The following is a 51,392-nucleotide window of genomic DNA, read 5'->3' as shown; positions in this document are numbered from 1 at the left end:
CTGTTAGTTTTTAAAGAGCAATCCGCCAAGACTTTCCACCTCGCCGCATCGAGCACTGGGCTCAACCGCTTCGTCTTGCGTCGCTGCATCAGCAGCAGAGAAGCGAGATTATGTACGTCGTTTCGGTCAGTGTCAACAAGTTTTTGAAGCATTTCACTCGTCAACCGCGCTCAGAACCATATTGCCTTCCAAGCCCACCACCACGACACCACCGTTCCCGCTTCCTTCGCGTTCGTTTGAATCGCGAAGGAACGGAATTCTAGTGACCGGCACGGCAATACGCAAGGGTCCCGCGCAAGAAATTATCGATGTTTGAACGCCGGTTTGCGCTTCTCGACGAACGCCGACATTCCCTCCTTCTGATCCTCGGTCGCGAACAGCGAATGGAACAGGCGCCGCTCGAAGTGGACGCCTTCGGCGAGCGTCGTCTCATAGGCGCGGTTCACCGACTCCTTGGCCATCATGACCGCGGGCAACGAGAAGCCTGCAATGATGGTCGCGGCCTCGACAGCTTCGTCGAGCAGACGCTCGGCTCCCACCACGCGCGACACCAATCCCGCACGCTCGGCTTCGGCTGCGTCCATCATTCGCGCCGTGAGACACATGTCCATCGCTTTTGCCTTCGATACAGCGCGCGGCAGGCGCTGCGTGCCGCCCGCGCCCGGAATCACGCCGAGCTTTATTTCCGGCTGACCGAACTTCGCCGTGTCCGCCGCGATGACGATGTCGCACATCATGGCCAACTCGCACCCGCCGCCGAGCGCGAACCCGGCCACCGCAGCGATGATCGGCTTCCGAATGGACCGGATCGTCTCCCAATTTCGCGTGATGTAGTCGCCTTTGTAGACGTCCATATAGGAATACTTGGCCATCATGCCGATGTCCGCGCCCGCCGCGAAAGCCTTCTCACTGCCGGTCAGCACGATCGCACCGATGTCGTCGTCCGCGTCGAACGACTTCAGGGCCGCGCCGAGTTCGTCCATTAACGCATCGTTCAACGCGTTCAGCGCCTTGGGACGATTCAGCGTGATCAGTCCGACCCGCCCGCGTGTCTCGACCAGCAGATTCTCGTAAGTCATGCGCTCCTCCTAGCGATCCTCAGGTAAGTCCTAATGAAAAGACCTCTTGTCCGTCATCTCGATAATGCTAACATCACCAACCAACCGGTCGGTTAATTAATCGGCTGAACCGTCCTTCACTTCCGTTCTCGCGACCATGACACATCCGCTATTCACGAAGCATGAGGCGATGCTCGACAAAGCTCTCGCTGCCATCGAAACCCGCGGCTACTGGAGCCCGTTCGCCGAAATGCCCAGTCCCAAAGTGTACGGGGAAACCGCCAACGCGGACGGAGAAGCGACGTTCAAGGCGTACCTTGGCAAGACGTTCGAGCTGGACCAACCGTCGACGGGCGAAACCGTCGGCAAAGAGCAATCGCCTTTCGGCATCGCGCTCGATATTCGCTATCCGAAGGCGGACCCGGACGCGCTCATTCACGCCGCTGCGAAAGCGCAAGCCGAATGGCGCGCCGCCGGTCCGCAGGCGTGGGTCGGCGTGAGCCTCGAGATCCTGTCCCGTCTGAATCGCGCGAGCTTCGAAATCGGCTACAGCGTGATGCACACCACCGGACAGGCTTTCATGATGGCCTTCCAGGCAGGCGGCCCGCACGCGCAGGACCGCGCGCTCGAGGCCGTGGTCTACGCCTGGGACCAGCTGCGCCGCATTCCTTCCGAAGCGCATTGGGAAAAGCCGCAGGGCAAGAATCCGCCGCTCGCCATGCAGAAGCGTTACACCGTCGTGCCTCGCGGCATGGGGCTCGTGCTCGGCTGCTGCACGTTTCCGACGTGGAATGGATACCCCGGTCTCTTCGCCGATCTCGCCACCGGCAACGCCGTCATCGTCAAACCGCACCCGGGCGCGATCCTGCCGCTGGCAATCACCGTCCGAATTGCCCGCGAGGTGCTTCGCGAAGCGGGCTTCGATCCCAACATCGTCACGCTGCTCGCAACGGAGCCGCATGACGGCCCGCTCGTGCAGCAGCTCGCGGTTCGCCCCGAGATCAGGCTCATCGACTTCACGGGCAGCACGCAAAACGGCACCTGGCTCGAGCGCAATGCGCATCAGGCTCAGGTCTACACCGAGAAGGCGGGCGTCAACCAGATCGTCATCGATTCCGTCGACGACATGAAAACCGCCGCCCGCAACATCGCGTTCTCGCTCGCGCTCTACTCCGGTCAGATGTGCACCGCGCCGCAGAACATCTACGTGCCGCGCGACGGCATCCGTACCGCCGACGGTCACTTGAGCTTCGACGATGTCGCGAAGTCGCTCGCCGGCGCGGTCGAAAAGCTGACGTCCGATCCGGCGCGCGCCGTCGAGCTGATCGGCGCAATCCAGAACGAAGGCGTCGTCGCGCGCATTGCCGAGGCCCGCGCAATCGGCGAGGTTTTGCTCGATAGCCAGACGCTCGCCCATCCAGTCTTCCCCGACGCGCGCATTCATACGCCTCTCCTGCTCAAGATGGACGCCCGCTCCGACCAAGCGAAGTTCACGAAGGAATGGTTCGGCCCCATCTCGTTCGTCATCGCAACGGATTCGACCGCGCACTCCCTGGACCTCGCCGGTTCGATCGCTCAGGAGCACGGCGCGCTCACGTTGTCCGTCTACAGCACCGACGACGCCGTCATTCATTCCGCTCATGAGGCCGCGATACGCGGCGGCGTCGCGCTTTCGATCAATCTGACCGGTGGCGTGTTCGTCAATCAGTCGGCCGCGTTTTCGGACTTCCACGGCACCGGCGCCAACCCGGCCGCCAACGCCGCGCTCGCGGATGCCGCCTTCGTCGCGAATCGCTTCCGGGTTGTTCAGAGTCGGGTCCATGTTGCCCCGAAAGCAACGCCCGCGGAAGCTGGCCAAACGGCATAGGCGAAAACGACAACGCGCGAAAGCGTGCAATCGGCTTATGCCGTTCGGCCGAATGGAAAGCGGCGCGCAGCACGCCTAGTATCGGCGGGTGAGTGAGCAACGCAGCCGGCAGCTGTTCAAGGAGATGCCATGTCGGAGAAGTCTGTCCTGTACCACATCGACGGCGATACGCGCGTCGCAACTATCACGCTGAACCGCCCGGACAAGCTGAACAGTTTCACGCGCGAAATGCACGGCCATCTCAGCCACGCGCTCACGGAGGTAGAGGCCAGCAACGCGCGCGCGGTCGTCATCACGGGTGCCGGGCGCGGCTTCTGTGCGGGACAGGACTTGGCCGACCTCGACTTCACGCCCGGTTCGATGTCCGACCTCGGCGAGCTGATCGACGCGCACTTCAATCCGCTCGTGCGTCGCCTGCAGACGATGTCGCTGCCCGTCATCGCTGCTGTCAATGGCACCGCCGCCGGCGCGGGGGCGAATCTGGCGATGGCATGCGACCTCGTCATCGCCGCGCGCTCGGCGAGCTTCATCCAGGCATTCGTGAAGATCGGCCTTGTGCCCGATTCGGGCGGGACGTGGCTGCTGCCGCGCCGCGTCGGCGAAGCGCGTGCCCTCGCCCTCGCGCTCACCGGCGAGAAGTTGAGCGCGGAAAAGGCGGAAGCCTGGGGCATCGTGTGGCGGGTCGTCGAAGACAGCGAACTGCAGCAGGCAGCCGCGCAATTGGCGGCGCAGCTCGCGCAACAGCCGGCGCGAGCCGTGGCCGCGATCAAACAACTGGTGCGTGCGAGCGCGAACAACACGTTCGATGCTCAGCTCGATCTCGAACGCGACATTCAGCGCGAACTCGGCGCATCGCCCGACTATATCGAGGGCGTCGCCGCGTTCAAGGAGAAGCGCGCGCCGCACTTCGAAGGCCTGTAAGACCATTTATTGGAGAGACTTGTGACGCCTCAACAGCTGGCGGAAGCCACCGCCAAGGCCATGTACGAAGCGGACGCCTGCTCGCGCGCGCTCGGTATCGAGTTGATCGAAGTGCGCCCGGGCTATGCCCGCCTGCAGATGAACGTCCGTCCTGACTTTCTCAACGGTCACGCGATCTGCCACGGCGGTCTGATCTTCACGCTCGCGGATTCCGCGTTCGCCTTCGCGTGCAATTCGTACAACGTCAGCACGGTCGCGGCGGGCTGCTCGATCGAGTTTTTGCGGCCCGTGCAAGGCGGCGACCGGCTGACTGCGGAGGCGGTCGAACAGACGTTGAGCGGACGCGCGGGCATCTACGACATCCGCGTGACCAACCGCGACAGCGAAACGGTGGCGACGTTTCGCGGCAAGTCGGCGCAAATCAAGGGAACTGTGATTCCCGTCTGACGGGCCGTCCAGCGCACCACGACAGCGAGCATGAAGGAGACACTGATGACCACAGCATTGCCGCTCGATCCGATCGAAAAGGCGAGCCGCGACGAACTCGTCGCGTTGCAACTGCAACGCCTGAAATGGACGCTGAAGCACGCCTACGAGAACTCGCCGGTCTACCGGCGCAAGTTCGACGAAGCGGGCGTTCATCCCGACGAAGTGCAGTCTCTCGCCGATCTCGCGCGCTTTCCGTTCACGACCAAGAAGGACCTGCGCGCCAACTATCCGTTCGGCATGTTCGCCGTGCCGCAAGAGCGGGTTGCGCGTATTCACGCGTCGTCGGGAACCACGGGCAAGCCGACAGTCGTCGGCTACACGGCGAAGGATATCGACACGTGGGCGGATCTCGTCGCGCGTTCGATTCGCGCAGCGGGCGCGCGGCGCGGCGACAAGGTGCACGTGAGCTATGGCTACGGCCTCTTCACCGGCGGGCTGGGCGCGCACTACGGCGCCGAACGCGCGGGGCTCACCGTGATTCCGTTCGGCGGCGGGCAAACCGAGAAGCAGGTGCAACTGATTCAGGACTTCCGGCCCGACATCATCATGGTCACGCCGAGCTACATGCTGTCGATTGCGGACGAGCTCGAGCGGCAAGGCTTCGATCCGTCGGACTCGTCACTGCGAATCGGCATCTTCGGGGCGGAGCCGTGGACGAATGACATGCGTCGTGCCATCGAGCAACGCATGGGTATCGATGCCGTGGACATTTACGGATTGTCGGAGGTCATGGGACCGGGCGTCGCGTCCGAGTGCGCCGAGACCAAGGACGGCCCGACGATCTGGGAAGATCACTTCTATCCCGAGATCATCGATCCCGAAACGGGCGAAGTTCTGCCCGACGGCGAATTCGGCGAGCTCGTGTTCACGTCGCTCACGAAGGAAGCGTTGCCGATCATCCGCTATCGCACACGCGATCTGACGCGCCTTTTGCCCGGCACTGCGCGCACGATGCGCCGCATGGAAAAGATCACCGGCCGCTCCGACGACATGATGATCGTGCGTGGCGTCAATGTGTTCCCGACTCAGATCGAGGAACTGCTGCTGAAGCGTCCGGTGCTCGCGCCGCATTATCAGATCGTGCTGACGAAGGACGGCCCGCTCGACGTTCTCACGCTCAACTGCGAGCCGTGTCCCGAATCGGCGCCGGATACAGCCGCGCTGGAAAGCGCGAAGACCGCGCTCGCCTATGACATCAAGGCGCTCATCGGCGTGAGCGCCGTCGTGAACGTCCTTGCAGTCAATGGCATAGAGCGATCGGTCGGCAAGGCGCGGCGCGTGGTGGACAAGCGCAAGCTAGGCGCGTAAGCGTCCCTGCGTTCAGGAGTTCGGCATCAGCAGCCACATCCGGCCGCCTTGCTTCATGCGTCCGGCAAGATCGCCGGCATCGTCGCCGAGGCCCCAGAAATAGTCGGCGCGCACGCCGCCCTTGATCGCCGTGCCCGTGTCCTGCGCGAAGACGAGGCGGTTCATCGGCTGGTTGCTGAGCGGCCGCGTGGTCTGCAAGAACACGGGCGTGCCCAGCGGAATGGCGGACGGATCGACGGCAATCGAACGTTCGGGCGTGAGCGGTACGCCGAGCGCGCCGACGGGACCATCGCCGAGACTCGCGCTCATCACGTCATTCGCGGGCATCTCGCGGAAGAACACGAAGCGCGGGTTCACGTCGAGCAGCGCATCGACGCGCGCCGGGTTCGCCTTCGCCCACGCCTTGATGCCCTGCATCGTCGCCTGCGCGGGCGTGAGTTCGCCGCGATCGAGCAATTCCTTGCCGATGGATCGGTACGGCTGGTTGTTCGTCCCGCCGAAACCCACGCGCATGACGCTGCCGTCTTCCATCACAATGCGCCCCGACCCCTGCACTTGCAGGAAGAACGCTTCGATGGGGTCGTCGACCCACACGAGCTCGTTGCCGTTCAGCACGCCGGAGCGTTCGAGTTGCGCGCGCGCCGGCAGCGCGGAGCCCGGCTTGTACCGATACGGCCAGCGATACAGCGCGTACTGGTAAGCACCGTGGCGCGTGCGCGAGCCGCGCAGCAACGGCTCGTAATAGCCGGTCACGAGGCCGTCGACGGTGCCGTCGGTATTAGCGAGTTGGAACGGCGTGAAATACGCTTCGAAGAAACTGCGCGCCGCCGACATGTCCAGATCGTCGAGGCTTTGTGCCGCCGCGCATGCCTTCTGCCATCCGGGCTGGCGCGCGAGCCGGCTGCAGTTCTGCCGGAGCGCAGCCGTCGCGCCGATCAGGCTATCGTCCTGCCAGCCCGGAACCTGCTGCCAGCTGACCGCGGTCAGTCGCGAGGACGCGCGCTGGCCCGTGGTGATGGGCGGGCCGCCCGCCGTGCTCGGCCCCGGCTTCACGTAACTGCCGCCGCCGCACGAGGCGAGCAGCACGGCCGTTGCAATCGACGCGGCCCAGGCCGCTCCTCGCGCGGCGCGTGGCGCTAACCGCATACAATGCTCGTTCTTGATGGGAACCGCCATGTCTGATCTGTTCGACGAATATCCAATGCTGATCTTCGCGCTCGAGGCGCTCGTGGCGCTCGGGCTCTTGATTTTCATCGTCGCGTGGACGGCATCGGGCAAAAAGAAACACCAGAACCGCGCGAACGATTCGGCCAAACGCCGCTAGTCTGCGCTTGGCCGCTGCCTGCGCGCTCAGTGCAGCGTGCGCGGCACGTGCAAGGCGAATTCCGCGATGGGCGCTTCGAAGCGTTCGCCGTCGTCCGCCACGCAGAAATACTCGCCGCGCATGGTGCCCACCGGCGTCGCGATCACAGCCCAGCTCGTATATTCGAACTGCTCGCCCGGCGCAAGCAACGGCTGCTGGCCGACCACGCCTAGCCCCTTCACTTCCCGCACCTGATTGTCGCTATCCGTGATGATCCAGTGGCGCGAAATCAATTGCGCCGTCACGTGGCCCGTATTGCGGATCGTCAACGTGTAGGCGAACGCGTATTGGCGGCTGTCCGGGTCGGACTGCTCGGGCATATATCGCGTCTCGACGGACACGGTGAATTCGTACTGGCTCATCGTCGTTCCAATTCAATTCATCGCTGCGCTGCGCAAAAACAGCGCGCGGGTGCGCCGCTACTGGTCAGGCATTCTGCTTGATGCAGCCCGCGCCCGCAACACGGAGCGCACCTCGCGGGCGTTTTCCGCGCTGTCAAGCTGGCCGTCCGGCCGACTTACGCCAAAGACAACGCGGGTTAGAATTGCGCTTCAGACCGTCGGCTGCACGCTCGGCCGCGCGAATCGAGTCTCGTGGTCCCTGCAGCCCCAACCGGATACGTCCATGGCGCAATTTCACATCGCTCCCAGCATCCTTTCCGCCGACTTCTCCCGGCTCGGCGAGGAAGTCCGCAACGTCGTCGCCGCGGGAGCCGACTGGATTCACTTCGACGTGATGGACAACCATTACGTGCCGAATCTCACGATTGGCCCGATGGTGTGCGAAGCCATTCGCCCCCACACGGAAGTGCCTATCGACGTGCATCTGATGGTGCGGCCGGTGGATCGCATCGTGCCCGATTTCGCGAAAGCCGGCGCGAATGTGATCAGCTTTCACCCGGAAGGTTCGGACCATATCGACCGCACGCTTTCGCTCATTCGCGATCACGGCTGCAAGGCCGGTCTCGTCTTCAATCCCGCAACGCCGCTCAATTATCTTGATCACGTGATGGACCGGCTCGATCTCGTGCTGATCATGTCGGTGAATCCGGGCTTCGGCGGGCAGTCGTTCATTCCGGAAGCACTCAACAAACTGCGCGAGGCGCGGGCGCGCATCGACGCCTACCGCGAGCGCACGGGCCGCGAGATTCATCTGGAGATCGACGGCGGCGTGAAAGTGGACAACATCGCGGAAATTGCAGCAGCCGGGGCGGACACGTTCGTCGCGGGGTCGGCCATTTTCGGCACGCACGACTACAAGCAGGTCATCGACGCCATGCGCGCCGAACTGGCAAAATCGGGAGCGCAGCAATGAGCGACGTCATCGCGCCGCCGCCGGCGTTCACGAACCGCCCTATCCGCGCCGCGATCATCGACCTCGACGGCACGATGGTCGACACCGCAGACGACTTCGTCGCCGCGCTCAACGGCATGCTCACGCGCGTGGGCATCGACCAGCCCGCCACGCGGGAGGAAGTCGTCGGCTACATCGGCAAGGGTTCGGAAAACCTGATCCGCAGCGTGCTCGGCGCGCGCCTGCCGCACCCGCAGGCCACCGCTCAGTTCGACGACGCCCTGGCCACGTATCAGAGCGAATACGCGAAGATCAACGGCAAGCATTCGACGCTCTTCCCCGAAGTCGAGGCAGGGCTCGAAGCCATGCGCGAGCTCGGCATTGCCCTCGCGTGCGTCACCAACAAGCCGCATCGCTTCGCGGTGGAATTGCTGTCGCACTTCGGCATCGCGCAATACTTCAAGGTCATTCTCGGCGGCGATTCCGTGCCGTTGAAGAAACCGGATCCGCTGCCGATGCTCACCGCATGCGAGCGGCTGGACGTGCTGCCGCGCGAGACGGTGGCCGTCGGCGATTCCGAAAACGACGCGCTCGCGGGCCGCGCCGCCGGCATGGCGACGCTCACGGTGCCCTACGGTTACAACCATGGGAAAGCCGTGCAATCGGTGAAATCCGATGGTATAGTTTCCTCGCTGCGCGCAGCCGCTTCGGCAATTGCCGCCACGCTTGCGCCGCCGAACACCACACTGACTGAATAGTCCATCTCTCATGTTTCTCAACAGAAAACGGAGTCTGAGCAGCATCGACCGGGGAGCCTGGCCCTGGCGTCGCTGGTCGCGCTAACCTCGCCCGAGGTACGCTGAAGTGACGTTGCGTTCCGCTTCACTCGCTTCAGCAACCGTTTTTTGTTTCGCTGCGCATTCCCGCGCCGTTTCCGTTGATTGGTCGTACATCTCGTACATCGAGCCTTGCTTCGGCATGCGCCGTCTAGCGTTGCGCGCGGCAGGTGCCGTACGCGCAGGCCGCCCACGTGACATCGAACTCGTTCGATGCCGCGCGGCCAAGCCGCATCGACCGACAATCCGGCAAACGAGCCGCTCGCAGCGCCGTAAGCATCCCCTTTGACGCGCCCTGACATAACGAACGCGTCGCTCAAGGACCGCAAGATGACCGAACTCGAATTCCAATCGCTGGCGAACGAAGGCTACAACCGTATTCCGCTGATCGCCGAAGCCCTCGCCGACCTCGAAACGCCGCTCTCGCTCTACCTCAAGCTCGCCCAAAGCGAGCGCAATGGCGCGAACTCCTTCCTGCTGGAATCGGTTGTCGGCGGCGAGCGGTTCGGGCGTTATTCGTTCATCGGCTTACCGGCCCGCACGACGGTGCGCGTGCAGAACGGCGTGTCGCAAGTGGTCACGGACGGCACGGTCACCGAGACCGACGAAGGCGATCCGCTCGCGTTCATCGAACGCTTCCAGAAACGCTTCAAAGTGGCCATGCGCCCTGGCCTGCCGCGCTTCTGCGGCGGTCTCGCCGGATACTTCGGTTACGACGCGGTCCGCTACATCGAAAAGAAACTGGCTGATACCGCCCCGCGCGACGACCTCAATCTGCCCGACATCCAGTTGCTGCTGACTGAGGAAGTCGCGGTCATCGACAATCTCGCGGGCAAGCTCTACCTCATCGTCTATGCAGACCCGACGAAGCCCGAAGCGTATGCAAAGGCGAAGCATCGTCTGCGCGAGTTGCGCGGCCGTCTGCGCGCCACGGTTCAGCCGCCGGTGACGTCGGCGAGCGTGCGCACCGAGACGTATCGCGAGTTCGCGAAAGAGGACTATCTCAAGGCCGTGCGTCGCGCGAAGGAGTACATCGCGGCGGGCGAACTCATGCAGGTGCAAGTCGGCCAGCGGCTGATCAAACCGTTCCGCGACAATCCGCTTTCGCTGTATCGCGCGTTGCGGTCGCTGAATCCGTCGCCGTACATGTACTACTACAACTTCGGCGGCGACGTTCACGTGGTCGGCGCATCGCCCGAAATTCTCGTGCGTCAGGAAAAACGCGCCGAGGACCGTATCGTCACCATTCGCCCGCTCGCCGGCACGCGGCCGCGCGGCAACACGCCCGAGCGCGACGCCGAACTCGCCACCGAACTGCTGAACGATCCGAAGGAAATCGCCGAGCACGTCATGTTGATCGACCTCGCGCGCAACGACGTGGGCCGTATCGCGGAGACGGGCTCGGTCGCGGTGACGGACAAGATGGTCATCGAGAAGTACTCGCACGTTCAGCACATCGTGAGCTCGGTCGAAGGCCGGCTCAAGCCGGGCATGAACAACTTCGACGTGCTGCGCGCGACATTTCCCGCCGGCACGCTTTCCGGCGCGCCGAAAGTCCGCGCGATGGAATTGATCGACGAACTGGAGCCCGTGAAGCGCGGGCTGTACGGCGGCGCCGTCGGCTATCTGTCGTTCAGCGGCGAGATGGATCTGGCCATCGCTATTCGCACAGGTCTCATCCACAAAGGAAATCTGTACGTGCAGGCCGCGGCGGGCGTCGTCGCGGACAGCGTGCCGGAATCCGAATGGCAAGAGACGGAGAACAAGGCGCGCGCCGTTTTGCGCGCGGCCGAGCAAGTGCAAGACGGCCTCGACAGCGACTTCTGAGGAGACAAGACCATGCTGCTGATGATCGACAACTACGATTCGTTCACCTATAACCTGGTCCAGTACTTCGGCGAGCTCGGCGAGGACGTGCGCACGTATCGCAACGACGAAATCACGCTCGACCAGATCGCGGAGCTGCAACCCGAGCGCATTTGCCTTTCACCCGGGCCGAGCAACCCGCAGCACGCGGGCATCACGCTCGACGTGCTGCGCGAATTCTCCGGTAAGCTGCCCATTCTCGGCGTCTGCCTCGGCCATCAGGCGATCGGCGAGGCGTTCGGCGGGCGCGTCGTGCGCGCGCAGACCATCATGCACGGCAAGGTGAGCCAGATCGAGACGGACTGCAAGGGCGTCTTCTCCGATCTGCCGAAGCACTTCAACGTCACGCGCTATCACTCGCTCGCCATCGAGCGCGAGTCGTTGCCGGACTGCCTCGAAGTGTCGGCGTGGACGGCGGACGGCGAAATCATGGGCGTGCGTCACAAGGAACTCGCCGTGGAAGGCGTGCAGTTCCATCCGGAATCCATTCTTTCCGAGCACGGCCACGCGCTGCTCGAAAACTTCGTGAAGAACACGGCGTCCGGCAAGCGGGCTTAAGAACATGACGATCACTGCACAAGAAGCCCTGCAACGCACCATCGAGCACCGCGAAATCTTCCACGACGAAATGCTGCATCTCATGCGCCAGATCATGCGCGCGGAGATGTCGCCCGTGATGGCCGCCGCGATCATCACCGGCTTGCGCGTGAAAAAGGAAACCATCGGCGAGATCGCGGCGGCGGCGACCGTCATGCGCGAGTTCGCCAATCACGTCGACGTGGCGGACAACTCCAATTTCGTCGATATCGTCGGCACGGGTGGCGACGGCTCGCACACTTTCAACATCTCCACGGCGTCGATGTTCGTCACGGCAGCAGCCGGCGCGAAAGTCGCGAAACACGGCAATCGCGGCGTGTCGAGCAAGTCGGGCAGCGCGGACGTGCTCGAAGCACTCGGCGTCAACATCGACCTCACGCCGGAGCAAGTGGCCGCCTCTATCGCCGAAACGGGCATGGGCTTCATGTTCGCGCCGAATCATCATCCGGCCATGAAGAACATCGCGGCCGTGCGGCGCGAACTCGGCGTGAGAACCATCTTCAATATTCTCGGGCCGCTCACGAATCCGGCGAGCGCGCCGAACCAGCTCCAGGGCGTGTTCCACGAAGACCTCGTCGGCATTCAGGTTCGGGTGATGCAGCGGCTGGGCGCGAAACACGTGCTCGTCGTGCACGGCAAGGACGGCATGGATGAAGTGTCGCTCGGCGCGGCGACGAAAGTCGGCGAACTGAAAAACGGCGAAGTGCTCGAATACGAGATTCATCCGGAAGACTTCGGCTTGCAGATGGTCTCCAACCGATCGCTCAAAGTGCAGGACGCGCAGGAGTCGAAGGCCATGCTGCTCGGCGCGCTGAACAACAAGGCGGGCGTCGCGCGCGAGATCGTCATACTGAACGCGGGCGCGGCGCTCTATGCCGCCGACAGGTGCGATTCGATCGCCGACGGCATGGCCGCCGCGCGCGAAGCCATCGAGAGCGGCGCGGCGCGCGAGAAGGTCGAGGCCTTGGTACGCTTCACGCAGCAATTCACGAAATAACGGAACCATCATGAGCGACATTCTCGATCGCATCATCGCGGTCAAGCGCGAGGAAGTTCGCGCCGCCGAACAGAGCGCGCCGCTCGAAGAGCTGAAGCTCGAAGCGAGCGCGCGGGACCTGCGCGATTTCGTCGGCGCATTGCGCGCCAAGCATGCGGCCGGGCAGGCTGCGGTGATTGCGGAGATCAAAAAGGCGAGCCCGTCGAAAGGCGTGATACGCGAGGACTTCGTGCCCGCCGACATCGCGCGTTCGTACGAAAAAGGCGGCGCCGCGTGCCTGTCCGTACTCACCGACGTGCAGTTCTTCAAAGGCAGCGTCGCGTATCTGGAAGAGGCGCGCGCCGCGTGCAGCCTGCCGGTGCTGCGCAAGGACTTCATCGTCGATCCTTACCAGGTGATCGAAGCTCGCGCGATGGGCGCGGACTGCATCTTGCTGATCGCAGCAGCACTGGAACTCTCGCAGATGCAGGACCTGGAAGCGTACGCGCATTCGCTCGGTCTCGCCGTGCTCGTCGAAGTCCACGACACCGACGAACTGCGCGACGCGCTCACGCTCAAGACCCCGCTCATCGGCATCAACAATCGCAACCTGCGCACGTTCCAGACGACGATCGACACGACCATCGGCATGCTCGAATCCATGCCGGACGACCGTATCGTGGTGACGGAATCGGGCATCCTGTCGCGTCTCGACGTCGAGCGGCTGCGCGCGATGCGCGTGGACACCTTCCTCGTCGGCGAGGCGTTTATGCGCGCCGACGACCCGGGCGCCGAACTCGCCCGCATGTTCTTCTAACGGGACCGCATCGTGGCAATGGAACGCGAAATCAAGCTGGCGCTGCCGCCGTCGCAACACGATGACGTGGCGCGTTTCTTCGACGAACGCGCCGGCGCCGGCAGGCCGTTCGATCTGGGCAACGTGTACTTCGACACGCCTCAGCTCGCGCTCGCCGAAGCCAAGGCCGCGCTGCGCCTGCGCCGCGCGCCGGACGAATGGCTGCAAACGTACAAGACGCTCGGCGAATCGCGCGCGGGCATGCACAGCCGCCACGAGTGGGAAATGCCGGTGAAAGGCGAGGCGCTCGAAATCGACGCGCTGCTCGCCGCCTGCGACGACGAAGCCGCCCGCGAGGCGCTCAAAGCCGCCGCGCCGGAGCTGGTCGCGCTATTTCGCACGGACTACCGGCGCATCGTGTGGGACGTCGAGCATGAGGGCGCGCAGATCGAAGTGGCGCTCGATCTCGGCGAAGTGACGGCGGACGTCGACGGCGAAACGCGTCGCGCGGAAATTAGTGAACTGGAGTTCGAGCTGAAGTCGGGTAACGAACACGCGCTGGAAACGCTTTCCGCCGAAGTGCGCGGCGCGTTTCCCGAACTCGTTCCCGAAGATCTGAGCAAGGCGCAGCGCGGCTACCGGCTGCGCGAGCAGCCGCAAAGCGGTATTCAAGACGCCGAAGCATGAATCGCCAGCCTTCCCTTTTTGCGGAGCCCGAAAGCGCGATGGACGCGCCCGCGTTCACCACGCTCGAAAGCCAGTTCGACGCGCTGCCCGCCGATTGGCGGCGGCATCTGATGCCGTTTATCGAAAGCCCGCGCTATGCGACGCTCTGCTCATTCGTCGATGCCGAGCGCGCCGCCGGCAAGACCGTTTATCCCGCCGACGTTTTTCGCGCGCTGCGTCTGACGCGCCCCGGCGACGTCAAGGTCATCATTCTCGGCCAGGACCCGTATCACGGGGAAGACAAGGGCGCGCCGCAAGCGCACGGCCTCGCGTTTTCGGTGCCCGCGCCGGTGCGGCCGCCGCCGTCGCTGCGCAACATCTTCAAGGAGATTCAGGCGAGTCTCGGGTTCGCGGCGCCGTCGCATGGTTGTCTCGATGCCTGGGCGAAGCAAGGCGTGCTGCTTCTGAACACGTCGCTCACGGTCGAGCGCGATAAGGCGGGCAGTCACGCCAAGCGCGGCTGGGAGCAATGCACCGACACGCTCATCCACGAGATGGCGCTGCGGCACGACGGACTCGTGTTCATGTTGTGGGGCGCGCACGCGCAGGCCAAGCGCGGGTTGATCGAGGGCACCGGCAAGGCGCACTGCGTGCTGGAAGCGCCGCATCCGTCGCCGCTCTCCGCGCATCGCGGGTTTCTCGGCTGCGGGCATTTCGCGCGGGCGAACGCGTATCTCGTCGAACACGGACGAGCGCCGATCGACTGGCGCTTGCCGCCTGCGTAAAAAACCCGCTGCGTCGAATGACGCAGCGGGTTTCTACTGTCGAGAGACCAAACAGCCGCTTACAGCGCCGCGATCGCCTCGCGCGCTTGCGCCAGCGCCGTGCCGGCCACGTCCGCGCCCATGTTCAGGCCTTCGGCGTAGATGAAGTTGACGTCCGTCATGCCGAGGAAGCCGAGGAACGACTTCAGATACGGCGTCTGCGAGTCATGCGGCGTGCCGACATACTTGCCGCCGCGCGCCGATACCACGAACACCTTCTTGCCCTTCACGAGACCTTCCGGACCGTTCGCCGTGTAGCGGAACGTGATGCCGGCCCGCGCGATCTGGTCGAAGTACGCCTTCAGCTGCGACGAGATGCCGAAGTTGTACAGCGGCGCCGCGATCACGACGATATCCGCCGCTTGCAGTTCTTCGATCAGCGCGATGCTCTTCGCGTCGATGGCGGCCTGCTCGGGCGTGCGCTTGTCGGCGGGCGTGAAGAACGCGCCTAGCGTGGCGTCGTCGAGGTGCGGCAGGTTGTCGGCGAGCAGATTGCGCACAACGATCTTCGCGCCCGGATTGCTTTGTTGCAGTTTCGCGGTGAGTTCGTCGGCGAGCAGCGTCGACTGAGCGCCTTGCGAACGCGCGGCGGAATTGATTTGCAGAATCGTCGTCATGATGGCTTCCTTCCTGAGTGAGGAGCGGACGGCAAGCGCGCCCGCGTTAGGAAGCATTCTTCAGTTTTCGACGTTCGGGAAAAAGCGGCGCGGCCGTGAAGGATCGTTGCACCGGTAGAACAATCCTCCGACGTGCGCTGCCTCTTTCGTTCAGCCTTTCAGCCAGCGCTCGCGCCACTGCTTCGACGCACCGCGGCCGTCCATCGCGGTCAGCACATAGCGCGACACTTCCGGCGCGTCGAGCCTGACTTCAGTGCGACGCAGTTCGTCGCGGCGGAACGTGTGCACCTCAATTCTCGCGCCCGGCAGATAGCGCGACAGCAGCGCGTCCAGATTCGACCCGGTGACGCGCAGGCCGTCGATGGCCACCAGCACGTCGCCTGCCGACAGTCCCGCCTTCTGCGCCGCGCCGCCGTCATGAACGACCGCGAGCGTGCATTCCGCGCCGCCGCGCACCCGCGCCCCGAGCGACGGCTTGCCGGCCGTGCCGTTGGTCGGCATGTCGGGCGCGAGCGCGATACCGAACGGCTCGAGCAGCGCATCGAGCGGCAGATCGCGCGTGCCGCGCACGCCATCGCGAAAGAGCGCGCGCAAGTCCGCGCCGGTCGCCTCGGCGAACAGCGCCTCGACGTCTTCCTCGCGGATGCCGCGCGGCTTGCCGTTGTAGAAGTCGCGGCCGTATCGCTGCCAGAGCAGCCGCATCACGTCATCGAGCGACTTGCGGTTCTCGGTCTGCGCGCGAATCGACAAGTCGAACGCCAGCGCGACCAGCGATCCCTTCTGGTAATAGCTGACGATGGCGTTGGCCGCATTTTCGTCGGCGCGATAGTACTTGACCCATGCATCGAACGAACTCTGCGCGACCGATTGCTTGAGCCGCCCGCTGCCGCGCAGCACGCCGCCGATCGTCTTGCCGAGCAGCGAGAAATAATCGCCCGCGCTGATGAGACCGCTGCGCACGAGCATCAGGTCGTCGTAATACGACGTGAAGCCCTCGAAGAGCCAAAGCAGCGACGTGTAATTTTCCTGCGACAAGTCATACGGCGCGAACGCCGCCGGCTTGATGCGCTTCACGTTCCACGTATGGAAGTACTCGTGGCTGCACAAGCCCAGATAGGTGCGATAGCCGTCCGTCATTTCCGGGCGGCCCTGCACCGGGAGGTCGGTCCGATTGCAGATCAGCGCCGTCGATGCCCGATGCTCCAGCCCGCCGTAACCATCGCTGACGGCGACGGTCATGAACACGTAGCGGTCCATCGGCGCTTTCTTCGTGCGCGGTTCGAAGAGCGCGATCTGCGCTTCGCACACGCGCTTCAGGTCGGCCGCGAGCCGTTGCATGTCCAGCGCGACGACGCGCCCCGCGATCACGATGTCATGCTTCACGCCGTGCGCGGTGAAGTTGCCGAGCGCGAATTCGCCGAGCGTGACGGGATGGTCGACCAGTTCGTCGTAATTCGCCGCTTCGTAGCTGCCGAAGCCGTAGCGCTTCGTTCCGCGCGATTCAGCGAGCGCCGTCGCGACGCGCCAGTTGCGGTGCGCGCCGCCGGTCGGCGGCTGAATATCGACGACGCACGGCGCGCTCGACTGCCCTTCCACCGCGAGAAAAACGCTCGTGCCGTTGAAGAATCCGACTGTATCGTCCAGATGCGCGGCGCGCACCGACATGTCCCACGCATAGACTTCGTAGCGCAGCGTGATCGCGCCGTCGACTGGCGCGGCTTGCCACGCGTGCTTATCCGTCTTTTCGATGGCGACGCGCCGGCCGGCCGCGTTGAACGCCTGCAGCGTCACGATATTGCGGGCGAATTCGCGGATCATGTAGCTGCCGGGAATCCACACCGGCAGCAGAAACCGCTGTCCAGCCGGATCGGGCGCGGCGACCGTCAGCGTCACTTCGAACAGATGCGCCGCCGGGTTCTTCGGAACGATGCTGTAGCGCACCGGTTGCGTGAGCGGAGTCATTGCCATAGTCGTCCTTGTTCTTGTTCTGAGCGTTGCTTCATTGCGCCGGATGCGCAATGGCGAGCCGTAAAACGAAAGGAGGCGCCCTCACGCCTCCTCTTGCCAGATCGGGCCGCGATCAGTGCGCGGCCGAGATTTCCTTTTCCAGCCGGTCGGCGGGCACCGCGCCCGGCAGACGGCGGCCGTCCGCGAGAAACACCGTCGGCGTGCCGGAGACGTTCATCGCGTGGCCGAGCTTCAGGTTCTTGTCGATCGCGGCGGTGTCGCACGTGCCGGCGGTGGTCGGCGGCTTGCGGTCGAGCATCCAGCTTTCCCAGCTCATCGCGCGGTCTTTCGAGCACCAGATCGACTTCGACTTCTCGGTCGAATCCGGCGACAGCACCGGATACAGAAACGTGTACACGGTCACGTTGTCGATGGACTTCAGCGACGATTCGAGCTGCTTGCAATACGGACAGTTCGGATCCGAAAACACCGCGATCTTGCGGCTGCCGTTGCCTTTGACGACCTTCACCGCGTTCTCGAACGGCAGCTTCGCGAAGTCGATCTTGTTGGTCTCGGAAAGCCGCGCTTCGGTCAGATTCTTGTTGCTGCGCGTGTCGACGAGATCGCCGACCATCACGTAGTTGCCGGTCGCGTCGCTATAGACGATCTGCGTGCCGAGGTTCACTTCGTAGAGCCCCGGAATCGGCGTCTTGTCGATGCTCTTGATGGTCGCTTCGCCCATGCGCGCTTCGAGCGTCGATTTGAGCTTGTCGGTGGTTTGATCGGCCTGCGCCGAGCAGCCGAGGCCGAGCGTCGCGGCGAGCGTGGCTGCCGCGGCGAGAGCAAGGCGAAGAGTTGTTTTCATGCCGTTTCCCGATGATGGGGCGACGCGTGACGACCGCGCCCGCCTTGGTGTTGTGAGTTGAACCGTTGAACTTGACGCGTCAACCGAGCGCCGCCGAGACGAGCCAGCGTTTGGCGAGCGGCTGGGCGCCGACGAGCGCCATGCCGGTGTTGCGAATGGCCTGCGCGAACGTGCCCGGCGCGGAAAACAGGCGCTGCATGCCGTCCGTCACGATCGTCAGCTTCTGGATGTCTTCGCGGCGCGCGCGCTCGTAGCGGCGCAGCAGAATCGGGTCGCCGAGATCGCGGAAGGCTTCCTTGTTCGCGATGACATCGGCAAGCGTGGCGACATCGCGCAGGCCGAGATTCATGCCCTGCCCGCATAGCGGATGAATGAGATGCGCGGCATCGCCGACGAGCGCCACGCGCGGCGCGATCAGCCGGTCCACCGTCTGCAGCCCGAGCGGAAAGCCCTGCGCGGGCGTCACGCATTCCAGCGCGCCGAGCGTGTTCTGCGTGGCCGCTTCGACTTGCGCGGCCAGTTGAGCCGGATCGAGCGCGAGCAGTTCGTCCGCGTGCTCCGTGCGCGCCGACCAGACGAGCGACACGTGATCGCCCGGAAGCGGCAAGAGCGCGATGATTTCGGTATCGCGAAACCATTGGTATGCGGTTTCGCCGTGCGGCCGCTCGGCCTTGAAGTTCGCGACGACGCCCGTTTGACCGTAATCGCGGCGATGCATCTTCGCGCCCATTTGCGCGCGCACCCACGAATGCGCGCCGTCCGCGCCGACGATCAGCTCCGTTTCCAGCGTTTCGCCGCTCGACAGCGTGACGTGCGCGGCGTCGTCGTCGATCGTCATGCCCTGCGCGCGCGCCTCGAACCACGACAGGCTCGGCTGGAAGCGCAAGGCGGCGTCGAGCGCCTGTTCGATCAACGTCGATTCGACGATCCACGCGAGTTGCGGCACCGAAGCCTGAAACGCCGAGAAGTGCAGTTCGGCGTGCGTGTCGCCGAACACGCGCATGTCGAACACCGGGCCGAGCCGCGAGCGATCGAGCGCCTGCCACACGCGCAGTCGTTCGAGCAGCGTCTCCGAACTGGACGACAGCGCGTAGATGCGCGAATCGAAGACGGCGCCGGGCGGCAAACCAGCCGCGGGCGGCGCGAGCAGCGCGACGCGCCGGCCGGACTGGGCGAGTGCGAGCGCGGCGGTCTTGCCGACAAGCCCGCCACCGACAACGACCGCGTGAAAGGTCAAGGGATGCGAAGTCATGCGGGCATTATAGCTGCGAGGGTTGCGCGGGTTTTGGCGCTTGCTCAAAGGACGAGTCGGCGGAAACGCCGGTCCGGCCCGGCGGTACAATAGCGGTTTGCCCGGCCGCCCGAGCGGCCGCTGCGCTGGCGGACGCCCTTGTCGCCCGCCCGGCGCGCATCGTTTGACGAACCCCGCGCGGCGAAGCGCCGTCTCACCAGTTCGAAGGATTCCATGAGCCTCCAATGCGGCATCGTCGGCTTGCCTAACGTCGGCAAGTCCACGCTTTTCAATGCACTGACCAAGGCGGGGATTGCCGCCGAGAACTATCCGTTCTGCACCATCGAGCCGAACGTCGGCGTCGTCGAAGTGCCGGACGCGCGCCTTCAGGCGCTCGCCGAGATCGTGAAACCCGAGCGCATCCTGCCGGCTGTCGTCGAATTCGTCGATATCGCCGGTCTCGTCGCAGGCGCGAGCAAGGGCGAAGGCCTCGGCAACCAGTTTCTCGCGAACATCCGCGAAACGGACGCCATCACGCACGTCGTGCGCTGCTTCGAAGACGAAAACGTGATTCACGTCGCGGGCAAGGTCGATCCGCTCGCGGACATCGAAGTCATCGACACGGAACTCGCGCTCGCCGACCTCGCCACAGTCGAGAAGGCGCTCACGCGTTATTCGAAGGCCGCTAAATCGGGCAACGACAAGGAAGCGGCGAAGCTCGTCGCAGTGCTCGACAAAGTGCGCGCGCAGCTCGATCAGGCGAAGCCCGTGCGCGCGCTTTCGCTGACCGACGAGGAGCAGGCGCTCATCAAGCCGTTCTGCCTCATCACGTCCAAGCCGACGATGTACGTCGCCAACGTGAAGGAAGACGGCTTCGAGAACAATCCGTACCTCGACGCCGTGCGCAAGCACGCGGAAGCCGAGGGCGCGCCGGTGGTCGCGGTGTGCGCGGCGATCGAAGCAGAAATCGCCGATCTGGACGATGCCGACAAACAGGATTTCCTCGCCGACATGGGCATGGACGAGCCGGGGTTGAACCGTGTCATCCGCGCGGGCTTCAAGCTGCTCGGCTTGCAGACGTATTTCACGGCAGGCGTGAAGGAAGTCCGCGCGTGGACGATTCACATCGGCGATACGGCGCCCCAGGCGGCCGGCGCAATCCACACAGATTTCGAGCGCGGCTTCATCCGTGCGCAGACCATTTCGTTCGATGACTACGTCGCGTTCAAGGGCGAGCAAGGCGCGAAGGAAGCTGGGAAGATGCGCGCGGAAGGGAAGGAATACGTCGTGCAGGACGGAGATGTGATGAATTTCTTGTTCAACGTCTGAGCGTCAAAAGTCGTCACAACGGCTTGATTCGAAAAGCGGAGTGCCTGAAATATGGCGCTCCGCTTTTTTCATGGGCGGACGGCGGCGAAGACCGCCGAAGACCACAACGAGAGATCACAAGAAGATGAAGAGACATTCACGAATCGGCGCGTTCGTAGCGGGTTGCGTGATCGCGCTGACGTGCGCGCCCGCCCATGCTTATTACAGCCCGCAGCAACCGAACGAATCCGACCTCGACTCCCACCGCCACTACCGCAACCACGACGGCAACGTCATCCACTCCCCCGCCCGCTCGCGTTCGGGCGCCGTTCCCGAAGGCGCAAGCGCGCAATGCCGCGACGGAACCTACAGCTTCAGCCAGCATCACAGCGGGACGTGTTCGCGGCATGGGGGCGTCGCGCGCTGGGAATAGCGGCGCACGCCCGAAGTACAATGACACGCAACCCGGCGCGTGCGTCTTCCCGCGCCGACTTCCATCGAATCGCGGATCGCGCGCCCACTTCGGCGCCGCGTTCATCCCCTCACTCACATCACGCACAACATGGCCCAATACGTCTTCACCATGAACCGCGTCGGCAAGATCGTGCCGCCGAAGCGTCAGATTCTGAAAGACATCTCCCTCTCGTTCTTTCCCGGCGCGAAGATCGGTCTGCTCGGGCTGAACGGTTCGGGCAAGTCCACGCTCATCCGGATCATGGCGGGCGTCGATAAGGACATCGAAGGCGACGCGCAGCCGATGCCCAATCTCAACATCGGCTATCTGCCGCAGGAGCCGCAGCTCGATCCGCAGCAGACCGTGCGTCAGGCCGTGGAAGAAGGTCTCGGCGATGTGTTCCAGGCGCAAAAAAAGCTCGACGAAATCTACGCCGCGTACGCCGAGCCCGACGCCGACTTCGACAAGCTCGCCGCCGAGCAGGCGAAATACGAAGCCATTCTCGCGACGAGCGACGGCGGCAGTCCCGAACAGCAGCTCGAAGTCGCCGCCGACGCGCTGCGCCTGCCCGCGTGGGACGCGAAAATCGAACATTTGTCGGGCGGCGAAAAGCGCCGCGTCGCGCTGTGCAAGCTGCTGCTGCAAAAGCCCGACATGCTGCTGCTCGACGAGCCGACCAACCACCTCGACGCGGAATCCGTCGAATGGCTGGAACAGTTCCTCACGCGCTATCCGGGCACCGTCGTCGCCGTGACGCACGATCGCTACTTCCTCGACAACGCCGCCGAATGGATTCTCGAACTCGACCGCGGCCACGGCATTCCTTGGAAGGGCAACTATTCGAGCTGGCTCGATCAGAAGGAAGAGCGCCTCAAGCAGGAAGAAGCGAGCGAATCCGCGCGCCAGAAGGCCATCAAGAAAGAACTGGAATGGGTGCGCCAGAATCCGAAGGGACGCCAGGCAAAGTCGAAGGCGCGTATCGCGCGGTTCGAGGAACTCAATAGCCAGGAATACCAGAAGCGCAACGAGACGCAGGAAATCTTTATTCCGGTCGGCGACCGGCTCGGCAACGAGGTCATCGAGTTCAAGAACGTCAGCAAGGCGTACGGCGATCGTCTGCTCATCGACAACCTGAGCATGAAGATTCCGGCGGGCGCGATCGTCGGCATCATCGGGCCGAACGGCGCGGGTAAATCCACGCTGTTCCGCATGTTGACCGGCCGCGAGCAGCCGGATTCGGGCGAAATCATCATGGGGCCGACCGTCAAGCTGGCCTATGTCGATCAGAGCCGCGACGCGCTCGCCGCCGACAAAACCGTCTTCGAGGAAATCTCCGGCGGCGCGGATGTGCTGACGGTCGGCAAGTATGAAACGCCGTCGCGTGCTTATATCGGCCGGTTCAACTTCAAGGGCAGCGATCAGCAGAAACTGGTCGGCAACCTGTCGGGCGGCGAGCGCGGGCGGCTGCATCTCGCCAAGACGTTGATCGCGGGCGGCAACGTGCTGCTGCTGGACGAACCGTCGAACGATCTGGACGTCGAAACGCTGCGCGCGCTCGAAGACGCGCTGCTCGAATTCGCCGGCTCGGTGATGGTCATCTCGCACGACCGCTGGTTCCTGGACCGCATCGCGACGCACATTCTCGCGTTCGAAGGCGAATCGCACGTCGAATTCTTCGACGGCAACTATCAGGAATACGAGGCCGACAAGCGCAAGCGTCTGGGCGAAGAAGCCGCGAAGCCGAAGCGTCTGCGGTACAAGCCGATCACGCGCTAATCATGCGATGAGCGGCAAAGCGCGCCTAATGCGGGCGCGCGCACCGACATCGGCTCCGAAAATGGCGACCGTCTAGCGACCGTCGCCATTTCTGTTTTTGGCGGCACGATAACGCCCAAAAATGGAGACGCATCAGATGGCGGGACGGCGCGCGCAGCGGGGAGCGCGGTGGGCAATGGGAATCGTCGTGGCGCTCGTCGTCTTGGTGGTCGGCGGCTGGTTCTTCGTCGCGCATCAGATGAAGGAGCGCATCCGCGAGACCCTCGGGCCGAACGGTTCCGTCGATGAGATCGATGTCGGCTTCGGACACATCACGCTCTCGCGCGTGCGTCTGCGCGGCCCGCGTGACTGGCCGACAAGCGACGCGTTACGCGCCGAGCGGATCGTGCTCGACGTGGACATGCGCGCGGCACTGTCGAACCGCGTTCACTTGCGCGATGTGAGCGTCGACAACTATTACCTTTCGATCGCCCGTTCCGCCGATGGCCGCGTGCGCGTGCTGCCGGGCCTCAAGGAAACGGCGCGCGAAGCCGACGCGAAGCCCGGCGACAAAGCCGCCCAACACGCGGAGGAGGAGAAGCTGATCGACCGTGTGTCGTTCGAGCGCGGCGCGATGGAGTTCTTCGATGCCTCCGTGCGGCAGCCGCCGTATCGCGTGCTGATCAGCGACGCGCGCGCGACCATCGACCATTTGCATCTGCCCGCGCTGACCGACCGCACCGCGCTGTCGATGAACGGCTCGATCAAAGGTCCGTCGCACACGGGCGCCGTTTCGTGGGGCGGCTGGATGGTCATCGCGAACAAGGATTCACAAACGCACGCGATGCTGCGCAGCGTCGATATTTCGATGCTCGATCCGTACCTGCTGAAGAAAGCCGGCGCGAAGGCAGCGGTGACGGGGGGGACCATCGACATGACCATCGACGCGAACGTCCGCGATTACCGCATCCACGCGCCGGGAACGCTCACGCTGAACCACTTGCAGATCAGCGACGGCGACAGTCCGCTCGACACTTTTCTCTCCATTCCGACGAAAGCAGCGATCGCCGCGCTGAAGGACCGCAAAGAGGAAATTAAGCTCGACTTCGTGCTCGAAGGCGACTTGCGCGATCCGAAGTTCTCGCTCTCGGAGAGTCTGTCGAAGAAGCTCGCGGCCGGCTTCGCGAAGGCGCTCGGCGTGAGCGCCGAAGGCGTGGCGAAGGGCGCGGGCGAAACGGTGAAGGGAATCGGCAACGCGCTGAAGAACCTACTGGGGCAGTAGCGCGCCGCCGTTTGCTTCGCTCGGAGCGGGATGGCTCAGACGGGAACGCCCAGCGCGCGCAGCTTCGCTTCCGTTTCCTGCGCGCCGGTGTGATGCACGCCGTGCCAGCCGAGATCCGTCGCGGCTTGCGCGTTGGCGGCGTTGTCGTCGATGAAAACGAGTTCGTGCGGCTGGATGCCCGGCAGATGCTTTTCGATTTCCGCGCGCATCAGCGCGAAAATCTGCGGATCGGGCTTCACCAGCCCGACGCGCCCCGACACCACGATTTCCCTGAAACGCCGCAGCACGTCGAAGCGTTCCCACGCGTACGGAAACGTCTCTGCCGACCAGTTCGTCAGCCCGAAAAGCGGCACGCCGGCCGCATCGAGCCGGTCGACGAGCGTAACGCCTTCTTCCAGCACGCCTGCCACCATTTCGTGCCAGCGCGCATAGAACGCGCGGATCAGCGGCTCGTGTTCCGGGTACTGCGCGACGAGCTCGGCCGTCCCCTCTTCCACGCTTTGCCCGCCGTCCTGCTGCATGACCCAGTCCATCTTGCAGACGTTGTCCAGGAACCAGCGGCGCTCGGCTTCGTCGGGGATCAGCTGCTTGTACAGATATTCCCGGTTCCAGTCGATCAGCACGCCGCCGAAATCGAACACGACTGCTTTGATGGTCATTGCACGCTGCTCCTGTTCTGGTCTCAAACCGCCTGCGTCCGCTTCTCCAGCCACGCCTTCGCCGCGCCCTCGACATGCGGCGACACGCGCCGCCGCACCGTCTCGTGATACGCGTTGAGCCACGCGCGTTCGTCTTCGCGCATGAGCGACAAGTCGATGCAGCGCGTGTCGATCGGGCAAAGCGTCAGCGTTTCGAACGAAAGGAAATCGCCGAATTCGGTCTTGCCGGCGCTCTGGTTCAGCACGAGGTTTTCGATGCGGATGCCCCACTTGCCCGGCCGATAGATGCCCGGCTCGATCGACGTGATCATGCCCTCTTCCATGGCCGTCCACGGCTCGGCGGGCGCGTAGTGCGAGATGACTTGCGGACCCTCATGCACGTTCAGGAAGTAGCCGACGCCGTGGCCGGTGCCGTGGCCGTAGTCCGCGCCCGCTTCCCAGATCGGCGCGCGGGCGATGGAATCCAGCATCGGCGAGCGAATGCCGCGCGGAAAGCGCGCGCGCGAGAGCGCAATCGTGCCTTTAAGCACCGTGGTGAAGTCGCGCTTGTGCTCGGCGGTGATCTCGCCCACGGGCACGACCCGCGTGATGTCCGTCGTGCCGCTTACATACTGACCGCCGGAATCGATCAGCAGCAGTCCGTTGCCTTCGATCACTGAATGCGACGCCTCCGTCGCGCGGTAGTGCGGCATCGCGCCGTTCGCGTTGAAACCCGCGATCGTGCCGAAGCTCAGCGTGACGAAGCCCGGCCGCCGTGCGCGCGCCGCCGTCAGCTTCTCGTCGATGGTCAGTTCCGTGATGCGCTCGCGCCCCAGCGCGTCTTCGAACCACGCGAAGAATTCGGCGAGCGCCGCGCCGTCCTGCTCCATCGTCGCGCGAATATGCTCGGCCTCCGCCGCGGTCTTGCGCGATTTCGCGAACGTCGACGGATTCGCCGCTTCCACGATCTTCACCGCCGACGGCACCTTCTGCAGCAAGCCGTGCGTGATGCGGCGCGGATCGATGAGCAGCGTCGAGCCGGCCGGCAACGAGGCGAGCGCCTGCATGGCGTCCACGTACGGCGCGACGCGCACGTTGTCGCGGGCGAGCGCCGCCTTGAGCGCGTCGGGCACCTTGCCTTCGGCGACGAAAAGCGTGGCGTCGTCCAGGCCGACCAGCGCATGCGCGACGAACACCGGGTTGTAGCTGACATCCGCGCCGCGCAGATTGAAGAGCCACGCGAGATCGTCGAGCGTCGAAATGAAATGCCACTGCGCGCCCTTGCCGCGCATGGCCTCGCGGATATGCGCCAGCTTTTCGGCGCGGCCGACGCTCGCGTGCGGCGCGGCGTGTTCGTACACCGGCGCATCCGGCAGGCCGGGACGCTCGGGCCAGACGGATTCGAGCACGTCCACGTCTGTCCGAAGCGTGATGCCGCGCGCCGTCAGCGCATCGGCCAGCGTGCGCGCCGCCGCCACGCCGAGCACCGCGCCATCTACCGCGACGACCCCGCCGGACGGCACGTTCTCCGCGAGCCATTCGACATGCGGCGCGGTCTGCTGCCCGCCCATCATCTTCATGAGCAAGATGCCGGTGCCGGCCAGTTGGGCTTCGGCCTGCGTCCAATAGCGGCTATCGACCCAGACGCCCGCGAAGTCTTTCGTCAGGACGAGCGTGCCGACCGAGCCGGTAAAGCCCGACAGCCATTGGCGGCCCTGCCAGCGCTCGGGCAGATATTCGGAAAGGTGAGGATCGGCGGACGGAATGAGAACGGCGTCGATGCGCTCCACTGCCATTCCGCTGCGAAGCGTTTCAACACGCGCGGCGAATGTCGAAGGATCGGGAACAGCGGAATGTGCGATGCGGTCGTTCATGAATCACCTGCCGAAAGTGGCGAATTAAGATGCGAAAACTTTAGCGGCGCGCGGCCAGTCCGACGGTCGCCGTCACGGCGATGAGCGCGAAGAGCGTGCACGCGAACCATTCGAGCGTCTCGCCATCGTGATAAATATCGATGACATTGCCGAACATGCGCGCAACCACGGTGGCAATGATGCCCGCGACGATTGCGGCCCACACGCGCCCCGCCGCGCCCTGACCGACGCGCCCCGCACGCCGCAGCGGATGCAGCCACCAGCCGGCCGCGCCGATAACCGCGCCGAGAAAAACCAAGCCGATCCAGCTCATCGGGACGCTGCTCCACTGCTCTGAAGATGTAAAACGGCGCGCGGCGCCGGACGTAAGCGAACGAGTTTAGGGGGCCGGGTTGGCGAAGGCAAGCGCCCTTGGACGGCGACCTATCCATTCAATTTCGCGATTTGTTTCTACGAATATGCCTAAAAATGAAACGACGCGCGAGTGCTAAACTCCGAAATACATTCAGGAGGGCCGATCAACTCAACAACTTTGCATTGATCAATACGCCCCGCATTTCTTTCATCCAATCCGGCCGTGCTAATTGCAAGGCCGATCTGGGTTCTTAACGCTATAAAACATCATGAGTGAAAACGAGCGGATCTCCCTTGGTGGTCTCGAAATAATCATGACCTACCGCGGCGCGACGCAGGAGCGGCGTGAAAACCTGCGTGGCGTGCTGCGCCATCTTGACCTCGCTTACTGCGATTACGTGCTCTATCTGCTAGAAGCGGACGCCACGCCGACCTTCCACTGGTCGGGTTTCGGCGACGAGAAAATCCGTCATATATTCATTCACGACGACGGGCCTTTTCCGAAAGCAAAACTGTGTAATCTCGGCGCGCGCTTATGCACCGGAAATATCATCTGTTTCCACGACGCGGATATGATCGCCAATCCGGAATACATGCCGCTCAGCATTGCTTCTTTGACAGACGGAACAGCGAGCGATGCGTTATGCCCGTTTCTTCGCGTCATTAATATCACCGGCGATTTTCGGAGTGACTTCATCCGCTCCGGGAATTACGCGGCACTGGAAGAATATCTGGAATCCGACTTACCCGACGGAATGGAAGTGCTCTACGAAAATACGCCGGGCGCCATCGTGCTGATGAAGCGATCCGAATACATGCGCGTGGGCGGTTACGATCCGCGCTTCACCGGCTGGGGCGGCGAAGACGACGACTTGCTCACGCGCGCGACCCGCCTCGGCGTGCGCTGGCATTCCATTCCCGAATCGCGGGCCGCGTTGTTCCATCTGCATCACGACGCCACGTCGCGGCAGGACGCGATCGCCGCCGCGCAGCGAAACCGCGAAGCCGCCGCGCAAACGCACGCCATGCCGCTTCCCGAACTGGAAGCGCGCGCCGCCGAACTCGCCAAATACTTCGATTAAGGGTCCACTGCGGTCGATTGTCGCGGCGGATAACGCCGACATTTCCCCAAGCCCCGCGCTGCCGTCCGCGGTCCGTCCCCGAATGCCGCCTATAAATGAACGAATTCGTAAAACGCTATAATATTGGGCTATCTGAAAGGCCAACGGCTTAGGGCCAACGCATAACTACATGCAGCTCCTCACGATCGGAATCAACCACCACACTGCGCCTGTCGCCTTGCGCGAACGCGTGGCGTTTCCGCTCGAACAGCTCAAGCCCGCCCTTTCCGCGCTGAAGGACGTCTGGCTCGGCCCGCTCGCGAAGGCGTCGCCCGAAGCGGCCATTCTGTCCACCTGCAACCGCACCGAACTCTACTGCGCGACGGACGACACCGCCGCGCGCGACGCCGCCATCCAGTGGCTGTCGAAGTACCACAATCTGCCGGTCTCGGAACTCGCGCCGCACGTCTACGCGCTGCCGCAGTCGGAAGCAGTGCGCCACGCCTTTCGCGTCGCGTCGGGGCTGGATTCGATGGTGCTCGGCGAAACGCAGATCGTCGGTCAGATGAAGGACGCCGTGCGCACGGCGTCGGAAGCGGGCGCGCTCGGCACGTATCTGAATCAGCTTTTTCAGCGGACGTTCGCGGTCGCGAAGGAAGTGCGCTCGACGACCGAAATCGGCGCGCAGTCCGTGTCGATGGCCGCCGCCGCCGTGCGTCTCGCCGAGCGCATCTTCGAGGACATTTCGAGCCAGCGCGTGCTGTTCATCGGCGCGGGCGAGATGATCGAGCTTTGCGCGACGCACTTCGCCGCGCAGAATCCGCGCGAACTGGTCGTCGCCAACCGCACCGCCGAACGCGGCGAAAAGCTCGCGGAGCGTTTTAACGGCCGCGCGATTCCGCTGTCCGAATTGCCCACGCGCATGCACGAGTTCGACATCATCGTGTCGTGCACGGCGTCGACGCTGCCTATCATCGGTCTCGGCGCGGTCGAGCGCGCGGTGCGCGCGCGTCGGCATCGGCCGATCTTCATGGTCGATCTCGCCGTGCCGCGCGATATCGAGCCGGAAGTCGGCAATCTGCACGACGTTTTCCTCTATACGGTGGATGACCTCGGCGCCATCGTCCGCGAAGGCAATGCGTCGCGGCAAGCGGCGGTCGCGCAGGCCGAGGCGATCATCGAAACGCGCGTCGCGAATTTCATGCAGTGGCTGGATGCGCGCAGCATCGTGCCGGTCATCCGCCACATGCACACGCAGGCCGACGCGCTGCGCCGCGCCGAAGTCGAACGCGCCCGCAAGATGCTCGCGCGCGGCGACGATCCGGCCGCCGTGCTCGAAGCGCTGTCGCAAGCCCTCACGAACAAGCTCATTCACGGCCCCACGCATGCGCTCAACCGCGCGAGCCGCGAAGAGCGCGACCAGCTCATCGACCTGATGAGCGGCTTCTACCGCCACGGCGGCGCCGGCAGCGATTCGTCGGACCGTTAGCGGCCGTCTCTTTGCTATTCTCAAATGCTCCGCGTCTGATGCGCGGCGGCTTCTCCGATTGCAGTTTTTCCTGACGCCCGAGCGCGTCATTCCCGCCCGATGAAAACCAGCATGCAAAGCAAGCTCGACCAGCTTGCAAAACGGCAGGTCGATCTCAACGAACTGCTGAGTCGTGAAGACGTGACGTCCGACATGGACCAGTACCGCAAGCTCACGCGCGAGCACGCGGAAATCAGCCCGATCGTCGAGCAATACGCGCTCTGGCGTCAGGCGCTCACCGACGAAGCCACCGCGCAGGAACTGCTCGCCGACCCTTCGATGCGCGATTTCGCCGAAGAGGAAATCGGCGAGGCGCGCGAGCGCATGGCGAAAATCGAAAGCGATCTGCAGACGATGCTGCTGCCGAAGGACCCGAACGACGAACGCAATATCTTCATCGAAATCCGCGCAGGCACGGGCGGCGACGAGTCCGCGCTCTTCGCGGGCGATCTGCTGCGCATGTATCTGCGCTACGCGGAGCGCAATCGCTGGACGGCCGAGACGATGTCGGAAAGCGTCTCCGATCTCGGCGGCTACAAGGAAGTGATCGTGCGGATTGCCGGACAAGGCGCGTATTCGCGGCTCAAGTTCGAATCGGGCGGGCATCGCGTGCAGCGCGTCCCGGCGACCGAAACGCAGGGGCGCATCCACACGTCGGCCTGCACGGTCGCGGTCATGCCCGAAGCCGACGAAATCAGCGAAGTCGTCATCAATCCGGCGGATTTGCGTATCGACACCTTCCGCGCGTCGGGCGCGGGCGGGCAGCACATCAACAAGACGGATTCGGCCGTGCGCGTCACGCACTTGCCGACGGGCATCGTCGTCGAATGTCAGGACGACCGCTCGCAGCACAAGAACAAGGATCGCGCGCTGAAGGTGCTCGCCGCGCGCATCAAGGACAAGCAGTATCACGAGCAGCACGCGAAGGAAGCCGCGACGCGCAAGAGCCTGATCGGTTCGGGCGACCGCTCGGAGCGCATTCGCACGTACAACTTCCCGCAAGGGCGCATGACGGATCACCGCATCAACCTGACGCTCTACAAGCTCGAATACATCATGGACGGCGATCTGGACGAACTGATCGGCGCGCTCGTGTCCGAGCATCAGGCGGAACTGCTCGCGGCACTCGGGGAAGCGGAGTGACGACCGCGGCGGACCTGCTGCGCGCCTCGACGCTGCCGGCGCTGGAAACGCGCGTGCTGCTGACGCATGTGCTCGGCTGGCGGCGCACGGAGTTGATTACGCGCGATACGGAAACGCTCGATGCCACGGCCGTCGCGCGGTTCGAGGCGCTCGCGGCGCGGCGCAACACGGGCGAACCCATCGCGCAGTTGACCGGCAAGCGCGAATTTTTCGGTCTCGACTTCGACGTGACGCCCGACGTGCTGATCCCGCGGCCGGAAACCGAATTGCTCGTCGAAACGGCGCTCGACGCCATCGCCGGGACGCCGAGCGCCCGCGTGCTCGATCTCGGCACCGGAACCGGCGCAATCGCCATCGCGATCGCCCACGCGCGGCCCGATGCGCGCGTCTTTGCCGTAGACCGCTCGCCCGCCGCGCTCGATGTCGCCCGGCGCAATGCCGATCGGCTGCTCGATCCGGCACGTGCGGGCGGCGCGATCACGTTCATCGAAAGCGACTGGACCGCGAACGTCGATGCATCGCTGCGCTTCGACGCCATCGTCAGTAATCCGCCGTATATCGCGTGCGACGACCCGCATCTCGCGCAAGGCGACTTGCGCTTCGAGCCGCGCGGCGCGCTCACCGACGAGGCCGACGGACTTTCGGCGATCCGCGTCATCGTCGAGACCGCGCCCTTGCTGCTCGCGCGCACCGGCGCGCTGTGGATCGAGCACGGCTACGATCAGGCCGACGCCGTGCGCCAGTTATTGTCCGAACGCGGCTTCACCGCCGTGCGTTCGCTGCGCGATCTCGCGGGCATCGAACGAATCAGCGGCGGCCTCGCGCCGGCCTGAGTGAAAGCCCGGCCAGGCGAAATCCGCTATCATTTCAAGACTTATCAGCTTCTTCCGAAACATCCGACATTCACGCGCAGGAACGCCATGGAAACGCAAGAACGCATCAAGCAGATCGTCGACCAACATCCGGTGGTCCTTTTCATGAAGGGCACCGCGCAATTCCCGATGTGCGGCTTTTCGGGCCGCGCCATTCAGGTGCTGAAGGCGTGCGGCGTCGACCAGATCATGACGGTGAACGTCCTCGAAGACGACGCCATCCGCCAGGGCATCAAGGAATTCTCCAACTGGCCGACCATTCCGCAGCTTTACGTGAAGGGCGAGTTCATTGGCGGCTCGGACATCATGATGGAGATGTATCAGTCGGGCGAATTGCAGCAGCTTTTCGCCGCCGCCTAAAGCCGTATCGCAAGTGAGTGCGCCTGCTGCCGCCAAGCGACGGCTGATCGTCGCGATTACCGGAGCAACGGGCGCCATCTACGGCGTGCGTCTGCTCGAGACGCTGCGCCGGCTGGGCGGCGTCGAGACGCATCTGCTCGTGTCGAGCGCGGGCTGGCTCAACGTCCAGCAGGAACTCGATCTCGATAAAGCCGCCGTCAACGCGCTCGCGGACGTCGTGCATAACGTGCGCGATGTCGGCGCGAGCATCGCTTCCGGTTCGTTCGCGACGGACGGCATGATCGTCGCGCCGTGTTCCATGCGCACGCTCGCGAGCATCGCGCACGGTCTCTCCGACAACCTCGTCACCCGCGCCGCCGATGTCGTGCTCAAAGAGCGCCGCCGGCTCGTGCTGCTTGTGCGCGAAACGCCGTTCAATCTCGCGCATCTGCGCAATATGACGGCCGTGACCGAGATGGGCGGCATCATCTTTCCGCCGCTGCCGGCGTTCTATCACAAGCCCGCGAGCATCGACGAAATGGTCGATCACACCGTGGCGCGCGTCATCGACCTGTTCGGCATGGCGCAGCCGATCGCAGCCGCGTGGTCGGGCATGGGCGGCGACAGCGACTGATTGCCAACGGCGCGGACATAATCCGTTGCTTCCGCCGCCGTTTATCTTCGCTCCGGTCGGCTATACATTCGTGGCATCACATCTTCCGAGGCTGCTGCCATGAGCCGACTCCCGACTGTCTTTATCTCCCACGGCGCGCCGACGTTGCCGATCGACCCGGCGATGCCTTCCGCCGAATTCGCCGCGCTCGCCGCGACGCTGCCGAAGCCTCGCGCGATTCTCGTACTGTCCGCGCATTGGGGCACGGCGCAGCCCGTGGCGAGCGTCGCCGCGCGGCCCGACACCATCCACGACTTCTACGGCTTTCCGCCCGCGCTGTACGAGCTGCGCTATCCGGCGCCCGGCGCGCCGGATGTCGCCGAGCGCGCCGCCGCGTTGCTCGACGCTCACGGCGTGCGGAGCGCAACGGCGATTCATGGACTCGACCACGGCGCGTGGGTGCCGCTACTGCTGATGTTTCCCGACGCCGACGTGCCGGTCGCGCAACTGTCCATTCAGCCGCGCCTCGACGCCGCGCATCACTTTCGCGTGGGCCGGGCGCTGCGTGATCTGCGCGATGACGGCGTGATGATCGTCGGTTCCGGGCAGATCACGCACAATCTGCGCATGGCCGACTTCGGCGCGCGGCCGGAAGACGCCGATCCGCGCGTGGTCGAGTTCACCGACTGGTTCGAGTCGCGGCTCGCCGAGCGGGACATCGACGCGCTGCTCGACTATCGCGCACGCGCGCCGCACGCCGCGCTGATGCATCCGACCGACGAGCATCTGCTGCCCGTCTTCGGCGCGCTCGGCGCGGCGGCTGACGATTACGACTTGCGCATTCAGTCGCTCGGCACGTTCCAGCGCGCGCTCGCGATGACCAACTACGTTTTCGCGGACGCTTGATCCGGCCCAGAAACGACGAAGCCCGCCTGTTCAGGCGGGCTTCGTTTCAATGCGGCGGGCGACGCTTTAGGCGCCGATTTCGTGCAGGATGTCGTCGCGGCTTTCGCGCTCGTCGAGGTAGTCCGAGCGATAACCGGTGTGCACGCCCCAGTAGTAATACAGCAGCGACATGACGGCGACCACGGCCATATCCCAGCCATACGGCAACAGGCCGCTGCCGCCGAACTGCTTGCTGCCGATGAGCGACATCACGGCCATCGACGGCAAATAGCCGATCAACCACCACGCCGCCTTCAGATCGCGGCCCCAGCCAGCGAAGCCCGTCTTGCCCTGAAAGTAGAAATAAACGGGCAAGGCAACCACCATCAGCAGAATGATGTGGCCCGTCAGCGGCCACTTCGCCCAGTAAAGCACGAGCGACGCGCACACGAATGCGAACGGCGCGATCACGCCCATCATCGGCAGCTTGAGCGGGCGTTCGAGATCCGGCGCGGAGCGGCGCAGCGCCATCAGGCTGATCGGGCCGGTGAGATACGAAATGACCGTCGCCACCGAGATGACCGCCGCGAGCGTGCCCCAGCCGCGGAAGAAGAACATGAAGATGAACGCGACGATCAGGTTGAACCACATGGCCGGACGCGGCACGCCGTAGAACGGATGCACGTTGCCGAACATCTTCGGCATCGTGTTGTTGCGCTCCATCGCGTAGATCATGCGCGTGGTCGTCGCCATGTAGGTGGTGCCGGTGCCGCTCGGGCTCACGAACGCGTCGATGTAGAGCAGCACGGCGAGCCAGTTAAGGTTGAGCGCAATCGCCAGTTCCGCGAACGGCGACGCGAAGTGGAAGTGCTTCCAGCCCTGCAACACGTCGCTCGGATTCACCGCGCCGATGTACGCAATCTGAAGCAGCACGTAGATCACGAGCGCGATCAGAATGGAGCCGACCACGGCGAAAGGCACGCTGCGCGCGGGATTGCGCGCTTCGCCGGCCAGATTCACCGGGCTCTGGAAACCGTTGAAGCTGAACACGATGCCGCTCGTCGCGACCGCCGTCAGCACCGCAGGCCAGCCGTAGGGCGCGAAGCTCGACGTGGTGCCGAAGTTCTCTGAGTGAAAGCCCGTGAAGATGAGGCCCGCGATGGTCGCGCCCGGAATCAGGAACTTGAAGATGGTGATGGCCGTGTTCGCCCGCGCGAACACCTTCACGCCCCAGTAATTCAGCATGAAGTAGATGATGACGAGCAGCGCGGACAGCGCGAGGCCGCTCGTGGTGAGCGTCTCGTTGACGAAGAGCGCATGCGCCCAGTCATACGGCCACGTGCTCATGTACTGAATGGACGCTTCGGCCTCGATGGGAATCACCGAAACGATGGCGATCCAGTTGGCCCACGCCGCGATGAAGCCGACGAGCGCGCCGTGCGAGTAACGCGCGTAACGCACCATGCCGCCCGATTCCGGGAACATGGCGCCCAGTTCGGCATACGTCAGCGCAATGGCCAGAATGACGACCGCGCCGATCACCCACGCGCAGATGGCGGCCGGCCCAGCGATCTGCGACGCTTTCCACGCCCCGAACAGCCAGCCCGAACCGATGATGGATCCCAGGCCGGTCAGCATCAACGCCAACGGCCCGATATTTCTTTGTATCGAACTCTTCACGATCTTCTCCAATGTCTCGCGTCGCACGCGAGGTCGAACACGGCTAAGCGGCCGCATTCGCCGGGGTGCCGGTATGAGTGCCGGCGACACGGCGACGCTGGTGCAACCCCTCTTGACGAGGCGCGTAGTTTAACGGTTGCACCTTTCGATTGCAGCCGGGTGGCTCAGAATTCAGCATTTCTGCGCGGCGTGGCGGGCTGCTGGCAGTGGAGAAACGGGCGTGCGGAACCGCCCGGATCGTGTCTCAAAAAATCCCTTCAGACTGGTCGGATATTATTTGACCGCGAAATGGTTTCGCCGTATAAACCTTCTTGCAGGATTTCAAGTGGCGAGTGAAGTGGTTCTTTCGTAGTTCGCCATCACGGTACTCCGGTTGGTCCCATTGCCCCTTCCTTGATTTTCATGCACCCCTGGCTTCGGCCTTAATCATCAAATTTTTTGGAATAAGTAATATGGAAACCGGTACCGTCAAGTGGTTCAATGACGCAAAGGGCTTTGGCTTCATCACCCCGGATGGCGGCGGCGAAGATCTGTTCGCGCACTTCTCGGAAATCCGCATCGAAGGCTTCAAGACGCTTCAGGAAAACCAGAAGGTCAGCTACGAAGTCAAGACCGGCCCGAAGGGCAAGCAAGCTGCAAACATCAAGCCGGTCTAAGACCCGCTCGATCGAAAAAAACCCCGCACTCGCGGGGTTTTTGCTTTGGGCCGTGCGAAACATCAGGCGAAATGTAACGGTTGAGCGTCAGCCGAACACGCGCTGCGCGTAAATGCCCAGACCGGTCGCCACGCTCGCCAGCCGATCGCCGAACACGGGCTGCGCGGCCGGGAACGCCGCCGCGAGCGCGTCCGAGAGAAAGCGCAGGCCGGTCGTGCCGCCGGTGAAATAGATCGCGCCGACATCCGCCGCGGCGACGCCCGCGCGCTTCACCGTCTCCAGCGCCGCTTCCACGATGCGCCGCGTTTCGTCTTTTCCCGCCTCGATCAGCTGCTGCTCGTCGAACGGCACGCGCAGCGCCTCCTCGATTTCCTCCATGTCGATCTCGGTCGCGCCGCCCGCCGACACGTCGATCTTCGCTTCTTCGGCGTGCGCGGTGAGCGCGTGCCCGAGCCGGCGATCGACCACGCGCATCAGCCGGTCGTGATGACGCGGATCGACGTACAGATGACGCATCAGCTGCAATTCGCCGACGCGCTTCGGCGTGTAGACGGTGTTGATGAGATGCCACGTCGCGAGGTCGAAATAGACGCGGTTCGGCACTTCGCGGCCCTGCGGATCGAGCGCCTGATAGCCGAGCTGCCGGAGAATCGTTGCCAGTTCGACGCGACGGTCGAAATCCGTGCCGGCCACATGGACGCCATGATGCGCGAGCACATCGCTTTTGCGATCCAGTTGACGCGCCCGCTCCGGCCCCACGCGCACCAGCGAAAAGTCCGACGTGCCGCCGCCGATGTCCGCGACGAGCACGAGTCCTTCTTGCGTGAGACGCGCCTCATAGTCGAAGGCCGCGGCGATCGGTTCGAACTGGAAGTGAATCTCGCGGAAACCGACCGCGTGCGCACACGCTTCGAGTTGCTGCTGCGCCATGCGGTCGGCGCGCGGGTCGTCGTCGACGAAAAACACCGGCCGGCCCAGCACGGCGCGGGTCAGCGGTTCGGGCGCCACGGCCTGCGCCTTCTGCTTGAGGTGCTGGAGGAACAACGTGATGACGTCGGTGTATTTGATCGCGGAGCCGTCGCCAAGATCGGTGACGTTATCCGCGAGCGGCGAGCCGAGAATGCTCTTCATCGAGCGCATCAGACGGCCGTCGAAGCCGTCGATGTACGCCTCCAGCGCCGCCCGGCCGTACGACTGCTCGTTTTCGTCGGTGTTGAAGAAGACGGCGGTCGGCAGCGTGGTCGCGTCGCCCTCGACGGGCGCGAGCCGCATGCGCAGGCCATCGGGCAGAGCGACGGCAGAGTTCGACGTGCCGAAATCGATCGCGCAATAGGTCATGGGATTCGCGGCGGCGTTACGAGGCAACGCCGCGTATCAAAAAACGTGGACGGGGTTTGTACCACGGCGACGCGTGAATCATCAATCTCTCGCAGGCTAAATTTAGCCTGTTGGGTTAGCCCGAGAAAAGCGGAATGCAGCTTGCTCGGGCCTCTGCGTCGCTCAACCGCCGACGGCCGGACGTCATGAACGAAACCACCGCACCCGAAGACACCCGTTTGACAGCCCGCTCGGGTGAGCCATCCGGCATTATCGAAACCGATTTGCCCGGCCGGCTCGACCGTCTGCCGTGGGGCCGCTTTCATACGCTCATCGTCTTTGCGCTCGGCATCACCTGGCTGCTGGATGGGCTCGAAGTCACGCTCGCCGGCGCGGTCGCGAGCGCGCTGAAAACCAGTCCGGTGTTGCGCTTCTCGAACGCGGATGTCGGCTTCGGCGGCAGCGCGTATATCGCGGGCGCGGTGGTCGGCGCGCTCGGATTCGGCTGGCTCACGGACCGACTCGGACGGCGCAAGCTGTTCTTCATCACGCTGTTTCTCTACGTGGCCGCCACCGCCGCGACCGCGTTTTCGTGGAATCTCGCCTCGTTCGTGCTCTTTCGCTTCCTGACGGGCGCGGGCATCGGCGGGGAATACACGGCCATCAATTCGACGATTCAGGAGTTCACGCCCGCCCGGCTGCGCGGCTGGACCGACCTCGCGATCAACGGCACGTTCTGGGTCGGCGCGGGCATCGGCGCGGCGGGGTCGCTGGTGCTGCTCGATCCGGGCGTGCTGCCGCCCGATTGGGGCTGGCGCGGCTGCTTTCTGATTGGCGCGGCGCTCGGCCTCACGATTCTCTTCATGCGGATGTGGGTGCCGGAGAGCCCGCGCTGGCTCATCACGCACAACCGCGAAGACGAAGCGCGGCAGGTGGTCGAGGACATCGAAGCGCATTTCCGCGAGCACGGCGTGACCGTACCCGACACGCCCGTCAAGCCGCTGCGGCTGCACGCCCGCGAACACACGCCGCTGCGCGAAGTCGCCGATACGCTTTTCAAGGTGCATCGGCGGCGCTCGCTCGTCGGGCTGATGCTGATGACCGCGCAGGCGTTTTTCTACAACGCGATCTTTTTCACCTACGCGCTGGTGCTGACCGACTTCTATCACGTACCGGGCGATCACATCGGCTGGTACGTGCTGCCGTTCGCTGCCGGCAATTTTCTGGGACCCGTGCTGCTCGGCAAGCTGTTCGACGTGCTCGGCCGCCGCCGGATGATCGCGTTCACGTACGCGACGTCAGGCGTGCTGCTGACGATCAGCGGGTGGATGTTCACGCAAGGCATGCTCACGGTGACGACGCAGACCATCGCGTGGATGGTCATTTTCTTCTTCGCGTCGGCGGCGGCGAGTTCGGCGTATCTGACGGTGAGCGAGACGTTCCCGCTCGAAATCCGCGCGCTGGCGATCGCCGTGTTTTACGCGTTCGGGACGGCGCTCGGCGGAATCATCGGACCGGCGCTTTTCGGGCATTTGATCGACACGCACGAGCGCGGCGCGGTCTTTATCGGCTATCTGATCGGCTCGGCGCTGATGGTCGCGGCGGCGGTGGTCGCGGGCATCTGGGGCGTCGCGGCGGAGCGGAAGTCGCTCGAGGACGTGGCTCGGCCGCTGTCGGCCGCGGATGATCATTGAGTCTGAGCGCAGCCGGACGCTTGTTTCGTGGGCTGGCGGAAGCTGTCTCGCGCAGCTTTTCGCCCAGGAGACTCGCGTCGCCGTAATGCCCGACGCTCACCGACTCCGTATTTTCGGCCAAACGCCTTGCCACACGCGCCGCAGAGTCGGCGGGCGCGCGCGGCGGTTTCGCCTTCGCTATACGATTTCGCCAATCGAACCGGCGTCCCGGCGACGCCCGACGATCACCGACGCCGACACCCTCGCTCAACCAAACGCCTTCCCCCACGCGCCCTCGAACGCCGTCTCCCCCAACGGCCGACGCGTGCGCGGCGCGGTTTCCCTCTCGCGCAAGGTTTCGTCCAGTTGACTCGCGTCGCCGTGATGCCCGACCGAAATCATCGCGATCAGCTGCACATCGTCCGGCACCGAGAACGCAGCGCGGAAAGCGTCGCGGTCGAAGCCGCCCATCTGATGCGCCGCGAGGTCCAGCGCGTGCGCCTGAAGCACGAGCGCCATCGCGGCCGCGCCGGTGTCGTAGGCGGCTGCCTGATTCGGCTCGCCCTTCGGCGTCTGCGTGAACGCCGCCACGCAGATCAGCAACGGCACGTTCGCGTTCCACTTCTGGTTGAACGGCACGAGCGTGTCGAACGCCCGCTGAAACGCCGCTTCGTCGCGATGACGGTCGAACACGAGAAATCGCCACGGCTGCAAATTACTCGACGACGGCGCCCAGCGGGCCGCTTCCAGCAACCGATGCAACTGTGCGCGGTCGACCGGCTCGTTCGAATACGCGCGCGGGCTCCAGCGGCCGGCCAGCAGATCGTGAATGTCGATGTCGGTCGGAGCGGGCTTTGCACTCATGGCGTGACTCCTTGTCATGTGAGAAAGAGCAAGCATAAACAAGGACGCCGCAGCACGCAGACACCGCTCTCGCGTCAAGTCGCGGCCACGCCGGCAGCACGCCGCGCGCGGTTGATGCGCAGCACCGCCACCGCCGCGACGAGGCAAAGTCCGCCGGAGATCATCGTCGCGACGGTGTAACTGCCGAGGCTCGACCGCAACATGCCGCCGCCCAGCGCCGCGAACGCCGCGCCCAGCTGATGCCCCGCGACGATCCAGCCGAACACGATCGGCGCGGATTCCTTGCCGTACACGTCGGTGGCGAGACGCACGGTCGGCGGAACGGTGGCGATCCAGTCGAGGCCGTAAAACACCGCAAAGACCGGCAAACCGAAGAAATCGATGCCGAACGCATACGGCAGATACATCAGCGACAGCCCGCGCAGCCCGTAGTACCAGAAGAGCAGCACGCGCGCGTTGAAGCGGTCGGAAAGCCAGCCGGAAAGCGTGGTGCCGAAGAGATCAAAAATGCCCATCGCGGCGAGCAGCGTCGCGCCCTGCACCTGCGTCATGCCGTAATCCGCGCACATGGCGATCAGATGCGTGCCGACATAGCCGTTCGTGCTCGCGCCGCAAACGAAGAAGCTGAAGAAGAGCAGCCAGAAATCGCGCGTCCTGCTCGCCGACGACAGCGCGCCGAACGCCACCTTGATCGGATTCTTATGTGCCGCAGCGGCGGCGGGCGGCGTGCCGGCGGCCTCTCCGACGGGTCGCAGCGCGACATCGGCCGGACGCTCGGGAAGGAGCCACGCGACGAGCGGCAGCACGACCGCCGCCGCCGCCGCGACCACGAACACGACCGGCCGCCAGCCGTGGTGCTCGGAAATGGACGCGAGGAACGGCAGGAACACGAGCTGACCGGTGGCCGAACTTGCGGTGAGAATGCCCATCGCGAGGCCGCGATGCGTCGTGAACCAGCGATTCACGACCGTAGCCGAAAGCGTCAGGGCAGCGACGCCCGTCGCGCCGCCGACCACCACGCCCCAGACCAGCACCATTTGCCACGGCGCGGTCATCATCGAAGACGCGCCGACGCCCGCCGCGAGCGTCGCCAGCGCGGCGAGCAAGGTCGGACGCACGCCGAAACGCTGCATCGCGGCGGCGGCGAACGGTCCGGTCAAGCCGTACAGCGCCAGATTGATGGAAATCGCAAGTGAAATGGTGCCGCGTGACCAGCCGAGTTGCTTTTCGAGCGGCAGCATCATCACGCTCGGCGTGGCGCGCGTGCCGGCTGCGGCCAGCAGCACCAGAAACACGACGCCCACCGTCACCCATCCGTAGTGCATGCGGCCGTCAAGCCGTTTCGCTACCCAATTCATCGCCGCTCCGCTCGGTTGATTGTTCTTCGTTACTGATCAGTCACTATGGAGTTGCGAGCTTAGTTACTGATCGGTAACATGTCAAGACCAATCCAGTTTTCGAGGATCCGACTTTGACACGATCACCCGCCGCCCCGGCGAAAACCCCTGCCCGCCGTCAGGTTCGTACCGACGGCGCAACGGCGCAGGAGCAACTGCTCGACGCGGCGCAGGCACTTTTTTATCGCGAAGGCGTTCGGGCGGTCGGCGTCGATGCCGTCGTGGAGCGAGCCGGCGTCAACAAAATGAGTCTGTATCGGCGGTTTGCGTCGAAGGATGAACTCGTCGTCGCGTATCTGGAGCGCATGGACGACCGCTTCCGGCAACGGCTCGAAGCGAGCTTCGACAAGCATCCGGGTGACCCGGCGAAACAACTCGTGCAGGCGTTTGACGATCTGGTCGAGCGCGCGTCCGCGCCGGACTATCGCGGCTGCCCGTTCGTCAACGTGTCCTGTGAGTTCGGCGACCCGGCGCATCCGGCGCGGCAACTGGTCGAGCGAAACAAACGCTATGTGATGACGCGCTTTATCGAAAAATGTCAGGCAGCCGGCGCGGAACAGCCGGTGGAACTGGCAGAATCGCTCGCGCTGCTTCTGGATGGCGTGTACGCAACCAGTCAGACTTACGGTCCCGGCTCGGGGCCGCTGCGCGCGGCGTCGCGCGTGGCGCGCGCGTTAGTCGACGCAGCATGCGAGAAAAGCAATCACCCGCAAGGAAATCAGGAAAGCTCATGAAGGACCGAAGCACCCGCGAAGATGTCATCGCGGCCACCGAGCACTGGCTCACGCGAGCGGTCATCGGCCTCAATCTGTGTCCGTTCGCCAAAAGCGTGCACGTAAAGGGACAGATTCGTTATGTGGTGAGCGAAGCGCGAACCGTGGAAGACGTAGTCGTGGAACTCACAGACGAATTGCGCCTGTTGCACGAGAGCGATCCGAACGCCATCGACACGACGCTTTTCATCACGCCCGACGCCTTCGCCGATTTCGCCGATTACAACGACGCGCTCTTTTTTGCCGAACGTCTGCTTGGCGAACTGAAGCTGGCGGGCGAGTTACAGATTGCGAGTTTTCATCCGCAGTATCAGTTCGATGGCACGGAGCCGGACGATATCGACAACTATACGAATCGCGCCCCGTTTCCGATCTTCCATCTGTTGCGCGAAGCGAGCATCGATCGCGCGGTCGCCGCGTTCCCGGACGCCTCCGACATTTATGAGCGCAACATCGAAACGCTGCGCCGTCTCGGACACGACGGCTTCAAGGCGTGGATGAACAAACGGTAATCACTGCGTAAAGAAACGCTCGCGGAGCTCGTCGAGCCCGAGCGTTTCGAGCACGTCCGAAAGCCGCTGCGCCGGACGGCCGCGCGGCAAGTCCTTGAACTGCGCAATGATCAGTTCGTTTTTCATCGAATGTTCCCAGCCCACGAGCTCGGTCACGCTGACCTGATAGCCGTGCGATTCGAGTTGCAGGCAACGTAGCACATTGGTGATCTGGCTCCCGAATTCGCGCGTGTGCAGCGGATGCCGCCACATTTCGGTCAGCACATTCTTCGACAGCGCGTGTCCCTTGTTCTTACGCAGCACCGACGCGACTTCCGCCTGGCAGCACGGCACGACCACGATGTACTTCGCCTTCTTCTGTAGAGCGAAATGGATGGCGTCGTCCGTTGCGGTATTACATGCATGCAATGCGGTGACGATATCGACCGAGTCCGGCAATTGCTGCGAGTGAATCGATTCGGCCACCGACAGATTCAGAAACGACATGCGATCGAAGCCCAGCCGTTGTGCCAATTCTTCCGACTTTTTTACCAGCTCCTCGCGCGTCTCTATGCCATAGATGTGTGACCGATCGCGCAGAGTCTTGAAGAAGAGATCGTAGAGAATGAAGCCCAGGTAAGACTTCCCTGCTCCGTGATCGACAAGCGACACGGATCCTTGCCGCTGATGCACATCGGCCAGAAGCGGTTCGATGAACTGAAACAAGTGATAGACCTGCTTCAGTTTGCGACGGCTGTCCTGATTCATCTTGCCGTCGCGCGTAAGGATGTGCAGTTCCTTCAGCAGTTCGATGGACTGTCCTGGGCGGATTTCGTGCTTCGTTTGCGAATCGGACGCGCCGGGCGACGCGGCAGTGGACTTCTTGGCCATCGTAATCAGTGACTGGAGTGTGAAAAGCGGAGCATGTTCGCGCTGAATGTGCGCTAACCGCTGGTTCTGCCGTCTCAAAAGAGGAAGTTTACCCAAAAGCGCAAAGACGCTCTTGTTCCGCCTGACGGTTGGAGGGCAAACGCGGCCCGAAGAGGCCCGTGGAACGGATCGTGCATCGTCTGACAATGAGGCCATTGATACAGACAGCACACGATGCGACCCGGAAGATCGCACGACGATGCAACAAGGCAGGAGCAACAAGCTGGGTAGCAAAGCCGCGTTTCGCAACGCTCACGTTGTCGCCGCGTGTGGCTCTGTTACGTAACACCTAACGCACAGCGCGGCGAATGCGACTCGCCGGCGCCATGATCAAGAGAGGACGGCGATGGATGCGATCCCGGACAAAAAAGCAGAGAAGCAGTTTCAGGAGATGCTTGCGGCACTGACCGCGATGCCGGCGTGGAGCGAAAAGCAGCAGCTCGAACTGGAAATGGCACGAGAGATTTCCGTGGAGATGCTGCGCCTTGCAGAATCCATGCGCGACGGCTCCACTGATATCGAAACGTGCCTGACCATGCTCAAGTACGCCAAGGTGATGGACTTCGTGCTGACGACGCTCGCGTCGCGCCGGGACATCGCCCCGCAGACGCTGCGCGTGATCTTCAAGCTAGCAGGCTTGAAGGTCGATGAAGCCTATCCGGGCTGACGCGCCGTCGCGCCCGAGCCGGCCCGCCCTTCGAGGACGCGCCGGCTTCACGCCTTGCGTTTTGTCATGAGCCGCGCCGCGGAATTGCGCATGTGCCGCTGCATCGCGGCCTGAGCCTGGACCGCGTCGCGCGCCTCGAGCGCCTCAAGGATGTCGCGGTGTTCCGTCAGCGCGGCCGCCCACGTTTCTTCCCCCTCGAAATGCCCCCGAAGCGTCGATGACAGCGGGCTATGCCGCTCGTCGTAGAGCGCGCCGACGGTCCGCACCAGCACGTCGTTGCCCGACATCTGCGCGATCGCGACATGAAACGCGCGATCCGCGCTCATTGGGATGAGGCCGTTTTCCACTTCGCGCGCCATCGTTTCGTACACCGTACGCAGCGCCTTCAGCGCCTTGGGCCGCGCGAACGGCGCGACGCTCGCGGCAATCGCGCCTTCGATCACGCTGCGCGCATTCATGATCTCGATGGGACTCTCGCCGAGCTCGGCTTCGGCGCGCGGCGGCTTCGCAGCCGGCGTCGCGCAGATATAGACGCCCGACCCCATGCGGATTTCGACGCGTCCTTCGAGTTCGAGCGCGACCAGCGCCTCGCGCACGGACGGCCGCGACACGCCGAGCGTCTGCGCCAGTTCGCGCTCGGAAGGCAGCCGGCCGTTCGGCGCGAAATCCTTCTGTTCGATCAACCCGCGCAGCTTGTCGGCGATCTGCAAGTAAAGACGCCGCGTCTCCGGTGGTTTCACACTCACGTGTTGACTCCTGAAAGCTCGGGGAAAACGTGGATTGTAATCAGGCGAGGTGCTGAAGCACCGTAGGCGGGCGGTTCAGCGAACATTCGCGGCTTACAAGTGGCTTGACCAATCACGATTCAAGCCACTAGTATGCGATCTGGTAAGGCCACGTGGCCACCTTTTTTTCGATTCCGCTGGAACCGTTTCCAGACGGACACGACCGAGCCCAATGCGTCATCCGTCGCGGGCACGGCGAATGCACCGCACGACGCGAGCGACGCAATCATGAGCAATCCGATTCTTCAGTTCGGCACGAGCCGCTTCCTGCAAGCGCACGTGGACTTCTTCGTCGCCGAAGCGGCGCGGCGCGATCCGTCGAAGGCGCTCGGCAAGATCACGGTCGTGCAGACGACGTCGAGCGCGGACAGCCGCGCCCGCACCGATGCGCTGCGCGCGACGGGACGCTATCCGGTACGCATTCGCGGACGTCGGGGCGACGAGACTGTGGACGTCACCATCGAGAGCGATTCGATCAACGAGGCGCTGCACGCGAACGAAGACTGGCCGCTGCTTCTGCAACGCATTCAGCGCGACGTGAAGGTAATCGTCTCGAATACCGCCGATGCCGGCTACGCGCTTTTCGATGAAGACACCGCCGAGGTGCTCGACGGCGGCCGCACGCCGCGCGGCTTCGCCGCGAAGCTCGCGGTGCTGCTGCATGCGCGCTTCCGCGCGGGCGCCGAGCCGATCACCCTGCTTCCCTGCGAACTCGTGTCCCGCAATGGCGATACGCTGCGCGACCTCGTGTGCGGCGTCGCGCGCGGGTGGAGCCTGGACGACGCTTTCATCCGCTATCTGACGAACGACTGCATCTGGGTCAACTCGCTGGTGGACCGTATCGTGTCGGAGCCGATCGTTCCGGTCGGCGCGATCGCCGAGCCTTACGCGCTGTGGGCCATCGAGCGGCAACCGCGCATGGTGCTGCCGTGCGAGCACGAAGATATCGTGGTGACCGACGATCTTGCGCACTACGAACGGCTCAAATTGCTGCTGCTCAACCTTGGCCACACCATGCTGGCTGAAATCTGGCGTACGCGCGACGGCGCGCCGGACATGACCGTGCTCGACGCCATGCGCGACCCCGCGTACCGCGATCCGCTGGAGACAGTTTGGCGCGACGAAGTGTTACCGGTGTTCACCGCGCTCGGCCAGCACGACGTTGCGACGGAATATCTCGCGAGCGTGCGCGACCGGTTTGAGAACCCGTTTCTCGTGCATCGGCTCGCGGACATCGCGCGCAATCATGAGGAGAAGAAGGCCCGGCGCTTCCAGCCGGTCATCGAGCTCGCTAGCGAGCTCAAGCTCGATGTCGAGCAAAAACGACTGCGCGAGGCCTTGCGAACGACGACACACTGATTAACTACGCCAGTCCGCCGCAGAAGCGGACAGCGCCATGAATTTCATAAACACGGCCCGCCGCGCGGCATAAGGCGGACCGGCCGACACGAACGTAGTGCCGCTTCCAGCAGGAGACAACAAATGCGCAAGATGCGTTGGGTAGTGATTTTTCTGGCCTTTCTGGCCATCGCCATCAATTACATCGACCGTGCGAATCTCGCGGTCGCAGCCCCTCAGATCGAAAAAGCGCTCGGCATCGGGCCGGCGGAGATGGGCTTCATTCTGAGCGGCTTCTTCTGGACCTACGCGCTGATGCAAATGCCGTTCGGCTGGTTCGTCGATCGCGTCGGCGCGCGCATCGCGCTCCCGCTGGCGGTCGGCTGGTGGTCGGTGTTCACGGCGCTGACCGCGGTGACCACGAGCGTCGCCGGCATGTTCGGCTGCCGGCTGATGCTCGGCATCGGCGAAGCGGGCGCGTATCCGTCGTGCGCGAAACTCGTGTCGCAATGGTTCACGAAAGAACAGCGCGCCTTCGCGACCAGCATCTTCGATAGCGGCTCGCGCGTCGGCTCGGCGCTGTCGATTCCTGTCGTCGCGCTGATCATCAGTTCGTTCGGCTGGGAAGCGTCGTTCGTGATCACCGGCCTGCTCGGCTTCGTGTGGATTGTGGGCTGGTTCGCGATCTACCGGAACAAGTCGAAGGGCGACCTCACCGGCGAAGTGGATGTGCCGCCGCAACCGGTTGCCCCGAAGAACAAAGTGTCGTGGGCCTCGCTGTTCAAGTACCGCACGCTGTGGGGCATGATGCTCGGCTTCTTCTGCCTGAACTTCGTTATCTACTTTTTCATCACGTGGTTCCCGAGCTATCTCGTTCAGGCGCACGGCTTCTCGCTGAAATCGCTCGGCACGCTCGGCACGATTCCCGCGCTGATGTCGATTCCGGGCGGCTGGCTCGGCGGCTTCGTCTCCGACTCGCTGTTCAAGCGCGGCTGGAGCCTGACCGCAGCGCGCAAGACCTGCATGGTCGGCGGCATGCTGCTTTCGTCGGTCATCACGTTGTCGGCGTTCACGTCGAACATCTATCTGATGCTTGCGTTCTTCGGCATTGCTTACGCGAGCCTCGCGTTCGCGGCGGCCAGCATCTGGTCGCTTCCGAGCGACGTCGCGCCGACGCCGGACCACGTCGCCTCGATCGGCGGCATTCAGAACTTCGCGTCGAACCTGGCGGGCATCGTCATCACGACGTTCACCGGCGTGATGCTTTCCATCACCAAGGGCTCCTTCGTTATTCCGTTGTGCGTCGCGGGCGGCTTTTGCTTCCTTGGCGCGTTCAGCTATCTTGTGATCGTCGGCAAGATCGAGCCGCTCGATGAAGCGGACAAACGCGCCGTCGCCGACAAGCGCGCACCCTCCACCATCTAAGAAAGATCATGTCCACCGTATCCAACGACCATGCGGTCATCCGGCTGCATCCGAAAGACGACGTCGTAATCGCGACACGTCAGTTGCTCTCCGGCGCGCGCATTGCGTCGGAGGATCTCGTCGTCACCGGGCTGATTCCGCCGGGCCACAAGATCGCGACCCGCGCGATCGCGGCGGGCGAGCCCGTCAAACGCTATAACCAGATCATCGGCGTGGCAAAAGAGGCGATTGCGCGCGGCCAGCACGTGCACACGCACAATCTCTCGATGGCCGATTTCGCGCGCGAACACGAGTTCGGCGTCGACAAGCATCCGACGCCGTTCGTCGAGTCGCCGGCCACGTTCATGGGCATTCGCCGAGACGACGGGCGCGTCGCCACGCGCAATTTCGTCGGCGTGCTGACGAGCGTGAACTGCTCGGCGACGGTCGCGCGCGCCATCGCGGACCATTTCCGGCGGGACGTGCATCCGGAAGTGCTGGCGGATTATCCGAACGTCGATGGCGTGATCGCGCTCACGCACGGTCTGGGATGCGGCATCGACATGCAAGGCGAAGGGCTCGGCATTTTGCGCCGGACGCTCGCCGGCTACGCTGTGCATCCGAACTTTCATTCGGTGCTGTTCGTCGGCTTGGGCTGCGAGACGAACCAGATCGGCGGCGTGCTGGAATCGGCCGGATTGAAGGACGGCGAGCGGCTGCACAGCTTCACCATTCAGGATAGCGGCGGCACGCGGAAAACCATCGAACGCGGCATCGCGATGGTCAAAGAGATGCTCGCGGACGCCAATCGCGTGCAGCGCGAGCCGTTGCCTGCTTCGCATCTGATCGTCGGCTTGCAGTGCGGCGGCTCGGACGGCTATTCCGGCATTTCGGCGAATCCGGCGCTCGGCGCAGCAGTCGACAAGCTCGTCGCGCACGGCGGCACGGCGATTCTTTCCGAAACGCCCGAGGTGTACGGCGCGGAGCATTTGCTGACGCGGCGCGCGGTAAGCCGCGAAGTCGGCGAAAAGCTGCTTGCGCGCATCAAGTGGTGGGAGAGCTACTGCGAGCGCAACGGCGCGGCAATGGACAACAACCCGTCGGCGGGCAACAAGGTCGGCGGGCTGACCACGATTCTCGAGAAATCGCTCGGCGCGGTCGCCAAGGGCGGCACGACCAATCTCGTGGAAGTGTACGAGTACGCGCAGCGTATCGACGCAAAGGGCTTCGTTTTCATGGATTCGCCCGGCTACGATCCGATGTCCGCTACCGGGCAGGTGGCATCCGGCGCGAATCTGATCTGCTTCACGACCGGCCGCGGCTCGGCCTACGGCTGCGCGCCGTCGCCATCGCTCAAGCTCGCGACCAACACGGCGCTGTGGGAGCGGCAGGAAGACGACATGGATATCAACTGCGGCGGCGTGATCGACGGCACCGCGACCATCGACCAGCTCGGCGACGAGATTTTCCAGATGATGCTGGACTGCGCGTCAGGCGTGCCGTCGAAGAGCGAGCAGCATGGATACGGGCAGAGCGAGTTCGTGCCGTGGCAGGTGGGCGTCGTGACTTGATTCAGGTCTTTGGCACGTGGTGCAATCGGACGGCGCACCATTCGCGGAAGAGCTTTCGCGAGTGGTTGCGCGGTCGCGGGCTTCCGTTCACATACCCATTCGCGAGCATTTGCTTGGAGATCGGGCGCCAACTGCGCTCGAATCATCGTTCGTTGCAGGCTTCCTGATCGTTCATGCGCACAGGTATTTAGGGATGCGTCTGGGTCTTTCCGGGCCTCGCCGAGTGTGACGGCGGACCGGCGTTCCCATGAGGCTCGGCGTAATTGATGCAGTCGACCAACGGCGCGTTCGACGACACGATGACCAGCGCTCGCTAAGCAACGATGCGTAGTTGGTCCGGCACCTTCGCGCTGGCTCAGACCGTCGCAGAATGCTCCGCCATCATCTGCAGAGCTACCGCCTCGGCGACTTCGATGCCGTCGATCGCCGCCGAGTAGATGCCTCCCGCGTAGCCCGCGCCCTCGCCTGCCGGGTATAGGCCCTCAACATTCACGCTTTGATAGTCATCCTTTCGACGCACGCGCAACGGCGAAGACGTACGCGTCTCGACGCCGGTCAACACCGCATCGTGCATGGCGAAGCCGGGAAGCTTCTTGTCGATCTGCGGCAAGGCTTCGCGGATCGCCTCGATCACGTAATCGGGCAAAACGGTGCTCAAATCAGTTGGCTTGACACCCGGCTTATATGACGGAACCACCGAACCGAGCGACGTCGACGGACGGCCAGCAATGAAGTCGCCGACGAGCTGCGCAGGCGCGCAATAATCGCCGCCGCCGAGTTCGAACGCGCGCTCCTCCCACTTCCGCTGAAACGCGATTCCCGCCAGCGGACCGCCGGGATAATCGTCCGGCGTGATCCCGACGACGATGCCCGCGTTCGCATTCCGCTCCGCGCGCGAGTACTGGCTCATGCCGTTCGTGACGACGCGCCCAGGCTCGGATGTCGCCGCGACGACCGTACCGCCCGGGCACATGCAAAAGCTGTAGACGGAGCGCCCGTTGCTGCAGTGATGCACCACTTTGTAGTCGGCTGCGCCCAGGCGCTCGTGCCCCGCGAACTTGCCGAAGCGACTACGGTCAATGACGCCCTGCGGATGCTCGATGCGAAACCCTAGCGAAAACGGCTTGGCTTCCATGAAAACGCCGCGTTTGTGCAGCATCTCGAAGGTATCGCGCGCGCTATGGCCGACGGCCAGCACGACGTGGTCGCAGCGAAGCGTTTCACCGGTCGACAGGCGCAGGCCGCGCACCTTGCCGTTATCGATGTCGATGTCTTCGACGCGCTGCTGGAAACGCACTTCGCCGCCGAGTTGGTGGATCGTCGCACGCATCTTCTCGACCATGCTGACGAGTCGAAACGTGCCTATGTGCGGGCGGCTCAGATAAAGGATATCTTCCGGCGCGCCTGCTTTGACGAATTCGTCGAGAACTTTTCGGCCGTAGTGCTTCGGATCCTTGATCTGGCTATACAGTTTGCCGTCCGAGAACGTACCGGCACCGCCTTCGCCGAACTGCACATTGGACTCGGGCTGGAGTTCGTTTCGCCGCCAGAGTCCCCATGTGTCTTTTGTTCTTTCTCGCACGGCTTTCCCGCGCTCGAGGATGATCGGCCGAAAACCCATTTGCGCGAGAATCAGCCCGGCGAATAGCCCGCAAGGCCCCATGCCGATGACCACCGGTCGCAGCATTGAGGACCGCTCGGGCGCTCGCGTCACGAAGTGGTACGTCATGTCGGGTGTCACGCCGCAGTGCGGATGCGGGTGCGCCTTGAGGCGATCGAGCGCAGACGCTTCGTCCTTCACAGTGACATCGATGATGTACGTCAACTTGATGTCGGCGCGTTTGCGGGCATCGTGAGCGCGACGGAAGACCTGGAAGTCGACGAGTTCTTCCACCGCGATTCCAACTTCGCCCAGACGCGCGATGACGGCTGGCCTGATAGCGGAATCGGGATGATCCAGCGGGAGTTTGATTTCGCTTAAACGTAGCATGAGAACTCGATGACAACGACGATGCGGGATACGACGGAGATTTTAGCGCGCCAGCATCGGTTCGCCGCGCGAGTGCCTGAAAACGCAAAAACCCCACCTTTTTGGGGTGGGGTTTTTGTTTTGAGCAAGGGGAGCCTGACGATTACCTACTTTCACACGGGCAATCCGCACTATCATCGGCGTGGAGTCGTTTCACGGTCCTGTTCGGGATGGGAAGGGGTGGGACCGAC

General features: G+C 63.8%; 50 protein-coding genes. 32 read left to right on the top strand and 18 right to left on the bottom strand.

Annotation, left to right across the window (positions count from 1 at the left end; all coding sequences use genetic code 11):
* Positions 1-302: 302 nt before the first annotated feature.
* Positions 303-1,079 carry an enoyl-CoA hydratase gene (locus HWX53_RS27160; RefSeq protein WP_175946657.1) on the bottom strand — a complete coding sequence of 259 codons (777 nt, stop codon included), beginning with the start codon at positions 1,077-1,079 and terminating at the stop codon, positions 303-305.
* A 136-nt stretch (positions 1,080-1,215) separates the two neighbouring features.
* Here HWX53_RS27160 and paaN point away from each other — a divergent pair, with 136 nt between their 5' ends.
* From paaN to paaK, 4 genes are all read left to right on the top strand, one after another.
* Positions 1,216-2,925: a phenylacetic acid degradation protein PaaN gene (paaN, locus tag HWX53_RS27155; protein WP_175946655.1), complete on the top strand. Its 1,710-nt coding sequence runs from the start codon at positions 1,216-1,218 to the stop codon at positions 2,923-2,925.
* Positions 2,926-3,054: 129 nt separating this feature from the next.
* Positions 3,055-3,846 (top strand): 2-(1,2-epoxy-1,2-dihydrophenyl)acetyl-CoA isomerase PaaG, encoded by a 792-nt coding sequence (gene paaG, locus HWX53_RS27150; protein ID WP_175946652.1) that lies wholly within the window; start codon positions 3,055-3,057, stop codon positions 3,844-3,846.
* Positions 3,847-3,906: 60 nt separating this feature from the next.
* Positions 3,907-4,293: a hydroxyphenylacetyl-CoA thioesterase PaaI gene (gene paaI, locus HWX53_RS27145; protein WP_244140304.1), complete on the top strand. Its 387-nt coding sequence runs from the start codon at positions 3,907-3,909 to the stop codon at positions 4,291-4,293.
* Positions 4,294-4,338: 45 nt separating this feature from the next.
* Positions 4,339-5,643 (top strand): phenylacetate--CoA ligase PaaK, encoded by a 1,305-nt coding sequence (paaK, locus tag HWX53_RS27140; protein WP_175946647.1) that lies wholly within the window; start codon positions 4,339-4,341, stop codon positions 5,641-5,643.
* 12 nt (positions 5,644-5,655) lie between these two features.
* On the opposite strand, the gene HWX53_RS27135 is transcribed toward paaK, so the two are convergent.
* Together HWX53_RS27135 and apaG are read right to left on the bottom strand one after the other, a co-directional pair.
* Positions 5,656-6,897 carry an MltA domain-containing protein gene (locus HWX53_RS27135; protein ID WP_175946645.1) on the bottom strand — a complete coding sequence of 414 codons (1,242 nt, stop codon included), beginning with the start codon at positions 6,895-6,897 and terminating at the stop codon, positions 5,656-5,658.
* A 96-nt stretch (positions 6,898-6,993) separates the two neighbouring features.
* Positions 6,994-7,368, bottom strand: a complete 375-nt coding sequence (apaG, locus tag HWX53_RS27130) for a Co2+/Mg2+ efflux protein ApaG (protein WP_175946643.1) — start codon at positions 7,366-7,368, stop codon at positions 6,994-6,996.
* Between the two features lie 262 nt (positions 7,369-7,630).
* Between apaG and rpe the strand changes: the two genes are divergently transcribed.
* From rpe to HWX53_RS27090, 8 genes are all read left to right on the top strand, one after another.
* Positions 7,631-8,320, top strand: a complete 690-nt coding sequence (gene rpe / locus HWX53_RS27125; RefSeq protein ID WP_175946641.1) for a ribulose-phosphate 3-epimerase — start codon at positions 7,631-7,633, stop codon at positions 8,318-8,320.
* On the top strand, positions 8,317-9,057 hold the full coding sequence (gph, locus tag HWX53_RS27120) for a phosphoglycolate phosphatase (protein WP_175946639.1): 741 nt from the start codon (positions 8,317-8,319) through the stop codon (positions 9,055-9,057). The genes rpe and gph overlap by 4 nt, the downstream gene beginning before the upstream one ends.
* Positions 9,058-9,465: 408 nt before the next feature.
* Positions 9,466-10,962, top strand: coding sequence for an anthranilate synthase component I (gene trpE / locus HWX53_RS27115; protein WP_175946637.1), 1,497 nt, complete (start codon positions 9,466-9,468; stop codon positions 10,960-10,962).
* 12 nt (positions 10,963-10,974) lie between these two features.
* Entirely contained in the window at positions 10,975-11,559 is a 585-nt protein-coding gene (locus HWX53_RS27110; RefSeq protein WP_159837057.1) for an aminodeoxychorismate/anthranilate synthase component II, read from the top strand.
* Between the two features lie 4 nt (positions 11,560-11,563).
* A complete protein-coding gene (trpD, locus tag HWX53_RS27105) occupies positions 11,564-12,595 on the top strand; it encodes an anthranilate phosphoribosyltransferase (protein ID WP_175946635.1) in 1,032 nt (343 codons plus the stop codon).
* Positions 12,596-12,605: 10 nt separating this feature from the next.
* Positions 12,606-13,391, top strand: coding sequence for an indole-3-glycerol phosphate synthase TrpC (trpC, locus tag HWX53_RS27100; RefSeq protein ID WP_175946632.1), 786 nt, complete (start codon positions 12,606-12,608; stop codon positions 13,389-13,391).
* A 12-nt stretch (positions 13,392-13,403) separates the two neighbouring features.
* A complete protein-coding gene (locus HWX53_RS27095; RefSeq protein ID WP_175946630.1) occupies positions 13,404-14,057 on the top strand; it encodes a CYTH domain-containing protein in 654 nt (217 codons plus the stop codon).
* Positions 14,058-14,095: 38 nt separating this feature from the next.
* Positions 14,096-14,821 (top strand): uracil-DNA glycosylase, encoded by a 726-nt coding sequence (locus HWX53_RS27090; RefSeq protein ID WP_244140303.1) that lies wholly within the window; start codon positions 14,096-14,098, stop codon positions 14,819-14,821.
* Positions 14,822-14,880: 59 nt separating this feature from the next.
* Here the strand turns inward: HWX53_RS27090 and HWX53_RS27085 are convergent, their stop codons facing one another.
* From HWX53_RS27085 to HWX53_RS27065, 5 genes are all read right to left on the bottom strand, one after another.
* Positions 14,881-15,477, bottom strand: coding sequence for an NAD(P)H-dependent oxidoreductase (locus HWX53_RS27085; RefSeq protein WP_175946626.1), 597 nt, complete (start codon positions 15,475-15,477; stop codon positions 14,881-14,883).
* Positions 15,478-15,627: 150 nt separating this feature from the next.
* Positions 15,628-17,439 carry a PDZ domain-containing protein gene (locus HWX53_RS27080; protein WP_175946660.1) on the bottom strand — a complete coding sequence of 604 codons (1,812 nt, stop codon included), beginning with the start codon at positions 17,437-17,439 and terminating at the stop codon, positions 15,628-15,630.
* Positions 17,440-17,557: 118 nt separating this feature from the next.
* Positions 17,558-18,289, bottom strand: coding sequence for a DsbC family protein (locus tag HWX53_RS27075; RefSeq protein WP_175946624.1), 732 nt, complete (start codon positions 18,287-18,289; stop codon positions 17,558-17,560).
* Positions 18,290-18,368: 79 nt separating this feature from the next.
* The gene (locus tag HWX53_RS27070; RefSeq protein WP_175946623.1) at positions 18,369-19,541 is read right to left on the bottom strand and encodes a UbiH/UbiF family hydroxylase; all 1,173 of its coding nucleotides are present in this window, start codon (positions 19,539-19,541) and stop codon (positions 18,369-18,371) included.
* Between the two features lie 44 nt (positions 19,542-19,585).
* The gene (locus tag HWX53_RS27065) at positions 19,586-19,756 is read right to left on the bottom strand and encodes a hypothetical protein (RefSeq protein ID WP_175946621.1); all 171 of its coding nucleotides are present in this window, start codon (positions 19,754-19,756) and stop codon (positions 19,586-19,588) included.
* Here HWX53_RS27065 and ychF point away from each other — a divergent pair.
* The 4 genes from ychF to HWX53_RS27045 all read left to right on the top strand — a co-directional run bounded on the left by ychF (position 19,755) and on the right by HWX53_RS27045 (position 24,319).
* On the top strand, positions 19,755-20,849 hold the full coding sequence (ychF, locus tag HWX53_RS27060) for a redox-regulated ATPase YchF (protein ID WP_175946619.1): 1,095 nt from the start codon (positions 19,755-19,757) through the stop codon (positions 20,847-20,849). The two genes, HWX53_RS27065 and ychF, sit on opposite strands and share 2 nt — an antisense overlap.
* Positions 20,850-20,973: 124 nt before the next feature.
* Positions 20,974-21,261: a DUF3761 domain-containing protein gene (locus tag HWX53_RS27055; protein WP_175946617.1), complete on the top strand. Its 288-nt coding sequence runs from the start codon at positions 20,974-20,976 to the stop codon at positions 21,259-21,261.
* A 129-nt stretch (positions 21,262-21,390) separates the two neighbouring features.
* Positions 21,391-23,058, top strand: coding sequence for an energy-dependent translational throttle protein EttA (ettA, locus tag HWX53_RS27050; RefSeq protein ID WP_175946615.1), 1,668 nt, complete (start codon positions 21,391-21,393; stop codon positions 23,056-23,058).
* A gap of 136 nt (positions 23,059-23,194) precedes the next feature.
* The gene (locus HWX53_RS27045) at positions 23,195-24,319 is read left to right on the top strand and encodes a DUF748 domain-containing protein (protein WP_175946658.1); all 1,125 of its coding nucleotides are present in this window, start codon (positions 23,195-23,197) and stop codon (positions 24,317-24,319) included.
* 35 nt (positions 24,320-24,354) lie between these two features.
* Here the strand turns inward: HWX53_RS27045 and HWX53_RS27040 are convergent, their stop codons facing one another.
* The 3 genes from HWX53_RS27040 to HWX53_RS27030 are packed head-to-tail and all read right to left on the bottom strand — an operon-like array spanning position 24,355 to position 27,144.
* Entirely contained in the window at positions 24,355-24,978 is a 624-nt protein-coding gene (locus HWX53_RS27040; protein ID WP_175946613.1) for an HAD-IA family hydrolase, read from the bottom strand.
* A gap of 23 nt (positions 24,979-25,001) precedes the next feature.
* Positions 25,002-26,831: an aminopeptidase P family protein gene (locus HWX53_RS27035; RefSeq protein ID WP_175946611.1), complete on the bottom strand. Its 1,830-nt coding sequence runs from the start codon at positions 26,829-26,831 to the stop codon at positions 25,002-25,004.
* A gap of 40 nt (positions 26,832-26,871) precedes the next feature.
* Positions 26,872-27,144, bottom strand: a complete 273-nt coding sequence (locus tag HWX53_RS27030; protein ID WP_175946608.1) for a hypothetical protein — start codon at positions 27,142-27,144, stop codon at positions 26,872-26,874.
* A gap of 355 nt (positions 27,145-27,499) precedes the next feature.
* Between HWX53_RS27030 and HWX53_RS27025 the strand changes: the two genes are divergently transcribed.
* The 7 genes from HWX53_RS27025 to HWX53_RS26995 all read left to right on the top strand — a co-directional run bounded on the left by HWX53_RS27025 (position 27,500) and on the right by HWX53_RS26995 (position 33,647).
* Positions 27,500-28,267, top strand: a complete 768-nt coding sequence (locus HWX53_RS27025) for a galactosyltransferase-related protein (protein WP_244140301.1) — start codon at positions 27,500-27,502, stop codon at positions 28,265-28,267.
* A 169-nt stretch (positions 28,268-28,436) separates the two neighbouring features.
* A complete protein-coding gene (gene hemA, locus HWX53_RS27020) occupies positions 28,437-29,735 on the top strand; it encodes a glutamyl-tRNA reductase (RefSeq protein ID WP_175946604.1) in 1,299 nt (432 codons plus the stop codon).
* Between the two features lie 99 nt (positions 29,736-29,834).
* Entirely contained in the window at positions 29,835-30,917 is a 1,083-nt protein-coding gene (gene prfA, locus HWX53_RS27015; protein WP_175946602.1) for a peptide chain release factor 1, read from the top strand.
* Positions 30,914-31,750 carry a peptide chain release factor N(5)-glutamine methyltransferase gene (gene prmC, locus HWX53_RS27010; protein ID WP_175946600.1) on the top strand — a complete coding sequence of 279 codons (837 nt, stop codon included), beginning with the start codon at positions 30,914-30,916 and terminating at the stop codon, positions 31,748-31,750. Before prfA ends, prmC begins: the two co-directional genes overlap by 4 nt.
* 87 nt (positions 31,751-31,837) lie before the next feature.
* Positions 31,838-32,149 (top strand): Grx4 family monothiol glutaredoxin, encoded by a 312-nt coding sequence (gene grxD, locus HWX53_RS27005; RefSeq protein ID WP_175946598.1) that lies wholly within the window; start codon positions 31,838-31,840, stop codon positions 32,147-32,149.
* A 13-nt stretch (positions 32,150-32,162) separates the two neighbouring features.
* Positions 32,163-32,762, top strand: a complete 600-nt coding sequence (locus HWX53_RS27000) for a UbiX family flavin prenyltransferase (protein WP_175946596.1) — start codon at positions 32,163-32,165, stop codon at positions 32,760-32,762.
* Positions 32,763-32,861: 99 nt separating this feature from the next.
* A complete protein-coding gene (locus HWX53_RS26995) occupies positions 32,862-33,647 on the top strand; it encodes a class III extradiol ring-cleavage dioxygenase (RefSeq protein ID WP_175946594.1) in 786 nt (261 codons plus the stop codon).
* Between the two features lie 66 nt (positions 33,648-33,713).
* Here the strand turns inward: HWX53_RS26995 and HWX53_RS26990 are convergent, their stop codons facing one another.
* A complete protein-coding gene (locus HWX53_RS26990; RefSeq protein ID WP_175946592.1) occupies positions 33,714-35,306 on the bottom strand; it encodes an APC family permease in 1,593 nt (530 codons plus the stop codon).
* Between the two features lie 452 nt (positions 35,307-35,758).
* On the opposite strand from HWX53_RS26990, the gene HWX53_RS26985 reads away from it, so the two are divergent.
* Positions 35,759-35,962, top strand: a complete 204-nt coding sequence (locus tag HWX53_RS26985) for a cold-shock protein (RefSeq protein ID WP_007000074.1) — start codon at positions 35,759-35,761, stop codon at positions 35,960-35,962.
* A gap of 87 nt (positions 35,963-36,049) precedes the next feature.
* On the opposite strand, the gene HWX53_RS26980 is transcribed toward HWX53_RS26985, so the two are convergent.
* Positions 36,050-37,300 carry an Hsp70 family protein gene (locus HWX53_RS26980; protein ID WP_175946590.1) on the bottom strand — a complete coding sequence of 417 codons (1,251 nt, stop codon included), beginning with the start codon at positions 37,298-37,300 and terminating at the stop codon, positions 36,050-36,052.
* A 185-nt stretch (positions 37,301-37,485) separates the two neighbouring features.
* Between HWX53_RS26980 and HWX53_RS26975 the strand changes: the two genes are divergently transcribed.
* On the top strand, positions 37,486-38,973 hold the full coding sequence (locus tag HWX53_RS26975; protein ID WP_175946588.1) for an MFS transporter: 1,488 nt from the start codon (positions 37,486-37,488) through the stop codon (positions 38,971-38,973).
* 246 nt (positions 38,974-39,219) lie between these two features.
* Here the strand turns inward: HWX53_RS26975 and HWX53_RS26970 are convergent, their stop codons facing one another.
* Complete coding sequence (locus HWX53_RS26970) at positions 39,220-39,816, bottom strand: nitroreductase family protein (RefSeq protein ID WP_175946586.1); 597 nt, start codon at positions 39,814-39,816, stop codon at positions 39,220-39,222.
* Positions 39,817-39,890: 74 nt separating this feature from the next.
* Positions 39,891-41,174 carry an MFS transporter gene (locus HWX53_RS26965; protein WP_175946584.1) on the bottom strand — a complete coding sequence of 428 codons (1,284 nt, stop codon included), beginning with the start codon at positions 41,172-41,174 and terminating at the stop codon, positions 39,891-39,893.
* Positions 41,175-41,287: 113 nt separating this feature from the next.
* Between HWX53_RS26965 and HWX53_RS26960 the strand changes: the two genes are divergently transcribed.
* Positions 41,288-41,947, top strand: a complete 660-nt coding sequence (locus HWX53_RS26960; RefSeq protein ID WP_175946582.1) for a TetR/AcrR family transcriptional regulator — start codon at positions 41,288-41,290, stop codon at positions 41,945-41,947.
* Complete coding sequence (locus HWX53_RS26955) at positions 41,944-42,498, top strand: DUF1415 domain-containing protein (protein WP_175946580.1); 555 nt, start codon at positions 41,944-41,946, stop codon at positions 42,496-42,498. The genes HWX53_RS26960 and HWX53_RS26955 overlap by 4 nt, the downstream gene beginning before the upstream one ends.
* On the opposite strand, the gene HWX53_RS26950 is transcribed toward HWX53_RS26955, so the two are convergent.
* Positions 42,499-43,368, bottom strand: coding sequence for an SAM-dependent methyltransferase (locus HWX53_RS26950; RefSeq protein ID WP_175946578.1), 870 nt, complete (start codon positions 43,366-43,368; stop codon positions 42,499-42,501).
* 385 nt (positions 43,369-43,753) lie between these two features.
* On the opposite strand from HWX53_RS26950, the gene HWX53_RS26945 reads away from it, so the two are divergent.
* Positions 43,754-44,074, top strand: a complete 321-nt coding sequence (locus tag HWX53_RS26945) for a hypothetical protein (protein WP_061125643.1) — start codon at positions 43,754-43,756, stop codon at positions 44,072-44,074.
* Between the two features lie 47 nt (positions 44,075-44,121).
* Here the strand turns inward: HWX53_RS26945 and HWX53_RS26940 are convergent, their stop codons facing one another.
* Positions 44,122-44,820: a FadR/GntR family transcriptional regulator gene (locus HWX53_RS26940; protein WP_175946576.1), complete on the bottom strand. Its 699-nt coding sequence runs from the start codon at positions 44,818-44,820 to the stop codon at positions 44,122-44,124.
* 267 nt (positions 44,821-45,087) lie between these two features.
* Here HWX53_RS26940 and HWX53_RS26935 point away from each other — a divergent pair, with 267 nt between their 5' ends.
* The 3 genes from HWX53_RS26935 (at position 45,088) to HWX53_RS26925 (ending at position 49,172) form a co-directional block, all read left to right on the top strand.
* The gene (locus HWX53_RS26935) at positions 45,088-46,218 is read left to right on the top strand and encodes a mannitol dehydrogenase family protein (protein ID WP_175946575.1); all 1,131 of its coding nucleotides are present in this window, start codon (positions 45,088-45,090) and stop codon (positions 46,216-46,218) included.
* A gap of 123 nt (positions 46,219-46,341) precedes the next feature.
* On the top strand, positions 46,342-47,622 hold the full coding sequence (locus HWX53_RS26930; RefSeq protein WP_175946573.1) for an MFS transporter: 1,281 nt from the start codon (positions 46,342-46,344) through the stop codon (positions 47,620-47,622).
* An 8-nt stretch (positions 47,623-47,630) separates the two neighbouring features.
* The gene (locus HWX53_RS26925) at positions 47,631-49,172 is read left to right on the top strand and encodes an altronate dehydratase family protein (protein WP_175946571.1); all 1,542 of its coding nucleotides are present in this window, start codon (positions 47,631-47,633) and stop codon (positions 49,170-49,172) included.
* A gap of 355 nt (positions 49,173-49,527) precedes the next feature.
* Here the strand turns inward: HWX53_RS26925 and HWX53_RS26920 are convergent, their stop codons facing one another.
* On the bottom strand, positions 49,528-51,162 hold the full coding sequence (locus tag HWX53_RS26920) for an NAD(P)/FAD-dependent oxidoreductase (RefSeq protein WP_175946569.1): 1,635 nt from the start codon (positions 51,160-51,162) through the stop codon (positions 49,528-49,530).
* 9 nt (positions 51,163-51,171) lie between these two features.
* Between HWX53_RS26920 and HWX53_RS27495 the strand changes: the two genes are divergently transcribed.
* Positions 51,172-51,392 (top strand): hypothetical protein (locus HWX53_RS27495; protein ID WP_208454825.1); only part of this gene is annotated, 221 nt, incomplete at its 3' end.

This window comes from Caballeronia sp. BCC1704, assembly GCF_902833455.1.
Classification (GTDB): domain Bacteria; phylum Pseudomonadota; class Gammaproteobacteria; order Burkholderiales; family Burkholderiaceae; genus Caballeronia.
Note: the sequence above shows the minus strand (reverse complement) of the source record. Positions and strands in the feature narration are given on the sequence as shown.

What these genes read in the sequence shown, in the direction of transcription:
- trpC (WP_175946632.1), top strand. Translation starts at nt 12,606, where the DNA reads ATGAGCGACATTCTCGATCGCATCATCGCGGTCAAGCGCGAGGAAGTT.
- HWX53_RS27030 (WP_175946608.1), bottom strand. Translation starts at nt 27,144, where the DNA reads ATGAGCTGGATCGGCTTGGTTTTTCTCGGCGCGGTTATCGGCGCGGCC.
- HWX53_RS26995 (WP_175946594.1), top strand. Translation starts at nt 32,862, where the DNA reads ATGAGCCGACTCCCGACTGTCTTTATCTCCCACGGCGCGCCGACGTTG.
- HWX53_RS26925 (WP_175946571.1), top strand. Translation starts at nt 47,631, where the DNA reads ATGTCCACCGTATCCAACGACCATGCGGTCATCCGGCTGCATCCGAAA.
- grxD (WP_175946598.1), top strand. Translation starts at nt 31,838, where the DNA reads ATGGAAACGCAAGAACGCATCAAGCAGATCGTCGACCAACATCCGGTG.
- HWX53_RS27085 (WP_175946626.1), bottom strand. Translation starts at nt 15,477, where the DNA reads ATGACGACGATTCTGCAAATCAATTCCGCCGCGCGTTCGCAAGGCGCT.
- HWX53_RS27065 (WP_175946621.1), bottom strand. Translation starts at nt 19,756, where the DNA reads ATGGAATCCTTCGAACTGGTGAGACGGCGCTTCGCCGCGCGGGGTTCG.
- HWX53_RS27090 (WP_244140303.1), top strand. Translation starts at nt 14,096, where the DNA reads ATGGACGCGCCCGCGTTCACCACGCTCGAAAGCCAGTTCGACGCGCTG.
- HWX53_RS26975 (WP_175946588.1), top strand. Translation starts at nt 37,486, where the DNA reads ATGAACGAAACCACCGCACCCGAAGACACCCGTTTGACAGCCCGCTCG.
- HWX53_RS27070 (WP_175946623.1), bottom strand. Translation starts at nt 19,541, where the DNA reads ATGACTTCGCATCCCTTGACCTTTCACGCGGTCGTTGTCGGTGGCGGG.
- HWX53_RS27160 (WP_175946657.1), bottom strand. Translation starts at nt 1,079, where the DNA reads ATGACTTACGAGAATCTGCTGGTCGAGACACGCGGGCGGGTCGGACTG.
- HWX53_RS27025 (WP_244140301.1), top strand. Translation starts at nt 27,500, where the DNA reads ATGACCTACCGCGGCGCGACGCAGGAGCGGCGTGAAAACCTGCGTGGC.
- paaG (WP_175946652.1), top strand. Translation starts at nt 3,055, where the DNA reads ATGTCGGAGAAGTCTGTCCTGTACCACATCGACGGCGATACGCGCGTC.
- HWX53_RS26985 (WP_007000074.1), top strand. Translation starts at nt 35,759, where the DNA reads ATGGAAACCGGTACCGTCAAGTGGTTCAATGACGCAAAGGGCTTTGGC.
- HWX53_RS27075 (WP_175946624.1), bottom strand. Translation starts at nt 18,289, where the DNA reads ATGAAAACAACTCTTCGCCTTGCTCTCGCCGCGGCAGCCACGCTCGCC.
- paaK (WP_175946647.1), top strand. Translation starts at nt 4,339, where the DNA reads ATGACCACAGCATTGCCGCTCGATCCGATCGAAAAGGCGAGCCGCGAC.
- paaI (WP_244140304.1), top strand. Translation starts at nt 3,907, where the DNA reads ATGTACGAAGCGGACGCCTGCTCGCGCGCGCTCGGTATCGAGTTGATC.
- HWX53_RS26920 (WP_175946569.1), bottom strand. Translation starts at nt 51,162, where the DNA reads ATGCTACGTTTAAGCGAAATCAAACTCCCGCTGGATCATCCCGATTCC.
- HWX53_RS26935 (WP_175946575.1), top strand. Translation starts at nt 45,088, where the DNA reads ATGAGCAATCCGATTCTTCAGTTCGGCACGAGCCGCTTCCTGCAAGCG.
- paaN (WP_175946655.1), top strand. Translation starts at nt 1,216, where the DNA reads ATGACACATCCGCTATTCACGAAGCATGAGGCGATGCTCGACAAAGCT.
- HWX53_RS26930 (WP_175946573.1), top strand. Translation starts at nt 46,342, where the DNA reads ATGCGCAAGATGCGTTGGGTAGTGATTTTTCTGGCCTTTCTGGCCATC.
- trpD (WP_175946635.1), top strand. Translation starts at nt 11,564, where the DNA reads ATGACGATCACTGCACAAGAAGCCCTGCAACGCACCATCGAGCACCGC.
- hemA (WP_175946604.1), top strand. Translation starts at nt 28,437, where the DNA reads ATGCAGCTCCTCACGATCGGAATCAACCACCACACTGCGCCTGTCGCC.
- HWX53_RS26965 (WP_175946584.1), bottom strand. Translation starts at nt 41,174, where the DNA reads ATGAATTGGGTAGCGAAACGGCTTGACGGCCGCATGCACTACGGATGG.
- HWX53_RS26950 (WP_175946578.1), bottom strand. Translation starts at nt 43,368, where the DNA reads ATGGCCAAGAAGTCCACTGCCGCGTCGCCCGGCGCGTCCGATTCGCAA.
- HWX53_RS27110 (WP_159837057.1), top strand. Translation starts at nt 10,975, where the DNA reads ATGCTGCTGATGATCGACAACTACGATTCGTTCACCTATAACCTGGTC.
- HWX53_RS27055 (WP_175946617.1), top strand. Translation starts at nt 20,974, where the DNA reads ATGAAGAGACATTCACGAATCGGCGCGTTCGTAGCGGGTTGCGTGATC.
- ettA (WP_175946615.1), top strand. Translation starts at nt 21,391, where the DNA reads ATGGCCCAATACGTCTTCACCATGAACCGCGTCGGCAAGATCGTGCCG.
- HWX53_RS27135 (WP_175946645.1), bottom strand. Translation starts at nt 6,897, where the DNA reads ATGAAAATCAAGAGCCCGAGCGCCACGAGCGCCTCGAGCGCGAAGATC.
- trpE (WP_175946637.1), top strand. Translation starts at nt 9,466, where the DNA reads ATGACCGAACTCGAATTCCAATCGCTGGCGAACGAAGGCTACAACCGT.
- HWX53_RS27080 (WP_175946660.1), bottom strand. Translation starts at nt 17,439, where the DNA reads ATGACTCCGCTCACGCAACCGGTGCGCTACAGCATCGTTCCGAAGAAC.
- HWX53_RS26970 (WP_175946586.1), bottom strand. Translation starts at nt 39,816, where the DNA reads ATGAGTGCAAAGCCCGCTCCGACCGACATCGACATTCACGATCTGCTG.
- HWX53_RS27045 (WP_175946658.1), top strand. Translation starts at nt 23,195, where the DNA reads ATGGCGGGACGGCGCGCGCAGCGGGGAGCGCGGTGGGCAATGGGAATC.
- HWX53_RS26955 (WP_175946580.1), top strand. Translation starts at nt 41,944, where the DNA reads ATGAAGGACCGAAGCACCCGCGAAGATGTCATCGCGGCCACCGAGCAC.
- apaG (WP_175946643.1), bottom strand. Translation starts at nt 7,368, where the DNA reads ATGAGCCAGTACGAATTCACCGTGTCCGTCGAGACGCGATATATGCCC.
- HWX53_RS26945 (WP_061125643.1), top strand. Translation starts at nt 43,754, where the DNA reads ATGGATGCGATCCCGGACAAAAAAGCAGAGAAGCAGTTTCAGGAGATG.
- ychF (WP_175946619.1), top strand. Translation starts at nt 19,755, where the DNA reads ATGAGCCTCCAATGCGGCATCGTCGGCTTGCCTAACGTCGGCAAGTCC.
- HWX53_RS27040 (WP_175946613.1), bottom strand. Translation starts at nt 24,978, where the DNA reads ATGACCATCAAAGCAGTCGTGTTCGATTTCGGCGGCGTGCTGATCGAC.
- gph (WP_175946639.1), top strand. Translation starts at nt 8,317, where the DNA reads ATGAGCGACGTCATCGCGCCGCCGCCGGCGTTCACGAACCGCCCTATC.
- HWX53_RS27035 (WP_175946611.1), bottom strand. Translation starts at nt 26,831, where the DNA reads ATGAACGACCGCATCGCACATTCCGCTGTTCCCGATCCTTCGACATTC.
- prfA (WP_175946602.1), top strand. Translation starts at nt 29,835, where the DNA reads ATGAAAACCAGCATGCAAAGCAAGCTCGACCAGCTTGCAAAACGGCAG.
- rpe (WP_175946641.1), top strand. Translation starts at nt 7,631, where the DNA reads ATGGCGCAATTTCACATCGCTCCCAGCATCCTTTCCGCCGACTTCTCC.
- HWX53_RS26980 (WP_175946590.1), bottom strand. Translation starts at nt 37,300, where the DNA reads ATGACCTATTGCGCGATCGATTTCGGCACGTCGAACTCTGCCGTCGCT.